General features: G+C 65.5%; 58 protein-coding genes (2 of these 58 cut by a window edge). 33 read left to right on the top strand and 25 right to left on the bottom strand.

Annotated elements, in window-relative coordinates; genetic code table 11:
* Nucleotides 1-218, bottom strand: the 5' end (the start) of a protein-coding gene (locus IB235_RS06785) for a P1 family peptidase (RefSeq protein WP_192336237.1). It extends 766 nt beyond the left edge of the window; 218 of the gene's 984 nt are visible here — the first part of the coding sequence; it begins with the start codon at nt 216-218; the stop codon falls past the left edge of the window.
* 109 nt (nt 219-327) lie between these two features.
* On the opposite strand from IB235_RS06785, the gene msrA reads away from it, so the two are divergent.
* Together msrA and IB235_RS06775 are read left to right on the top strand one after the other, a co-directional pair.
* Nucleotides 328-912, top strand: a complete 585-nt coding sequence (gene msrA / locus IB235_RS06780) for a peptide-methionine (S)-S-oxide reductase MsrA (protein WP_155038853.1) — start codon at nt 328-330, stop codon at nt 910-912.
* Nucleotides 912-1778, top strand: coding sequence for a 50S ribosomal protein L11 methyltransferase (locus tag IB235_RS06775; protein WP_155038852.1), 867 nt, complete (start codon nt 912-914; stop codon nt 1776-1778). The genes msrA and IB235_RS06775 overlap by 1 nt, the downstream gene beginning before the upstream one ends.
* A 111-nt stretch (nt 1779-1889) precedes the next feature.
* Here IB235_RS06775 and IB235_RS06770 read toward each other — a convergent pair whose 3' ends face one another.
* Nucleotides 1890-2084, bottom strand: coding sequence for a DUF1127 domain-containing protein (locus IB235_RS06770; protein ID WP_155038851.1), 195 nt, complete (start codon nt 2082-2084; stop codon nt 1890-1892).
* Nucleotides 2085-2305: 221 nt separating this feature from the next.
* Nucleotides 2306-3031 carry a 16S rRNA (uracil(1498)-N(3))-methyltransferase gene (locus IB235_RS06765; RefSeq protein ID WP_192336129.1) on the bottom strand — a complete coding sequence of 242 codons (726 nt, stop codon included), beginning with the start codon at nt 3029-3031 and terminating at the stop codon, nt 2306-2308.
* A 16-nt stretch (nt 3032-3047) separates the two neighbouring features.
* Between IB235_RS06765 and ubiA the strand changes: the two genes are divergently transcribed.
* From ubiA to IB235_RS06750, 3 genes are all read left to right on the top strand, one after another.
* Complete coding sequence (ubiA, locus tag IB235_RS06760; protein WP_192336128.1) at nt 3048-4004, top strand: 4-hydroxybenzoate octaprenyltransferase; 957 nt, start codon at nt 3048-3050, stop codon at nt 4002-4004.
* 62 nt (nt 4005-4066) lie between these two features.
* Nucleotides 4067-6220 carry an OmpA family protein gene (locus IB235_RS06755; protein ID WP_192336127.1) on the top strand — a complete coding sequence of 718 codons (2154 nt, stop codon included), beginning with the start codon at nt 4067-4069 and terminating at the stop codon, nt 6218-6220.
* Between the two features lie 63 nt (nt 6221-6283).
* The gene (locus tag IB235_RS06750) at nt 6284-6613 is read left to right on the top strand and encodes a hypothetical protein (RefSeq protein ID WP_155038847.1); all 330 of its coding nucleotides are present in this window, start codon (nt 6284-6286) and stop codon (nt 6611-6613) included.
* 74 nt (nt 6614-6687) lie between these two features.
* On the opposite strand, the gene IB235_RS06745 is transcribed toward IB235_RS06750, so the two are convergent.
* The 9 genes from IB235_RS06745 to IB235_RS06705 form a co-directional block, all read right to left on the bottom strand.
* Nucleotides 6688-7872, bottom strand: coding sequence for an amino acid aminotransferase (locus IB235_RS06745; protein WP_155038846.1), 1185 nt, complete (start codon nt 7870-7872; stop codon nt 6688-6690).
* Nucleotides 7872-8732, bottom strand: coding sequence for a 3-mercaptopyruvate sulfurtransferase (gene sseA / locus IB235_RS06740; RefSeq protein ID WP_192336126.1), 861 nt, complete (start codon nt 8730-8732; stop codon nt 7872-7874). Before sseA ends, IB235_RS06745 begins: the two co-directional genes overlap by 1 nt.
* Nucleotides 8733-8808: 76 nt before the next feature.
* Nucleotides 8809-9279: an SsrA-binding protein SmpB gene (gene smpB, locus IB235_RS06735; protein WP_155038844.1), complete on the bottom strand. Its 471-nt coding sequence runs from the start codon at nt 9277-9279 to the stop codon at nt 8809-8811.
* Nucleotides 9280-9321: 42 nt separating this feature from the next.
* The gene (locus IB235_RS06730) at nt 9322-10746 is read right to left on the bottom strand and encodes an inorganic phosphate transporter (RefSeq protein WP_192336125.1); all 1425 of its coding nucleotides are present in this window, start codon (nt 10744-10746) and stop codon (nt 9322-9324) included.
* A 1-nt stretch (nt 10747) separates the two neighbouring features.
* A complete protein-coding gene (locus tag IB235_RS06725; protein WP_370576840.1) occupies nt 10748-11209 on the bottom strand; it encodes an NUDIX hydrolase in 462 nt (153 codons plus the stop codon).
* A complete protein-coding gene (gene arfB, locus IB235_RS06720) occupies nt 11206-11637 on the bottom strand; it encodes an alternative ribosome rescue aminoacyl-tRNA hydrolase ArfB (protein ID WP_155038842.1) in 432 nt (143 codons plus the stop codon). Before arfB ends, IB235_RS06725 begins: the two co-directional genes overlap by 4 nt.
* Before the next feature lie 46 nt (nt 11638-11683).
* A complete protein-coding gene (gene pbpC, locus IB235_RS06715) occupies nt 11684-13756 on the bottom strand; it encodes a penicillin-binding protein 1C (protein ID WP_192336124.1) in 2073 nt (690 codons plus the stop codon).
* Between the two features lie 77 nt (nt 13757-13833).
* Nucleotides 13834-14985: a YcjF family protein gene (locus IB235_RS06710; protein ID WP_192336123.1), complete on the bottom strand. Its 1152-nt coding sequence runs from the start codon at nt 14983-14985 to the stop codon at nt 13834-13836.
* A 10-nt stretch (nt 14986-14995) separates the two neighbouring features.
* Nucleotides 14996-16363: a YcjX family protein gene (locus IB235_RS06705; RefSeq protein WP_155038839.1), complete on the bottom strand. Its 1368-nt coding sequence runs from the start codon at nt 16361-16363 to the stop codon at nt 14996-14998.
* A gap of 136 nt (nt 16364-16499) precedes the next feature.
* Between IB235_RS06705 and hrpB the strand changes: the two genes are divergently transcribed.
* Nucleotides 16500-18908, top strand: coding sequence for an ATP-dependent helicase HrpB (gene hrpB / locus IB235_RS06700; protein WP_192336122.1), 2409 nt, complete (start codon nt 16500-16502; stop codon nt 18906-18908).
* Here hrpB and IB235_RS06695 read toward each other — a convergent pair.
* From IB235_RS06695 to def (IB235_RS06670), 6 genes are all read right to left on the bottom strand, one after another.
* Nucleotides 18905-19453: an HdeD family acid-resistance protein gene (locus IB235_RS06695; RefSeq protein ID WP_155038837.1), complete on the bottom strand. Its 549-nt coding sequence runs from the start codon at nt 19451-19453 to the stop codon at nt 18905-18907. The two genes, hrpB and IB235_RS06695, sit on opposite strands and share 4 nt — an antisense overlap.
* A gap of 118 nt (nt 19454-19571) precedes the next feature.
* Nucleotides 19572-20465: a methionyl-tRNA formyltransferase gene (gene fmt / locus IB235_RS06690; protein WP_192336121.1), complete on the bottom strand. Its 894-nt coding sequence runs from the start codon at nt 20463-20465 to the stop codon at nt 19572-19574.
* 42 nt (nt 20466-20507) lie between these two features.
* A complete protein-coding gene (locus IB235_RS06685) occupies nt 20508-21383 on the bottom strand; it encodes a dienelactone hydrolase family protein (protein WP_192336120.1) in 876 nt (291 codons plus the stop codon).
* Nucleotides 21368-23005, bottom strand: coding sequence for an alpha/beta-hydrolase family protein (locus IB235_RS06680; RefSeq protein ID WP_155038834.1), 1638 nt, complete (start codon nt 23003-23005; stop codon nt 21368-21370). Before IB235_RS06680 ends, IB235_RS06685 begins: the two co-directional genes overlap by 16 nt.
* A 91-nt stretch (nt 23006-23096) precedes the next feature.
* Nucleotides 23097-23597 carry a peptide deformylase gene (gene def, locus IB235_RS06675; RefSeq protein ID WP_155038833.1) on the bottom strand — a complete coding sequence of 167 codons (501 nt, stop codon included), beginning with the start codon at nt 23595-23597 and terminating at the stop codon, nt 23097-23099.
* 38 nt (nt 23598-23635) lie between these two features.
* Nucleotides 23636-24157: a peptide deformylase gene (def, locus tag IB235_RS06670; protein ID WP_155038832.1), complete on the bottom strand. Its 522-nt coding sequence runs from the start codon at nt 24155-24157 to the stop codon at nt 23636-23638.
* A gap of 77 nt (nt 24158-24234) precedes the next feature.
* Here def (IB235_RS06670) and IB235_RS06665 point away from each other — a divergent pair, with 77 nt between their 5' ends.
* From IB235_RS06665 to IB235_RS06645, 5 genes are all read left to right on the top strand, one after another.
* Nucleotides 24235-25419: a MalY/PatB family protein gene (locus tag IB235_RS06665; RefSeq protein WP_192336119.1), complete on the top strand. Its 1185-nt coding sequence runs from the start codon at nt 24235-24237 to the stop codon at nt 25417-25419.
* Nucleotides 25416-26075, top strand: coding sequence for a murein L,D-transpeptidase family protein (locus IB235_RS06660; protein WP_155038830.1), 660 nt, complete (start codon nt 25416-25418; stop codon nt 26073-26075). The genes IB235_RS06665 and IB235_RS06660 overlap by 4 nt, the downstream gene beginning before the upstream one ends.
* A gap of 45 nt (nt 26076-26120) precedes the next feature.
* Entirely contained in the window at nt 26121-27497 is a 1377-nt protein-coding gene (locus IB235_RS06655; protein ID WP_192336118.1) for an MATE family efflux transporter, read from the top strand.
* A gap of 30 nt (nt 27498-27527) precedes the next feature.
* On the top strand, nt 27528-27764 hold the full coding sequence (locus tag IB235_RS06650; protein WP_155038828.1) for an Lrp/AsnC ligand binding domain-containing protein: 237 nt from the start codon (nt 27528-27530) through the stop codon (nt 27762-27764).
* 124 nt (nt 27765-27888) lie between these two features.
* Complete coding sequence (locus IB235_RS06645; protein ID WP_192336117.1) at nt 27889-28998, top strand: pyridoxal phosphate-dependent aminotransferase; 1110 nt, start codon at nt 27889-27891, stop codon at nt 28996-28998.
* Nucleotides 28999-29065: 67 nt separating this feature from the next.
* Here IB235_RS06645 and IB235_RS06640 read toward each other — a convergent pair whose 3' ends face one another.
* Nucleotides 29066-29548: an Lrp/AsnC family transcriptional regulator gene (locus IB235_RS06640; protein ID WP_155038826.1), complete on the bottom strand. Its 483-nt coding sequence runs from the start codon at nt 29546-29548 to the stop codon at nt 29066-29068.
* Between the two features lie 124 nt (nt 29549-29672).
* Between IB235_RS06640 and IB235_RS06635 the strand changes: the two genes are divergently transcribed.
* From IB235_RS06635 to ftsH, 18 genes are all read left to right on the top strand, one after another.
* Nucleotides 29673-30002: a DUF2849 domain-containing protein gene (locus IB235_RS06635; protein WP_155038825.1), complete on the top strand. Its 330-nt coding sequence runs from the start codon at nt 29673-29675 to the stop codon at nt 30000-30002.
* Nucleotides 29995-31650, top strand: a complete 1656-nt coding sequence (locus IB235_RS06630) for a nitrite/sulfite reductase (protein ID WP_192336116.1) — start codon at nt 29995-29997, stop codon at nt 31648-31650. The genes IB235_RS06635 and IB235_RS06630 overlap by 8 nt, the downstream gene beginning before the upstream one ends.
* Nucleotides 31643-32374, top strand: coding sequence for a phosphoadenylyl-sulfate reductase (locus tag IB235_RS06625; protein ID WP_155038823.1), 732 nt, complete (start codon nt 31643-31645; stop codon nt 32372-32374). The genes IB235_RS06630 and IB235_RS06625 overlap by 8 nt, the downstream gene beginning before the upstream one ends.
* On the top strand, nt 32371-32742 hold the full coding sequence (locus tag IB235_RS06620; RefSeq protein ID WP_192336115.1) for a DUF934 domain-containing protein: 372 nt from the start codon (nt 32371-32373) through the stop codon (nt 32740-32742). The genes IB235_RS06625 and IB235_RS06620 overlap by 4 nt, the downstream gene beginning before the upstream one ends.
* A gap of 55 nt (nt 32743-32797) precedes the next feature.
* Entirely contained in the window at nt 32798-33637 is an 840-nt protein-coding gene (locus IB235_RS06615; protein WP_155038821.1) for a ferredoxin--NADP reductase, read from the top strand.
* 127 nt (nt 33638-33764) lie between these two features.
* Nucleotides 33765-36353, top strand: a complete 2589-nt coding sequence (gene topA, locus IB235_RS06610; protein WP_192336114.1) for a type I DNA topoisomerase — start codon at nt 33765-33767, stop codon at nt 36351-36353.
* Nucleotides 36354-36483: 130 nt separating this feature from the next.
* The gene (locus tag IB235_RS06605; RefSeq protein WP_192336113.1) at nt 36484-37188 is read left to right on the top strand and encodes a CoA transferase subunit A; all 705 of its coding nucleotides are present in this window, start codon (nt 36484-36486) and stop codon (nt 37186-37188) included.
* A complete protein-coding gene (locus IB235_RS06600) occupies nt 37188-37817 on the top strand; it encodes a 3-oxoacid CoA-transferase subunit B (protein ID WP_155038818.1) in 630 nt (209 codons plus the stop codon). Before IB235_RS06605 ends, IB235_RS06600 begins: the two co-directional genes overlap by 1 nt.
* A gap of 98 nt (nt 37818-37915) precedes the next feature.
* Nucleotides 37916-38491 carry a hypothetical protein gene (locus IB235_RS06595; RefSeq protein WP_192336112.1) on the top strand — a complete coding sequence of 192 codons (576 nt, stop codon included), beginning with the start codon at nt 37916-37918 and terminating at the stop codon, nt 38489-38491.
* Nucleotides 38492-38590: 99 nt separating this feature from the next.
* On the top strand, nt 38591-38995 hold the full coding sequence (gene ybgC, locus IB235_RS06590; RefSeq protein ID WP_192336111.1) for a tol-pal system-associated acyl-CoA thioesterase: 405 nt from the start codon (nt 38591-38593) through the stop codon (nt 38993-38995).
* Between the two features lie 99 nt (nt 38996-39094).
* Nucleotides 39095-39790, top strand: a complete 696-nt coding sequence (gene tolQ, locus IB235_RS06585; protein WP_155038815.1) for a protein TolQ — start codon at nt 39095-39097, stop codon at nt 39788-39790.
* Nucleotides 39790-40257 carry an ExbD/TolR family protein gene (locus IB235_RS06580; RefSeq protein ID WP_155038814.1) on the top strand — a complete coding sequence of 156 codons (468 nt, stop codon included), beginning with the start codon at nt 39790-39792 and terminating at the stop codon, nt 40255-40257. Before tolQ ends, IB235_RS06580 begins: the two co-directional genes overlap by 1 nt.
* 4 nt (nt 40258-40261) lie before the next feature.
* A complete protein-coding gene (locus IB235_RS06575) occupies nt 40262-41839 on the top strand; it encodes a protein TolA (RefSeq protein WP_192336110.1) in 1578 nt (525 codons plus the stop codon).
* Nucleotides 41840-41899: 60 nt separating this feature from the next.
* Nucleotides 41900-43225 carry a Tol-Pal system beta propeller repeat protein TolB gene (gene tolB, locus IB235_RS06570; protein ID WP_155038812.1) on the top strand — a complete coding sequence of 442 codons (1326 nt, stop codon included), beginning with the start codon at nt 41900-41902 and terminating at the stop codon, nt 43223-43225.
* Nucleotides 43226-43246: 21 nt separating this feature from the next.
* Entirely contained in the window at nt 43247-43753 is a 507-nt protein-coding gene (gene pal / locus IB235_RS06565; protein WP_155038811.1) for a peptidoglycan-associated lipoprotein Pal, read from the top strand.
* The gene (locus IB235_RS06560) at nt 43753-44691 is read left to right on the top strand and encodes a tetratricopeptide repeat protein (protein ID WP_192336109.1); all 939 of its coding nucleotides are present in this window, start codon (nt 43753-43755) and stop codon (nt 44689-44691) included. Before pal ends, IB235_RS06560 begins: the two co-directional genes overlap by 1 nt.
* Entirely contained in the window at nt 44681-45964 is a 1284-nt protein-coding gene (gene tilS, locus IB235_RS06555) for a tRNA lysidine(34) synthetase TilS (protein WP_192336108.1), read from the top strand. Before IB235_RS06560 ends, tilS begins: the two co-directional genes overlap by 11 nt.
* 60 nt (nt 45965-46024) lie before the next feature.
* Nucleotides 46025-47923 (top strand): ATP-dependent zinc metalloprotease FtsH, encoded by a 1899-nt coding sequence (gene ftsH / locus IB235_RS06550; RefSeq protein WP_155038808.1) that lies wholly within the window; start codon nt 46025-46027, stop codon nt 47921-47923.
* 63 nt (nt 47924-47986) lie between these two features.
* Here ftsH and IB235_RS06545 read toward each other — a convergent pair whose 3' ends face one another.
* Nucleotides 47987-48199: a hypothetical protein gene (locus tag IB235_RS06545; protein ID WP_192336107.1), complete on the bottom strand. Its 213-nt coding sequence runs from the start codon at nt 48197-48199 to the stop codon at nt 47987-47989.
* An 18-nt stretch (nt 48200-48217) separates the two neighbouring features.
* Here IB235_RS06545 and IB235_RS06540 point away from each other — a divergent pair, with 18 nt between their 5' ends.
* On the top strand, nt 48218-48535 hold the full coding sequence (locus IB235_RS06540) for a chorismate mutase (RefSeq protein ID WP_225612092.1): 318 nt from the start codon (nt 48218-48220) through the stop codon (nt 48533-48535).
* Nucleotides 48536-48682: 147 nt separating this feature from the next.
* On the opposite strand, the gene IB235_RS06535 is transcribed toward IB235_RS06540, so the two are convergent.
* Genes IB235_RS06535 through ruvC form a run of 5 tightly spaced genes read right to left on the bottom strand, consistent with a single transcriptional unit; the run spans nt 48683 to nt 52203 of the window.
* A complete protein-coding gene (locus IB235_RS06535) occupies nt 48683-49093 on the bottom strand; it encodes a PaaI family thioesterase (RefSeq protein ID WP_192336106.1) in 411 nt (136 codons plus the stop codon).
* Nucleotides 49086-50111: a Holliday junction branch migration DNA helicase RuvB gene (gene ruvB, locus IB235_RS06530; protein ID WP_155038804.1), complete on the bottom strand. Its 1026-nt coding sequence runs from the start codon at nt 50109-50111 to the stop codon at nt 49086-49088. The genes IB235_RS06535 and ruvB overlap by 8 nt, the downstream gene beginning before the upstream one ends.
* Nucleotides 50108-51019, bottom strand: a complete 912-nt coding sequence (gene htpX, locus IB235_RS06525; RefSeq protein ID WP_155038803.1) for a zinc metalloprotease HtpX — start codon at nt 51017-51019, stop codon at nt 50108-50110. The genes ruvB and htpX overlap by 4 nt, the downstream gene beginning before the upstream one ends.
* 4 nt (nt 51020-51023) lie before the next feature.
* Complete coding sequence (gene ruvA / locus IB235_RS06520; RefSeq protein ID WP_192336105.1) at nt 51024-51698, bottom strand: Holliday junction branch migration protein RuvA; 675 nt, start codon at nt 51696-51698, stop codon at nt 51024-51026.
* Nucleotides 51699-51708: 10 nt separating this feature from the next.
* Entirely contained in the window at nt 51709-52203 is a 495-nt protein-coding gene (gene ruvC / locus IB235_RS06515; protein WP_155038801.1) for a crossover junction endodeoxyribonuclease RuvC, read from the bottom strand.
* A gap of 133 nt (nt 52204-52336) precedes the next feature.
* On the opposite strand from ruvC, the gene IB235_RS06510 reads away from it, so the two are divergent.
* The 3 genes in view from IB235_RS06510 to IB235_RS06500 are tightly spaced (each overlapping or abutting the next) and all read left to right on the top strand, a layout consistent with a single transcriptional unit that may run on beyond the window.
* Nucleotides 52337-55180 (top strand): monovalent cation/H+ antiporter subunit A, encoded by a 2844-nt coding sequence (locus tag IB235_RS06510; protein WP_192336104.1) that lies wholly within the window; start codon nt 52337-52339, stop codon nt 55178-55180.
* Nucleotides 55180-55551, top strand: coding sequence for a Na+/H+ antiporter subunit C (locus IB235_RS06505; RefSeq protein WP_192336103.1), 372 nt, complete (start codon nt 55180-55182; stop codon nt 55549-55551). The genes IB235_RS06510 and IB235_RS06505 overlap by 1 nt, the downstream gene beginning before the upstream one ends.
* Nucleotides 55551-55754, top strand: partial view of a monovalent cation/H+ antiporter subunit D gene (locus tag IB235_RS06500; RefSeq protein ID WP_155038798.1) — the 5' end (the start) only. The gene runs 1389 nt beyond the window's last position; 204 of the gene's 1593 nt are visible here — the first part of the coding sequence; it begins with the start codon at nt 55551-55553; its stop codon lies beyond the right edge, outside the window. Before IB235_RS06505 ends, IB235_RS06500 begins: the two co-directional genes overlap by 1 nt.

The following is a 55754-nucleotide window of genomic DNA, read 5'->3' as shown; positions in this document are numbered from 1 at the left end:
CCCGACAGCACCAGCGCATCGATGCCGGGCACCAGCTTGTCCGGGGCCAGCAGTTCCGTCTCGCGCGTGCCGGGGGCGCCGCCCATGACATTGACGCCGCAGGCCAGTGGCCCATCGCCCAAAAGCACCGTCACCCCCGAGCGCAGCGCGTCATCCCGCGCATTGCCGACCCGCAGGCCGGTGACGTCGGTGATCAGGTTCAGCGGGCCGGGGCGCATGACAATCCTTCGCTTTTCGCCCGCAACCGAACCGGGGCGGGGCTTGTGACGTTGCACGAAGGTATTGTCGCGCTTAAATCCACGGCAAGTCTTTTGAAAGGATGCGCCCATGACCGCTCCCCTCCACCTTATCTACGGTCGTCCGCTGGACGCGCCGGTCCCCAAGGGTTTCGACCAGGCCATCTTCGGGATGGGCTGTTACTGGGGTGTCGAGCGCCTGTTCTGGAAACAGGACGGCATCTGGCTGACCGAGGTCGGCTTTGCCGGCGGCACCGTACCCGACCCGACCTACAAGCAGGTCTGCAACGGCGATACCGGCCATGCCGAGGTTGTCCGGCTGATCTATGACAGCTCTCGCATCAGCTATGAGCGTCTGCTGCAGATATTCTGGGAAAACCACAACCCGACGCAGGGCAACCGGCAGGGCAATGATGTCGGTTCGCAATACCGCTCGGTCATCATGTACTTCAACGACAGCCAGAAGGCTGCGGCGGAACTGAGCAAGGCTGATTACGGCAACCGCCTTGCCGTCGAGGGCTTCCACGCCATCACCACCCAGATCCTGCCCGCCGCACCCTTCTATCCGGCGCATGAGGATCACCAGCAATATCTGGACCGTTACCCGGACGGCTATTGCGGTCTGCGTGGCACGGGCGTACAGGCCTGTGCCTCTCCAACTCCCGAGGAAATCTGATGCCCACCTGGACCGCGCTGACCCAGACCGCAGGACGCGAGGCCGCCGAGGCGCTTGCCGAAATGGGCGAGGATCTGACCCCGGAGCCCGTCGGCAGCGGCGTCTTTGAGATCGAGGACGGCTCTGACCGCTGGGAAGTCGGTCTGTATTTCACCGAAAGCCCGGACGAGGTGTCGCTGGCGCTGATGGCCGCGGCCTTTGGTGCCGATCCCTTCATCATCTCGGAACTGCCCGAGGTGGACTGGGTCGCCCATGTCAAACGCGAACTGTCCCCGGTCGAGGCCGGGCGCTTCTTCGTTCATGGCAGCCATGATGCCGAAAAGATTCCCGAAGGTTCCGAATCGCTGCTGATCGAGGCGGCGATGGCCTTTGGCACCGGGCATCACTCGACCACCAAGGGTTGCCTGCTGGCGCTGGACCGGATGATCGAGGCGGGCGCGAACCCGCAGCGCATCGTCGATGTCGGTTGCGGCACCGCCGTTCTGGCGATGGCGGCGGCGCGGGTGTTCCCGGTGATTGTGCTGGCCGGCGACATCGACCCGGTGGCCGTGGACGTGGCCAAGGCCAATGTTATGGCCAACGGGCTGGACGGGCGTGTCGAATGCGTCGAGGCGATGGGCTTTGACCATCCGCTGATCGAGGGCGCCGCGCCCTTCGATCTGGTCTTTGCCAATATCCTGAAACAGCCGCTGATCGATCTGGTCCCGGACATGGCCAAGATGATCGCGCCGGGCGGCAAGGCGATCCTGTCGGGCATCCTGACCACGCAGGCCGACGAGGTCGTAGCCGCCTATGCCAAGGGCGGGCTGGCGCTGGATCGTCGCGACGATTACGGCGAATGGTCGACGCTGGTCGTCAGTCGCTGAAGATGAAAAGGCCCGCCTGTTTGGCGGGCTTTTTTCTGCCTGAGTTTTGGGCATGAAAAAGGCCCCGCGGGTCATCCCCTGGGGCCTCATTCGCTTCGCTCTCCGCCAAGCTTAGCGGGCGCGCGAGACGCTTTCGATATCGCCACGGGTTAGGCCGATATCGTCCAGTTCGCGGTCGGTCAAACGGCTCAGTTCATTGCGCGTCACGCGCGCATCGTTCCAGGCAGCGATCGCCGCCAGAAATTTCGAGCCAATACCGAAAGAGCGCGTCCCGCCATGGACGCGGTTCGTGTCAATCGCCGACATGATGTCACCTGTGTTTGGAAGTGCCCTGAAAGTGGGCGTTCAATCTGATGACAAGCATATAGGACGGGCAAAGTTGAAATTCCACGATTGTAGGGGCATTCCACCTATGCGCCGCATGCATAAGCAGGCGTTTTCATTAAGAATTTGTGTCAACGGACCAATTTTGGGCTATTTGTGCAAGCTTAGTGCGCGCAATATGCGAATTGCGCGCAAATCTTGCTTCAATCGCGCCGCCAGTCGCCCAGTTCCGCCTGCCAAAGCGCAAGTGCCGCAACGGCAGCAGTGTCAGCGCGCAGGATCCGGGGGCCAAGTGATATGCGGGTGACACAATCCATTGCGGACAGTCGCGCGCGTTCCGATTCGGAGAAGCCGCCCTCGGGGCCGATCAGGATGGCCCATGGCCCCTTGGTCAGCCCGGCAAGGGTCTGGGCGGGTCCGACCATCGCCTCATCGGCCCAAAGGATGCGGCGCGTGCCGTCCCAGCCGTCCAGCAACCGCGAGAGCGGGCTGAGGTCGGTGACCTCGGGGACATAGGTGCCGCCGCATTGTTCCGCCGCCTCGACCGCATGGGCCTGCAGGCGGTCCTGACGGATGCGCTCGGAATTGGTGAAGTCGGTCTGCACCGGCACGATCTGCGCGGCGCCCATCTCGGCGGCCTTTTCGACAATGAAGTCGGTCCGGGTCTTCTTGATCGGCGCGAATAGCAGCCACAGGTCCGGCGGGTCCATCTGCGGTGCGGTCTGGCGTTCGGGGACGACATCGCCATTGCGCTTGGCCAGCCGGGCAATGCGCGCCAGCCATTCGCCGTCGCGGCCGTTGAACAGCAGGATTTCATCCCCTGCCTCCTGCCGCATGACCGAGGAAAGATAATGTGCCTGGTCCGAGGACAGCGCGATGCCTTGTCCCTGTGCCAGCGGGTGATCTATGAACAGCCTGATTTTCGCCATGATGGGGCGCAGGATAATGCAGACCGACCGCCAGACGCCAGAGGCCCACCGCACTGTCGCCGATGCGCCGCCCGACAATTGGGTGGACCGCCATGCACCGCCCGGCTGGCGGCCTTGGCTGCGGCTGTCGCGCGCCGACCGCCCGATCGGGACATGGCTGCTGCTGCTGCCCTGCTGGTGGGGCGTCGGACTGGCGATGATCGCGGATGCGCCGACCTGGTTCGACCTGTGGATCGTCATCGTCTGTGCGCTGGGGGCGATCCTGATGCGCGGTGCGGGTTGCACGTGGAACGACATCACCGACCGCGACATCGACGCCAAGGTCAGCCGCACCCGCTCGCGTCCGATCCCTTCGGGGCAGGTGACGGTACGTGGGGCGGTGCTGTGGCTGGTGGCGCAATGTCTGGCGGGTTTCGTGATCCTGCTGACGCTGGGCACGGCGGCGATCTGGCTGGGGGTGGCCTCATTGGCGCTGGTCGCGATCTATCCCTTTGCCAAGCGCTTCACCTGGTGGCCGCAGCTGTTTCTGGGGCTGGCCTTCAACTGGGGTGTGCTGCTGGCCTGGGCCGCGCATATGGGCAATATCGCCCCTGCGCCGGTGCTGGCCTATCTGGCGGGGATCGCCTGGACGATCTTTTACGACACGATCTATGCCCATCAGGATGCCGAGGACGATGCGCTGATCGGTGTGAAATCCACGGCGCGCCTGTTCGGGCGTGATTCGAAACGCTGGCTTGGTCGCTTTGGCGTGGCCGCAACCGCGCTTCTGGTGCTATCTGTGCTGGCGGCGCGTCCCGAAGGTCCGGCCTTGGTGCTGGCCCTGATGGGGATTGGTGGGTTCGCTGCGCATCTTTCGTGGCAACTCAAGCGCTTCGACATGACGGATAGCGCCGGATGCCTGCGACTTTTCCGCGCGAACCGCGATTCCGGGCTGATCGTTGCGCTGTTTCTTGCCCTTGCGGGGCTGGTCTGATTGCAGATTCCCGCCTGCGGCAGTAAAGGCGGCAGGTCGGAAACAGCCCGAAGGTCCCCCCGATGGCCAATCCCAAGCCACGCCGCGGTTTTGCCGTGGTTACAAGTCTTGCCGCTCTGATCGCCGCTGGCGGTCTGTCCTATCTCGGCGCCGAGGCGGCGACGAATTTTCTGGAAACCCGCTCGCAGACGGATGTGTCCGATGCGATGCGGCAGGCCGGATATGACTGGGTCAAGGTAGAGTCCGACGGACTGACCGTCCATCTGACCGGCATCGCCCCTGATGAGGTCCAGCGCTTCCGTGCCAAGACGCAGGCCGAAAACACCGTCGGCGCGACCCGCGTCGTCGATGCCATGCAGGTCAAGGCGCATGAGGAACTGGGCACGCCCGATTTCAGCATCGAGCTGCTGCGCAATGATCAGGGCATTTCGATCGTCGGGCTGGTGCCCGCGACTCTGGACCGCGCCGGGATGGTCTCGGCTTTGGAAAAGCAGGTCGGCAACGGCGAGGTCTCGGACCTGGTCGAGACCGCCGACTTCCCCCAGCCCGAGGGCTGGGACGCCGCATTTGAGTTCGGGCTTGAGGCCGCCAAGCTGGCCAAGCGGGCCAAGGTCTCGATCGTGCCGGGCAAGGTCGAGGTGCGCGCCATTACCGACAGCGCCAGCGAAAAGGCCGCGCTGGAAGCCGCGCTGGAACGCGCCCGCCCCGAAGACGTCGCGCTGACCGCCGAGATCAGCGCGCCGCGCCCGGTCATCGCCCCCTTTACCCTGCGTTTCGTCAAGGATGAGAAGGGCGCGCGTTTCGACGCCTGTTCCGCCGATTCCGATGAGGCCATGAAAAGCATCATCGCGGCCGGGAACGCCGCTGGCATCCCCGGCACGCCGCAATGCCGTCTGGGTCTGGGCGCTCCCTCGACCCATTGGGCCGAAGCTGCCGTGCCCGCGATTCAGGCCGTCGCCTCGCTGGGGACGGGATCGGTCACCATCTCGGATACGCAGGTCGCACTGTTCGCCCCGGCTTCGGTTGAACAGGCCACCTTTGATGAGGCAGCGGGACGGTTGGAATCGGCGCTGCCCGATGCCTTCAGCCTGACCAGCGAGCTGGAAAAGAAGGTCGAGACCCAGAAAGGTCCAGCCGAGTTCAGTGCCGTGCTTGACCAAAGCGGTGTCACCCTGCGCGGTCGCGTCAGCGACGAGCGGATGCGCAATGCCGTCGAAAGCCTTGCCCGCTCGCGCTTTGGCAAGGTCGACAATGCCCTGCGCGTGGACGAATCCGTGCCTTCGGGCTGGACCCTGCGCACCATCGCCGCGCTTGAGGCGCTGGCCGCGCTGAAAAGCGGCACGGTCAATGTCTCGCCCTCGCTGATCCGGCTTGAAGGGGTTTCGGGCAATCAGAGCGCCTCGGATTCGCTGGCCGCGCGCCTGTCGCAGCGGCTGGGCGCGGGCGCACGCTACGAGTTGTCGGTGCAATACGACCGCAGGCTTGATCCGCTGGTCCATATTCCCAGCGGCGTTGAATGCGTGGACGGGCTGAACGCCGTCATGCACGAATCCGAAATCGGCTTCGAGCCGTCGAAATCGGTGATCGCGGGCGATCCCAAGCCGACGCTGGACCGTTTGGCCGAGACGATGGCCGAATGCGGCGACTACCGGATCGAGATCGGCGGCCATACCGACGCGCAGGGCTCTGAGGAGCTGAACGCCGAACTGTCGCGCAACCGCGCACAGGCTGTGCTGACGGCGATGCAGGAACATGGCATCGACGTGTCGCATATGATCGCCAAGGGTTATGGCGAAAGCCGCCCGATTTCGGAAAACGACACCGAGGAAGGCCGCGAGGCCAACCGCCGGATCGAATTCTCGCTGCTGTCCGATCAGCCGATCCTGACCGATGAGACGGTCCCGGCGGAAAACGTCAGCGGCGTGACCGACACTGCCGAGGCAACAGCGGCGCGCACCGCGCAGGCGACAGCCGAGGCCGCAACCGGCGCGCTGCCGCTGGCGCTTGGCGAGGCGGCCAAGGATGAGGCCCCGGCAGCGACCCCTGACGCGACCCAGCCCACGGCTGAACCGGCCCCGGCCATCGATCCCGAAGCACTGGTCAAGGTGATCGAGGCGCTGACCGTGCCCGCGCTTGAAGCAGCCTTCCCGGACAATAGCGAAGGGCAGATCGGTTCCGAGGGCGAAGCGCCCGCGGATGCTACCGGCAGCGAATGACGCGGGCGGCGCGCACAGCTATAGAACTATAATACCTAAGGCCCGTAATGCTGAAAGCCGCCCATGAATCGCAATGAATTCATCATCGCCACGACTATTATCCTATTTGCCGCCTTTGTGCTGGGCTGGCTTGCCAGTTGGCTGATCCTGCGACTCAGCCGGGTCACGCCGACCCAGATGGACGAATTGGACAACATGGCGCAGAAACTGCACGACGCCGAGGCCGAACGGGCGCGGGCCATCCGGGTGCTGGAACTGCGCGAGGCCCAGCTGATCGAGGATCTGGGAAAATCCAATAATGAGGTGCAGTTGCTCAAGGGTCACCTGCGCGACAGCCAGTCCGAGATCGAGGAACTTCGCACCTATATCGACCGCCAGTTGGGCCGTCGCTGAAGGCGCACGGTCGCATCCCGGAATGAAAAAGCGCGCGCCGATCGGCGCGCGCTTTGCGTTTCAGCGGGTCTGGATCAGACGCCGGCTTCGATGATCGCGCGGGCAAGGATCGGCACGGTCTCATCGTTCAGACCGGCGATGTTCAGACGCGAATCACCCACCATGTAGATGCCGAACTCCTGCTTCATCAGCGCCACCTGCTCGGGCGAGGCGCCCAGACGCGAGAACATGCCGCGATGCTCGGCGATGAAGCCGAAGCGGTCCGAGCCGGACAGGTCGCGCAATTCGTTGGCAAGGGTCGTGCGCAGGCGCAACATGCCACCGCGGACTTCCTCAAGCTCGGCCATCCAGTCGGCGCGCAGATCCGCGTCGTTCAGCACGGTCGCGACGATCTTGGCGCCGTGGAAGGGCGGGAAGGAATAGGTCTGGCGGTTCAGGAAGGCCATTGCGCCCTGTGCCAGATCCTTGGTCGCCTTATCGGTGCACAGCGCCAGCAGGCAGCCGGTGCGCTCGCGGTAGATACCGAAGTTCTTGCTGCAGGACGCCGCGATCAGCACTTCCGGAATGCGCGAGGCGATCAGGCGGGTGCCTGCCGCGTCTTCTTCCAGACCGTCGCCAAAGCCTTGATAGGCAAGGTCGATCAGCGGGGTCGCACCGGTTTTTTCCAGAATCGAGGCGACCTCGGCCCATTGCTCGATGTTCAGGTTCGCGCCGGTCGGGTTGTGGCAGCAGCCATGCAGCAGCACCACGTCGCCTTTTTTCGCCGTCGAGATGTCCTCGACCATCGCCTCGAAGTTCACCGCGCGGGTGTCATTGTCGAAATAGCGATAGGTGACGACCGGCAGACCCATGAAATTCATGATCGAGATATGGTTCGGCCAGGTCGGGTCGCTGACGAACACGCGCAGGTCGGGATTGGCCATGCGGGCCAGTTCCAGCGCCTGACGGATCGCACCGGTGCCGCCGACGGTGGCCAGCGCGGCGGTGGTCTCGGGCTTGTAGCCGTCGGCCAGAATCATCTCGCCCATGGCCTTCTGGAAGTCGGGCTCGCCCGACAGGCCAGCATAGGTCTTGGTGGTTTCGGTCGCCAGCATGCGCTTTTCGGCTTCCAGTACGGCGCGCATGATCGGGGTATGGCCGGTCGCGTCCTTGTAGACCCCCACGCCAAGGTCGATCTTGCCCTGGCGGGGATCGGCCTTGAATTCGCCCATCAGGGCCAGGATTTTATCGGGGGCCTGCGGTTTCAGATTGCCCAGCATCACGCGTCTCCGGTTGCAATTTTAAGGTCCGGGAAGCTGCCCCATTCGGCCCAGCTTCCGTCGTAAAGCGAATGATCCATATGTCCGATACGTTCAAGCGCAAGGAACAGGATCGCCGCCGTCACACCCGAGCCGCAGGTGGTGATGGCGGGTTTGGTCAGGTCGATACCCGCTGCCGTGAATTCGGCGCGAAGATCGTCCGTGGATTTCATCGTGCCGTCGGCATTGAACAACCGGCCAAAGGGCAGGTTCTTCGATCCGGGAATATGCCCCGAGCGCAGCCCGGCGCGCGGCTCGGCCGCCTCGCCGCGAAAGCGGGGCTCGCCGCGAGCGTCGATGATCTCATGCGTGGCAAGCTTGCTGGCGGCAGCAACCTGCGTCACGTCGCGCACCAGTTCCGGGCGCAGATGCGGGGTCAGCGTGCGTGCCGTGGGGGTGGTAGGGGCGGAAGCTGTGGCGCGGCCCTCGGCCAGCCACTTGCCCATGCCGCCATCCAGTACGGCGACATCGGACCAACCCATCAGGCGGAAGGTCCACCAGACACGAGCCGCGGAACGCACCGGGGAATTGTCATAGACGACGACCCGGTCGCCATCGCCGATTCCCAGCGCGGCCATCTGTTCGGCAAAGGTCTCGGGCAGGGGGGCCATATGCGGCAGGCTGCTGCGGCTGTCGGTGATCCGGTCCAGATCGAAAAACTGCGCGCCGGGAATGTGGCAGGCGGCGTATTCGGCCTGCGCGTCGCGGCCCGGTTCCAGAAACCATGTCGCATCAAGGATGCGCAGCCCCGGATCGTCCAGATGCGCGGCCAGCCACGCGGTCGAGACAAGCGTCGTCGGATTGTCGGAATCGGTCGGCATGGTCCTTCCCCCGGAGCAGACGCGAAAGCGCCCATCCTGTAACCGCAGGGGCGGGGCCGTGCAATGGCTGGTGGCGCTAGCCTTGCTTCAGCAGGCGCTGTTTCTGGCGGTTCCAGTCGCGCTTGGCGTCGGTCTCGCGCTTGTCGTGGTTCTTTTTGCCCTTGGCGACGCCGATCTTCAGCTTCACCATGCCGCGGTCGTTGAAATACATGACCAGCGGAATCAGCGTCATGCCCTCACGCCCGACCGCCTGCCAGAAGCGGGCCAGTTCCTTGCGTGAGACCAGCAGCTTGCGCCGCCGCCGTTCTTCATGGCCAAAGACGCCCGCCTGCTTGTAGGCGGCGATGTAGCCGTTGATCAGCCACAGCTCGCCCTGTTCGACCGAGGCATAGCTTTCGGCAATGTTCGATTGTCCGGTGCGCAGGCTTTTCACCTCGGAACCGGTCAGGACGATGCCAACCTCAAGGTCGCTTTCGATGAAATAGTCGAAGCGCGCCCGGCGGTTCTCGGCGATGATTTTGTAATTCGGATCGGACTTGGTGGCCATGATGTCGAGATAGGGGCGGCAGGCGGCAAAGTAAAGAACGGGCTAAAGGCCCAGGCCCAGCACCAGTGCCGCCGCCAGCGCCGCGTTGACCGGCACGGTGATCAGCCATGCGCCAAGGATCGTGCGCACATGCGAGCGGCGGACCAGATGGCGACGGCGCAATTCCTCGTCCGGCATGGGCGCGCGTTTCCGGGCCTTTTGCCGGTCGCGCCATTCCCGATAGAAGCCGACACCAAAGACGCCGCCAACCGAGACATGCGTGGTCGAGACCGGCAGCCCCGCCAGCGAGAAAGCCAGCACCGTCAGCGCCGTCGCCAGTGAAATGCACAGCGCGCGGGCCGGGTTCAGCCTTGTGATGCGGCTGCCGACCATGCTGACCAGCCGGCTGCCGAACAGCAGGATGCCGACCGCGATCCCCATGCCCGACAGCAGCAGGATCATCTGCGCATCCAGCAGTGGGCTTTGCCCGTCCGAGATGTTTTGCAGGATGATCGTCAGCGGGGCCGCGATGTTCGAGGTGTCGTTCGCGCCATGGCCAAAGCCCATGACCAATGCGGCGGCGACCAGCGGCACGCCTAGCAGGTTCTTGAGCGCGGTTTTCTGGCCCGCATCGCGCCGGATCTGGCGACCGAGCATGACATGGGCATAGGCGGCCCCCAAGCCCGCGCCCAACAGGCCCAGAATGGCCACGATCCGCCAGCCCAGATCCTGAAACGCCACCGCCGCCATCGCGACCAGAAGTCCCGCCGTTGCCGCGACCAGTGCCGTCAGCCAGCGGCGCCCCGAGGGGATCGGGTCGTCCTTGTCCAGAACATGGTGGTGCATGCTGGACAGGATCAGGGCCGCCAGCAGCCCCGAGATGATGGGCGACACCACCCAGCCCATCGCAATGATTGCCATCGCCCCCCAGTTGACCGCGCCGAAACCGAATGTGGCGATGCCCGCCCCGGCAATCGCGCCAACGACCGAGTGGGTGGTACTGACCGGGGCGTTCAGGCGGGTGGCAACGCTGATCCATGTCGCCGCGCCGACCAGCGCCGCCAGCATCATCTTGGCCGTGGGCGTGCCCTGTCCCATCGTGTCGCCCATCAGCCCTTCGGTCAGGGTCCGGGTGACCGCGCCTCCGGCCATGACGGCACCCAGCACATCCATCAGCGCGACCAGCACCAGACCCACGCCCAGACTGATCGCCCCCGAACCGACCGCCGGTGACAGCGCGTTCGACACGTCGTTCGCGCCGATCGACAGCGCCAGATAGATCGCCACCGCGACCGAGGCCGCCATGATCCCCAGCGCCGGCTGACCGGCCAGTGCCGCCGCCGCAAATTCTGCCGCCGCCGCGATAAAAACCAGCGCCAGCCCCAAGCGCACCATGGGCCGGGCCGAGGCCAGCGCCGCATGCTCGGCATGGGTCACCCGTCCCAGATCTTTGTCGAGGATGCGGTATTCCCGCTCGTTCTGGGGCATGTCAGGCCTGATGACCCAGCCGCGCGGGCAAGGCCCGCAGCAGCTTTTTCAACTCGCTCTCGGTGACCAGTTCCGCAGCGCGCTCGGGGCGATACCAGCGGCGCTTGCGGTCGTCCTTTTCCGGGTAGTCATCGGCAAGCTCATCGACCTCAAGGGCAAAGACCCGGACCTCGACCGGAATGGCAAAGCCATGATCCTGCTGCTTGTCATAATGATAGCTGCCCAGCGAGGACTGGTTGACGCGCCCGCACACGCCCGCTTCCTCCCAGGCTTCCTGCATGGCGGCGTCGGCCAGCGTCCGGCCCGGCATCGGCCAACCCTTGGGCACGATCCAGCGACCGGTGCCACGACTGGTCACCAGCAGGATCTTGCCCTTGCCGTCCAGACACAGCGCCGCGACCTGCATGTCCGGCGGCTTGCGGCCCAGAAGGCGGGCTAGCCTTTCGCCCAGTGTTTTGCTCACTCTCCCCCCTCATTCTCACGGACCTTGCCGCGCAGGGACTTGACCGTCCCTTTTTGTGTTTTTGCCGCCAGCCGCCGCCGCTGGCTGCCCAGCGTCGGCCGCGTCGCGATACGCTTGCGCGGAGCGATCAGGGCCTCGCGGATCAGTTCGGCCAGCCGCTCGCGCGCCATGTCGCGGTTGCGGGCCTGACTGCGGGTTTCCTCGGCCCGGATCAGGATCGCGCCCTCTTGCGTCCAACGCCGTCCGGCCAGCCGCTTCAGGCGCGCCTTGACGGCGGGGGACAGGTGGGGGGAACGTTCGGCTTCGAACCGCAGTTCGACCGCGGTTTCGACTTTGTTGACGTTCTGGCCTCCCGGCCCCTGCGAGCGGCTGAACTGCTCGGAGAGTTCCCATTCCTGAATCGTCAGATGATCATCTATGCGCAACATGAAGGGAATATGTCGCAATCACGCGCAATGAAAAGCCTTCCAGCGCTTATCGTGGCGTGAAATCGGGCAGCTGCAGCCGAATCGTTGCGCTGGCCGAGGCCCCGGCGGCGTCAATGACGGTCAAATGGGCAAAGCCGGGACCGGGATCTGGCAGCAGGCTTTCCGGTCGATCCGACGCGACGCTGCTTGGCAAGCCATTGAGAAGAAAGGTCCAGGGGCCCTTTCCGCCCCGCGCCCGCGCAAGCAGCGGTCCCGATGTTTCGATCACCGCCCCGTCTGGGGGGAAGGTCAACGCCAGCCGGTCGGGGGCCAAAGGCCGCGCGGCCATCCGGCTGACCTCGCCTGCGGGGGCAAAGCGGCGCAGGGCCAAGGGCAGGGCGCTGTTGGGCAGGGTCAGTGTCTGCGAAGGCGGCGGCGGTAGCGCGACCGGGGGGAGGGCGTCGAACAGGTCGAACAGCACCGGCGCGGACAGATCCCCCCCAAAGGCCCCCGGTACCGCGGTGCCGTCCGGCCGTCCCAGCCAGACCGCACCGACATGCGCCCCGTCGAAACCCACTGCCAAGGCATCGCGATGCCCATAGGAGGTGCCGGTCTTGTAGGCCATGGGCCGCGCCCGCGCCCCCTGCGGCGCGGGGTTTCCGGCCAGCACATTGCCGACCTGCCATGCCGCGACCGGCCCGAACATCGCCACCGGCAGTGCCTGCGCGCCGCCCGGCAGCGCCGACAGCCGCATCCCGCGCCCGCCTTGCGCCAGCGCGCCATAGCCCGTGGTCAGATCTTCCAGCGTCACCCCGGCCCCGCCCAGAACCAGCGCCAGTCCGGGTGTCCCGCCGGGCAGGCGCAGATCGATGCCGCCGCGCTCCAGCCCCTGCACCACGCGGTTCGGACCGATCGCCTCGGCCAGCTTGACGACGGGAATGTTCAGCGATTGCACCAACGCCTGCCGCAGGCTGACCGTGCCGCGAAACTGGCGGTCGAAATTCTGCGGCTGCCACGGGCCAAAGGCGGTGGGCCGGTCCTCGATCAGCGTTTCGGGATGCGCGAGTCCCGCGTCGAAGGCCAGTCCATAGACAAAGGGCTTCAGCGTCGAACCGGGCGAGCGCAGGGCCCGCGTCATGTCGACAAACCCCGCCGAGCCACCATCCGTCCAGTCTGCCGCCCCGACCGAGGCAAGGATTTCCCCGTTCCGATGATCCGCCAACACCATCGCCGCCGACAGTCGCCGCCCGGCCCCCCGCACAGCGCGCGAGGCCAGTTCCTCGGCCCGGCGTTGCAGGCGGGGATCGATCGTGGTCTCGATCCGGCGCGCGCCCGGATGTTCGCGCCGCAGCCTTTCGGCCAGCAGCGGGGCCAGCGCCGGAAAGGCGCGGCGCTGACGCGGCACCGGCTCGGCCATGGCGGCCTGCGCATCGGCTTCGGACAGCAAGCCCGCCTGCGCCGCCCGCGCCAGAACCCGGTCCCGTGCGGATTTCGCAGCCGCCGGAAAGCGGTCCGGGCGGCGGCGCTCGGGGGATTGCGGCAGTGCCACCAGAAGCGCGGCTTCGGCGGGGGTCAGCCGGCGCGGTTCTTTTCCGAACCATTGCAGGCTGGCCGCGCGCAGCCCCTCGACATTCGCGCCGTAAGGGGCCAGCCGCAGATACAGATCCATGATCACAGGCTTCGTCAGCCGTCGCTCCAGCGCGAACGCCAGCCGCACTTGTCGCAGCTTTCCGGCCCATTCGCCGGTCGGTCCTTCCTCGATCAGCCGCGCCACCTGCATGGTCAGGGTCGATCCACCCGAGACGACCCGGCCATGCCGCAGGGCCTGCCAGCCCGCGCGCAGCACTGCCACCGGGTCGATCCCGGAGTGATCGGCAAAACGCCGGTCCTCCCACATCACCAGCATGTCCAGAAACAGCGGATCGACCGCGCCCGGCTCCAGCCGCCAGCGCCCATCCGAGACCTGAAACGCCCGCAGCAAGCTGCCATCCCGCGCCATGACCTCGACGCCGACGGGAATATCCAGCCGCGGCAATGCGGTGGCTTGAACCCAGTCGTCGAAACGATCCCGCGCCCCAGCAAGGACTCCCATTGCCAGAACGGCGGCCATCATCATCAGGGCGAAACGGCGCGATCTCATGTAGGGTCCATAGCCCAAGCCGGGCCGCGCTCAAACGCCTTGCGGCTTCATCGTTTCACAAATACCCCGCCAAGCCCTCAGTTGGCCGAGGACTTCGGATCGTCTTCCCCGAACAGCCCCTTCAGGCCACGTGCGATCAGGTTGCCGACCTTGGGCCGGGGTTGTTGGATGAAGGGCAGAGGCCGGCAGACCTCCATCGCGGCAATGCCGACGCGGGCGGTCAGCGCGCCGTTCACCACGCCCTCGCCAAAACGCTTCGAGACACGCGCCAGCAGACCGCCCCCCGCAACGGTATGGATCAGGTCGTCGCCAGCCGCCACCGCGCCGGTCGCGACCAGATGGGTCATCACCGTGCGCGCCAGCCGCCAGCCGCCGACCGCACCGGCGCGCCCGCCATAGATCTCGGCCATGCGCCGGATCATCCGCAGGTTCGCGGCCAAGGCCGCCACCACATCGGCCAGCGCCAGCGGGATCAGTGCCGTCGCCGCCGCCACAGTGCGGGCCGCGGCCTCGATCTCGCGCCGGGCCTGCTGGTCCAGCGGTGCCAGCAATTCGGTTTCGGCCATGGCGATCAGGCTGGCCGCGTCATAGGCCTCGGCCTTGTGCTCGGCCAGCCGCTTGCGGCCCCATTCCAGTTCATCCCGGCCGCGATACAGATGCTCCAGCCGCCCGACCACGTCCTGCGCGGCCTTGACGTCGCCCGAGGCCATGGCCGCCCCGGCGGCCCGGTTGATCCCGTCGATCGCGGCGAAGCGCGCCCAGGCCCGGTATTCCCGCCATGCCATCGCCAAAGCGGCGATGCAGAACAGGACCATCAGCGCGATGCCGATCCAGCCCAGCAGCGGATAGGTATGCAGCAGGTCCGACAGGTAGCGCAAAGCCGCCACCGACAGCAGAAAGCTGAACAACGCGACGCCGGTATTGATGAAGAACCGCGTCAGCCGTGTCGGGCCGCCGCCGACCAGCCGCGTCACCAATTGCATCGTGCGCGGCTGCGGCAGCACCGATCCCAGCCCGTCGTCGATCATCGGCGCATCGGCGGGTGAGGGATGAGCCTCGGCCCCGCCGGAACCCGCGCGATGCGCGCGTCGCGTGCGCTGATCGCTGTCCGGCGTCTCGATGCGGGTGACGGGCTCGGGGCCGCTCGGCTGATCCGAGGGCGGGGCGGTGGTCGCGGCCTCGCCCATCTCGATCAGGACGGGACCGCGGCGTTTGGGGGGCTCGGCCATGGCGTATTCCTTAAATCTGGTCGCCGAACAGGAACTCCGCCGCCCGGTCCAACCGGATATGCGGCGGCCCGTCGCCCGGCCTGATGGTGTTGGGGGCGGGGGCGAAGTCCATGATCGCGTAATCGCCGTCCAGCCAGTGCTCGCCGCCCTGACGGGCATGGGTCAGAAGCTCGGCCGGGTTCGCGGGCAGGTCGCCCGGATAGAAGGCCGCCTGCCGTCCGTCCATCAGCGTGCCGCGCACGGCGGGCAGGTCCTCGCCATTCTGGCGGATGGTTTCTTCGGTCGTGGTCCGCAGCGAGGCGATGGACATGGCCTCGGTCCGCGCACCGGAAAAATCGGCGCGGTCGCGCGCCTCGCGCAGCATTGCCCCGGTAATCGCTGTCAGGCGCGGGTGCTGGATATGGTGCAGATGGTCGGCCTTGGTCGCGGCAAAAAGAATGCGCCCGACGCGATGCGTGCCCAGAAGCTGCGCCAGCCAGCCAGCGCGACCGGGACGAAAGGCGGTCAGGATGTCGGCCATGGCGCGGCGCATGTCCTCGACCGCCTGCGGCCCGGCATGGATCGCGCCCAGCACATCCATCAGCACCACCTGCCGGTCGATCCGGGCGAAATGGTCGCGGAAGAACGGCTTCACCACCCGCGATTTGTACGACCCATAGCGGCGCGAGAATTCGCGCCACAGCGGGCTGCCACGAAACTCGGGCGGTAGCGGCGTGAAAGTCAGCGCGGGAGAGCCCTCAAGCTCTCCGGGCATCAGGAAACGGCCGGGGGTGCAGTCCGACCAACCCGCATCGCGCGCCAGATGCAGATGGGCGGTATAGGCGGCGGCCAGCGCTTGCGCGGCGGATTCATTGAAGTTGTCGCGGTCTGCGCCATTCAGCGCGGCGCGGAAGGCATCCTCGCCGGGGCGGCCCTTCATGCGGTCAAAGACCTCAGCCGACCATGTGTCGAACTCGCGATCCATCAACCGCAGGTCCAGAAGCCATTCGCCCGGATAGTCCACGATATCCAGATGCACGACCTGCTGTCCGCGCCAGCCTGCGATCAGCCCGCGCGGCTGGGTGCGCAGCGACAGGCGCAGCTGGCTGACATGGCGCGTGCCCTCGGGCCAATGCGGATCGGGGCCGGTCATCGCCGCCAGATGCCGCTCATAGTCAAAACGCGGCACGGTATCGTCGGGCTGAGGCTGCAGCCAAGCCGCCTTCAGCGAGCCATCGGCAGCCGCCCGCAGCGCGCCCATGCGGCCGCGATCCAGAAGGTTTGCCACCAGCGAGGTGATAAAGACGGTCTTGCCCGCCCGCGACAGGCCCGTGACGCCCAGCCGGATCACCGGGTCGGAAATCCCGAGCCCCTGCATCAGATCGTCTGCGATTCCCATCCTGTCCCCGGTCTGGTTCTGCGCCGATCAAGATATGCAGGGTGGGGCGGCTTTTGTAGGGGTGGCGCAATGTCGCAAGAAAACCGCGCGCGTCCAAAGCCTTTCCGTCGCAGGGCGGTTTTGCCATAAGCACCCCATGATCCTGCCCATCGATGCCGCCCTTCCCGATCTTGTCGCCGCGCTGGAACAGCATGGCCGCGCCGTGCTGATGGCGCCGCCCGGCGCGGGCAAGACGACGCGCGTGCCCTTGGCATTGCTGCCCACGGTGAAGGGCCGCATCCTCATGCTGGAGCCCCGCCGCCTTGCCGCCCGCGCTGCTGCCGAACGCATGGCCGAAACACTGGGCGAGGCGCTTGGCCAGACCGTCGGCTACCGCATTCGGGGCGAATCTGTGCCGGGCCGCCGCATTGAGGTCGTGACCGAAGGTATCCTGACCCGGATGATCCAGTCCGATCCCGAACTGTCCGGCGTGGGCTGCGTGATCTTCGATGAATTCCACGAACGCAGCCTGAATGCCGATCTGGGTCTGGCCCTGACCTATGAGGCGCGGCAGGCTTTGCGCCCCGATCTGGCCATCGTGGTGATGTCGGCGACGCTGGATGCCGAGCCGGTCGCCGCGCTGCTGGACGATGCACCTGTGATCCGCTCGGACGGTCGCGCCTATCCGGTCGAGACGCGCTGGCTGGACCGCCCCTTGCCGGTGGGCGCACGTCTGGTCCCCGAGGCCGCGCGGCTGATCTCTGAGGCCGAGGCGGCTACCCGCGATCTCGGCGGCACCATCCTTGCCTTTCTTCCGGGCGAGGGCGAGATCCGCCGCGTTGCTGCCGCGCTGAACCTTGATGCCGAAATCGTGCCATTGTTCGGCGCGATGGATTTCAAGGCGCAGCGCGCGGCGCTTGCCCCTGCCGGGACGCGCCGACGGATCGTGCTGGCGACCTCGATCGCCGAAACCTCGCTGACCATTCCGGGCGTCAAGGTGGTGGTCGATGCAGGCCGGGCGCGGCGGGCGCGTTTCGATCCGGGTTCGGGCATGTCGCGACTGGTGACCGAGCGCGTCAGCCGGGCCGAGGCCGAGCAGCGCCGCGGCCGTGCCGGCCGGGTTGCGCCGGGCATCTGCTACCGCATGTGGGCGCGGGCCGAGGAAGGCGCGCTGCCCGCATTTGCGCCGCCGGAAATCACCGTGGCCGATCTGGCCGGGTTGGCGCTGGAACTGGCCAATTGGGGCTCGGACGGGGCGGATCTGGCCTTTCTGACCCCGCCACCCGAAGGCGCGCTGTCCGAGGCGCGGGCGCTGCTGCGCGATCTGGGTGCGCTGGATGCTGGGGGGCATATCACCCAACATGGCCGGGTTTTGGTCGCGCTGCCGCTGCATCCGCGTCTGGCGCATATGCTGGTCGTCGCGGGGCGCGATGCTGCCGATCTGGCTGCGCTGATGGGCGAGCGTGATCCCCTGACTGGCGCGCCCGCCGACCTGACCCTGCGCCTGCGCGCCATTCGCGACACGCGCGACTATGAGGCCCGCCATCCGTGGCCGGTCAATGCGGGCACGCTGCACCGCATCCGCGACGAAGCCAAACGCCTGCGCCGCATGGCCCCCGAGGGGCAGGGCCTTGCGCCGGGCGCGATGGCTGCCTTGGCCTATCCCGACCGCATCGGGCTGCGGCGCAAGGGCGACCAGCCGCGCTATGTCCTGTCGGGCGGAAAGGGCGCGATCCTGCCTGAAGGGGACACGCTGGCCGCAGCGCGCTTCATCGTCGCCACTGATCTGGATGGCGACACGCGCGAGGCCCGCATCCGCATGGCCGTGCCGGTCGATGAAGACGATATCCGCAGCCTTTTCGCCGAGCGGATCGAGATGGTCGAGGTGGTCGAGTGGTCGCGGCGCGACAACCGCATCCTTGCCCGCAGACAGGAGCGGCTGGGGGCATTGGTGCTGGCCGATCGTGCGCTGGACAATCCCGATCCGCAGGCCATGGCCCGCGCCGCCATCGAAGGCTTGCGCGCCATTGGCCTGAGCTGGACCCCCGGCGCGGCGCGGCTAAGGGCGCGGATCGCGCTGGTCCCGGAACTGGGGCCGGTCGATGATGACAGCCTGCTGGAGGACGCGGATTGGCTGCTGCCGTGGCTGGGCAAGGTGCGGACCGCCTCGGACCTGAAGGGGCTTGATCTGACCGAGGCGCTGAAGGCCCGGATCGGCTGGGACGGACAGCAAAAGCTGAATCAGGCCGCCCCCGCGCATTTCGTGACGCCCCTGGGCCGCAAGGTCCCGATCGATTACGACCACGAGACCCCCTCGATCGAACTGAAGTTGCAGGAGTTGTTCGGCGTTGCCCGCCACCCGGTCGTGGGCGGGCGGGCGCTGCGGATTTCCATGCTGTCGCCGGGCGCGAAACCCATCGCGGTCACCACCGACCTGCCGGGCTTCTGGACCGGCAGCTATGCCGATGTGCGCAAGGACATGCGCGGCCGCTATCCACGCCACCCCTGGCCCGAAAACCCGCTGGAGGCCGACCCGACGACGCGGGCCAAGCCGCGCGGGACCTAGGCCGCGTTTGTCTTGCGCAGGTGGAAGGCCAGAACCACCAGCGACAGCCCGATCAGGATCGCGAAGGTGCCGATCAGCCATGCAAGGCTGAGCAGCCCCGCTGCCGGAAGCGTCGCCATCAGCACGCCCCAGATCACCAGCAACAGCCCGCTGAGCGCCAAGGCCCATTCGCCCTCGATCTCGTGGCGCAGGCGGATGGCGGCGACGATGCGGAAGACGCCCGCGATCACGCCCCAGATCGCCATCCAGATGATGAAGGCCAGTGCCGTCGCCCCGGTCCAGAACAGGGCCATGAGGCCGATGGCGATGGACAGCACCCCGTCCAGCGCCCATGCCCACCAGCGGTCATCCTCGGCCCGGCGCTGAAAGGCGGTGACCAGCGCCATGACCCCGTCAAAGACCGCATAGGCCCCGAACACCATCAGCAGCGCGAACAAGGTCAGGCCCGGCGAGATCAGCGTGACGATCCCGAACAGGATCGCGGCAATCCCGCGCAGCAGCACCATCCACCAATTTGCAGCCATCACACGCATCATGTCGTCCATCGCAAATCCTCCTTTGCGATTTCGGTGTGGCGTGAAGATAGCATGACAAGTGCCAATCCATCCCAGCCCCCGATACGCCGTCGGTGGGCTGTGATGAAATTGCTGCAATCGCCGGGGGTTAGGCCAAGCTGTCGGGTAGGGTCAGGCCGCGCAGGATCTCGGATGCGGGCATCGGGCGCTTGCCTTCGCGCTGCGCCTCGATGACCTCGATCGCGCCGGTGCCGCAGGCGACCGAGAAGCCCGACAGCACCTGTCCCGGACGACCCGAGCCGTCGGTCAGGCGCGAGCGCAGCAGCTTTACCCGCTCGGTCCCGATCAGGCACCATGCGCCGGGAAAGGGCGACAGGGCGCGAATCTGGCGGTCGATATCCGTGGCGGGGCGGGTCCAGTCGATGCGGGCTTCGGCCTTGTCGATCTTGGCGGCATAGGTCACGCCTTGCTCGGGCTGGGGCACGGCGGTCAGGGGCAGGCGGTCCAGCGTATCCACGATCAGCTCGGCCCCAATTGCGGACAGGCGGTCATGCAGGTCGGCGGTGGTGTTCGAGGGGCCGATGGGGGTGCGCGTTTCGGCCAGCACCGGGCCGGTATCAAGGCCCGCCTCCATCTGCATGATGGCGACGCCGGTTTCCGCGTCGCCCGACATGATCGCGCGATGGATCGGCGCGGCTCCGCGCCAGCGCGGCAGCAACGAGGCGTGAATGTTCACGCAACCCAGACGCGGTGCATCCAAAACCGCCTGCGGCAGGATCAGCCCATAGGCCACGACCACCGCGACATCGGCATTCAGCGCGGCGAACTCGGCCTGATCCTCGGGGGATTTCAGGCGTTCGGGCGTGCGGACGGTCAGGCCCAGTTCCTCGGCGGCGCGATGGACGGGCGAGGGGCGGGGCTTCTGCCCGCGACCGGCGGCGCGGGGCGGCTGGGAATAGACCGCGACGACCTCATGGCGTGCGGCGATGGCCCGCAGCGCCGGTACCGAAAAATCCGGGGTTCCCATGAAGATGACGCGCATATGCCTTGGCCCTTCCTGTTGTCGCGGCCCTCATAGCGCGGATCAGGGGCGGGATGCAAAATCCTGCAGGAAATCCGTGACCAGCGTGGTCGCCTTGGCCCGCGCTTCCGGGTTGAGCTCCAGCGACGACAGCGCGGAACGCTCGCTTTGGTCGAAGCCGTGATTGATGCCGGGCAGGGTCACCATATGCAGATCGACGCCCTTGCCGACCAGCTTGTTCGCCATGTCGCGGCAGGCCTCTGGGTCGGTGATGCTGTCATTTTCGGCAAGGATCATCAGCCCTGCCGATCCGGGCGGCCAGCGCCCTTCCTCGCCGCGGCTGAGCAGCCCGCAATAGGGGTAAAGCAGCACGACCGGACCGATGCGTGCGGCCAGTTCGGCGCGCTTTTCAGGCCACTCCGTCAGGCCGGGCGGTGGAGTGGGGCTGCTCAGGCCCGCCATCAGTTCCATCGCGGTCCAGCCGCCATGCGAGGCCCCCAGCAGCATCGTGTCCCGTGGGTCGATCCCCGGCATGTGCTGCAACGCGGCGATGGCCACGGCGACATCGCCGGCGCGCTCTGACCCCGGCAGGACTTGCCCCGCGCAGATCGCCCGCCATGCCTGCGCGCGGTCCAGCTTGCGGGGGGCGTGGCTGTCAAGGATCATCACCGTGCGGTCCTGATCCAGCAGGACCTGCGCCCAGTAATCCATGTTGTCATGCACCCCGTCGCAGCCCGACAGCAGGATCGCCGCCTTGTGCGGGCCGGGCGTCTTGGGATGCAGGATGCGCCATGACGGGGCCAGCAGCGCCTCACGCTGGGCGGGGGTATGGGTGATCGGCTGCCAGCCCGCCGCGTTGCGTGCCGTGTTCAGCCCGAGGATGGCCAGAATGATCGCGACACCCGCACCCGCACCCATCAGGATCAGCCGTTTTTGCATCCAAGCAGCCCGTCCTTGCCGCATTTCGCCTTCAGCCGCGCGGTATCCGCCGGGGTCCAACCCTCGGGCGCGGTGACGCTGACCCAGCCGTCGATATATTCCTCGGCGTCATAGGTATGGCCGAAGCCCGGCGGGGTCGAGGTCGAGACCGCCATGTCCACGGCCAGTTGCAGCTGGGTCACGATCGGGGTGAAGTTGAGGAAAGGCGAGACATCGGGCGCGGGCGGTTCATACATCCATTCCGGCGCGCGCCACAGCGAGGTGGCGTTGTAGAACACGATCGCGTCGCTGGCATGCTGCAGATACAGGATGCGCAGCCGTCCCCATGGCTTGCCCGAGCGGTCGGGCGGCGCGAACTGGCTGGCATAGCGGATGACTTCGCCGTCATCGATTTCGGGCAGGATGAAGGGGCTGCCGGGGCGGCGGGCGTTGTTGGTCTGGCGCCACAGCTCCGACGGGAAGGGCGGGCCGACCCAAAGCGCGCCCTGAATCGGCTCATTCATCATCTGGAACGGGCTGAAGGAATACATCGAGGACCACGCCCCCAACGAGATCCCGTGCATGTACAGCCGGGGCCGGGCATTGTCGGGCATGTGCCGCCAATGCTCATAGATCAGGCGCATGGTCGCGGTCGCCTGATCCAGCCCGGACCGGGTTTCAAAGATCAGCGCCATTGGGCTTTGCAGGTAGGAATACTGCACCGCCACCGTCGCCACATCGCCCGCATGCATGTATTCCAGCGCGTCATAGCTGGCGGGGTCCATCCAGCCGGTTCCGGTCGGGCTGGCGACGATCAGCACCTTGCGCTCGAACGCCCCCAGCCGGATCATCTCGTCCAGAGCGATCTGGGCGCGGACCTCGGGCGACTTGTCCTGTGCAAGGCCGACATAGATCCGCAGCGGCTCAAGCGCCGGACGCCCGACAAAGCCCGAGATCGCGGCGGCGCGCGGCCCGCTCAGGACGAAATCGCGCCCCGGCTTGCCCATCAGCCCCCAATCGACCTTGGAGGCAGGTCCGCCAGCCCGCCAGTCCTCGGTCGGGGCGGGGGTGTTCGGGTCGGTGATGTGCTGGGCCGCGGCATAGGATTGGTCGGCGATGCGGAAGGCCCAGTTGACCACGCCGTCGCGGGTGATCAGCAGCACGATCACCGCCGCCAGCAGCAATCCCAGCACATTCGCGCTGGCCGAGGGGATATAGCGCGCCAGCCGGTTGCGCAGCAGGTTGAACAGCCCCTGCATCCCCCGGCCCAGCAAATACAGGATCAGGAACACCGCTGCCGCCAGCAGGATCATCTTGGTGGTGTTCGCGGCCTCCAGCGGCGGCATTTCCATGCGCGAGCGGATGCTGTTCTGCCAGTCATCGGTCAGGGCGACGCAGCGCACCAACAGGGCCAGCACCGGGATGGCCAGCACGACATGGCAGATCGTCGCCCAGCGGCGCGGCAGCAACGGGATCTGCAGCGCCCGCCACAGGGCCAGCATAAAGACCAGCACCAGATAGCCCGCCGCCATCGAGGTCCCGGCCAGCACGCCTTGCAATATCCAGTCGCGGGGAATCAGCGAGGGGGTCAGAGAGGCGGCCGCCATCAGCAGCCCGGCCAGTAACGGAAGAATCGAAAACATAGGCCAGCGGTCCCTTTTCGATCAGGATCGGGCCCAAAAATGGACGCCCGCGGTCAGGTTAGACGCGGTTTTCGCGAAAGGAAAGCGCGGCTCAGTGTCGGTTCAGCTTGTCCGATTTCGCGACCAGCATCTTGCGGCGCAAAGGTGACAGGTGGTCGACATAGACCTTGCCGTTCAGGTGGTCGATCTGGTGCTGCACCGAGGTAGCCCACAATCCGACGAAATCGCGCTCTTCGATTTCGCCCTGATCGTTCATGAAGCGCACGGTGACGGCGCGGGGACGTTCGATCCGGGCAAAGACGCCGGGCAGGTTCGGGCTGGCCTCGTCATGGGGGCGCAGCTGCACCGAGGCGTGCAGCACCTCGGGATTGGCCATGCGCACGGCCTGCCCGCGCTTGTCCGAGGCATCGACCACTGCCAAACGCTGCATGATCCCGATCTGCGGTGCAGCCAGACCCACACCCGGCATCGCGTCCATGGTGTCGATCATGTCGTCCCAGATCATCCGCACGGTCTCGGTGATCTCGGCCACGGGTTCGGCGGCGGTATGCAGGCGGCGGTCGGAATAGGGAATGAACGGGCGGACGGTCATCGGCGGCGCCTTTTTCGGAAATCGTTAACGGGGACGGATCAGGCGCGGGCGCGGTCGCGCTTCAGCTTGACCATCTTGCGGGTGATCATCTGACGCTTCATCGGGCTGAGGTAGTCGATGAACAGTCGGCCATCCAGATGGTCGATCTCGTGCTGGGCGCAGGTGGCCCACAGCCCGTCGAACTCGCGCTCATGGGTCTTGCCGTCCAGACCCAGCCAGCGGACGCGGACCTCGGCGGGGCGGGTCACGTCGGCATAGTGGTCCGGAATCGACAGGCAGCCTTCCTCATAGGTGTTCAGCGCCTCGGAGCCCCAGTCGATCTCGGGATTGACCATGACCAAAGGCTTCGGCTCGGCCTCGGGGTCCTTCTCGCAATCCATGACGAAAAGCCGGGACAGGACGCCGATCTGCGGCGCGGCCAGACCTACGCCCGGTGCGTCATACATGGTGGCCAGCATGTCGGCGGCCAGGGTTTCGATCTCGGGCGTGATGCGCGCGACGTAGTCGCAGGGCTTTTTCAGCCGCGGATCGGGGTGAAGGAGGATGCTGCGCAATGTCATGCCTGTGATCTAGGGCAAGCCTTGGCCTTGCGCAACAAGCCGCTATGTTTGTGCGCGGCAGAATCCAAGGGAACACCATGACGAAACCCGACTTCGACGAGCTGATCGACCGCGTAGGCACCGATTGCAACAAGTGGGATGACATGCAGGCGGCCTTCGGGGTCTCGCCCGAAGACGGCATCGCCATGTGGGTCGCGGACATGGATTTCCGTCCGCCCGCCTCGGTCCAGCGCGCCATCGAGCAGATCGCCGCGCATGGTGTTTATGGCTATCCCAGCGCGAATGACGCCTATCTGCAGGCAATCCGCTGGTGGATGGAAACGCGCCATGGCTGGCAGACCCAGCCCGAATGGGTGTTGACCGCGCATGGGCTGGTGAATGCCACGGGCATTTGCATCGATGCCCTGACCCAAGCAGGCGACGGGGTGATCCTGATGACGCCGGTCTATCACGCTTTCGCCCGCGTCACCCGCGCCGCCGGGCGCGATGTGGTCGAATTCCCGCTGAAGCTTGAGGACGGCGCCTATCGTCTGGACTGGGAAGGCTGGGCCGCCCGCATGACCGGTCGCGAGAAGATGCTGATCCTGTGTTCGCCGCACAATCCCGGCGGACGGGTCTGGTCGGCGCAGGAGCTGCGCGAGATTGCGGCCTTCTGCGAGGCGCATGACCTGATCCTTGTCTCGGACGAGATCCATGCCGATCTGGTCATGCCGGGCGCGCCGCGCCACACCGTCACTGCCGTGGCTGCACCAGAGATCGCGTCGCGTCTGATCACGCTTACTGCGGCGACCAAGACCTTCAATATCGCGGGCGCCCATATCGGCAACATGATCGTCGCCGATGAGGCGCTTCGCGAGCAGCTGAAGCGCCGGATGATGGCGCAGGGGGTCTCGCCGGGGATGTTCGGCCCGGCGATGGTCGCCGCCGCCTATTCCCCCGAGGGCGCGGAATGGGTCGATGCGCTGGTCGAATATCTGGACGGCAACCGCCGCATCTTCGACGAAGGCGTGAACGCGATCCCCGGCCTGCGCTCGATGCCGCTTGAGGCGACCTATCTGGCATGGGTCGACTTCACCGGGACCGGCATGACGCCCGAGGAGTTCACCGCTCGCGTTCAGGGCACGGCGCGGATCGCCGCCAACCATGGGCCAAGCTTCGGGCAGGGCGGCGAAGGCCATCTGCGCTTCAATCTGGCCACGCCGCGCGCCCGCGTGGTCGAGGCTGTCGAGCGCCTGAAGCGCGCCTTTGGCGATCTGCAATGAAACGGCTGGGGGCGCTTTTCTCGGCGCTATGCGTGGTGGCGCTGGTCTGGAGCCTCTGGCTGCTCTGGGCCCCGCAACCGCGTACGCCGATTGCGCCCCCGCAAACCGGCACTGGCTGGCATTTGCCGGGTCTGCCACGCTTTCAGTTGCCGAAATTCAATCTGCCGGATTTCGCACTGCCCGATCTGCATCTGCCGGACCTGCGCCCGCCTGAGCTACCCCAGACCCCCATCGCCTCGAAGGTCGAGCGTATCCTGATCGAGAAGTCTGCGCGCAAGATGACGGTCTGGCAGCGCGAGGGCGGCCCGCGCAGCTTCGACATCGCGCTGGGTTTCTCGCCCGAGGGTGACAAGTCCCGGCAGGGCGACGGTCGCACGCCAGAGGGCATCTTCCGCATCGACCGGCTGAACCGGCAAAGCGCCTATCACCTGTCGCTGGGGCTGGATTATCCGCAGAAGCACCACCGAGACGCTGCGCGCAAGGGCGGCTTCGATCCCGGTGGTGACATCATGATCCACGGCCAGCCCAATCAGATCGCCGAGGGCTACAAGGTCAAGGGTGACTGGACCGCCGGTTGCATTGCCCTGACCAATCCCGAGATCGAGGAAATCTTTGCCCATGCCGCCATCGGCACCGAGGTCGAGATCCGGCCATGAAATGGGCATCTTGCCCCAAAGCTTGCCCAAGGATAAGGCAGAGTGATGACACTCGAACGGTACGCCCCGCATCTGCGCGCGACCCTCGCGCTCGGCCTTCCTCTTGTCGGTAGCCATCTGGCCCGCATGGCCATCGGCGTCGCCGATACGGTTATGGTCGGCTGGTATGGAGTCGAGGAACTGGCGGCGCTGGTCATCGCCACCTCGTTCTTTCACATCCTGTTCTTTCTGGGCATGGGTTTCGGCATCGGGGTGATGGGCGTGATTGCCGCCGCGATTGCGCGTGGCGACGAGGTCGAGGTCCGCCGTTCGGCCCGGATGGCGCTGTGGCTCTCGGTCATCCATGCGGTGCTGGTGCTGCCGGTGATGTGGCATGCGGGCCCGATCCTGCTGGCCATCGGACAGGCCCCCGTCGTGGCGGAACTGGCGCAGGACTATCTGCGCATCGCGGGCTTTGGTCTGCTGGCAGTGCTGTGCCAATTGACGCTGAACAGCTATCTGGCGGCGATGGAGCGGCCCCAGGTCGTGCTGTGGATCACGCTGGCCGGGCTGCCTTTGGTGATCTTCCTGAACTGGGTGCTGATCTTTGGCAATCTGGGCGCCCCCGAGATGGGCGTGAAGGGCGCGGCCATCGTCGCGGTGCTTGTACAGTATCTGCAACTGGCCGCGATTGCCGCCTATGCGGCATGGCTGCCCGTCGCGCGCAAATATCATCTGTTCCGGCGCTTCTGGCGGCCGGACTGGGCGGATATGCGCAAGGTCTTTGTGCTTGGTCTGCCGATCGGCCTGACCATGGTGGCGGAAGGTGGGCTGTTCGTCGGCTCGAACGTGATGATGGGCTGGATCGGCACGCAGCAACTGGCCGCGCATGGCATCGCGCTGCAACTGGCCTCGATCACCTTCATGCTGCATCTGGGCATGTCGAATGCCGCAACCGTGCGCATCGGACAGGCCAAGGGCTGGGGCGACGGGCAATGGATGCGCGATGCCGCGGTGACGGTAACGGCGGTGTCCGCAGTGGCGGCAATGCTGGCCGTGGCGCTGTTCATCCTGTTCCCGCGCACGCTGGTCGGCTTGTATCTGGATGCGAGCCATCCCGAAACGCCGATGCTGCTCGAGATCGGTTCGCGGCTGATGTTCTATGCCGCGCTGTTCCAGCTGATGGATGCGATGCAGGTGATCGGCCTGGGGCTGCTGCGCGGTGTGCAGGATACCCGAGTGCCCATGGTGATCGCCGGGATCAGCTACTGGCTGGTGGGGATTCCGGTGGCCTACGGTCTGGCCTTCGTGCTGGGCTATGGTCCGGCAGGGCTGTGGCTGGGACTGGTGGCCGGGCTGACGGTGGCCTCGATCCTGCTGATGCGGCGGTTCTGGCGGGGCCATGCGCGCGGGGACTGGACCCCGGCGCCGGCCGCGGTCTAGTTTGGCCGCGAAGAAGGCAGGAGGTTCGCCATGCGCCCGGTATTCGTCCAGTTCCGTTGCACGCCCGGCAAGACCTATGAGGTTGCCGACGCGATCTATGACCGCGAGATTGCGAGCGAGCTTTACTCGACCTCGGGCGATTTTGACCTGATCGCCAAGATCTATGTTCCCGAGGATCAGGATGTTGGCCGCTATTTGTCCGAAAACCTGTTCGACATCCCCTTCATCCAGCGCACCCTGACGACGATGACCTTCAAGGCCTTCTGAGGGCAGCAGGGGGCGCTGCCCCCGCCGCGCGTTCCGCGCGACTCCCCCGGGGTATTTCCGAAACGATGAAGTCGAGGCTTGTGGCCACTTGCATGGGGCGGGCGTTTCGGTTTCTGGTGCGGCCATGAACCGACTCCGCTTTGCCCCGATCCCCGCAGGCCTGCCGGCCACCGTTCCCTTTACCGGTCCCGAGACGCTGGAGCGTCGTCGCGGCGCGCCTTTCCGCGCCAGGCTGGGGGCGAACGAGAATGGCTTTGGACCCTCGCCCAAGGCGGTCGAGGCGATGGCGCGGGCCAGCGCCGATGTCTGGAAATACGGCGATCCCGACAGCCATGATCTGCGCGAGGCGCTGGCGGCCCATCACGGCATTTCGCCCGCAAACATCATGCTGGGCGAGGGGATCGACGGACTTCTGGGCCTGCTGGTGCGGCTGGTCATGGCCCCCGGAGAGACGGTCGTGACCTCGGAGGGGGCCTATCCGACCTTCAACTACCATGTCGCGGGTTTCGACGGGCACCTGCACAAGGTGCCCTATTGTGACGATGCCGAAGATCTGGAGGCGCTGATCGCAGCGGGTCATGAAACCGGCGCGCGGCTGATCTATTTTGCCAATCCCGACAATCCGATGGGCAGCTGGCTGACGGGCGACCGTATCGAGGCGGCGCTGTCGCATTTGCCCGACGGCGCGTTGCTGATCCTGGACGAGGCCTATGCCGAATTCGCCCCCGAGGCCGCGATCCCCCGGATCGACCCCGAGGATGACCGGGTGATCCGCTTCCGCACCTTTTCCAAGGCCTATGGCATGGCCGGGGCGCGGATCGGCTATGCAATCGGGCCTGCTGAACTGATCGCGGGCTTTGACCGCATTCGCAACCATTTCGGCATCAATCGCACCGCCCAGATCGGGGCTTTGGCTGCGCTGCAAGATCAGGAATGGCTGGAGCGGACCCGGCTAAATGTCGGCAAGTCCCGCGACCGCATCGCCGCCACTGCCGCATCGAACGGGCTGCGTGCTCTGCCATCCGCCACCAATTTCGTCGCGGTCGATTGCGGGCAGGGCGGCGATTTCGCGCGCCGGGTTCTGGCGCAGTTGGCCGCGCAGGGTATCTTTGCCCGCATGCCCGGCGTTCCGCCGATGGACCGCTGCATCCGTATTTCCTGCGGCCCTGACCACGAACTCGATGCCTTTGCCGAGGCCCTGCCGGTCGCACTTGCCAGCGCGCGCGAGGACTGATCTCGCGCGCCAGGCTGTGATTTCACCGTGTTACAAATACCCGCTGCGACGCTGCCACCTGCGCAGGTCAGTCCAGCGGTAGCGCGGTCGTGGCCTTCAGCTCTTCCATCGACAGAAGCGCGGTCACGTTGTGGATCTTCACCTCCGAGATCAGCGCCTGATAGAAGCGATCATAGGCGCGGGCGTTCCGGACCCGCACCTTGAGGATGTAGTCGATATCGCCGGCCAGACGATGCGCCTCGATCACCTCGGGGCGGGCGCGGACGGCGGACAGGAAGCGGCGCGCCCAGTCTGGGTCATGCTCGCTGGTGCGGATCAGCACGAAGAAGCAGGCGTCCAGCCCAAGGGAATCGGGGTCCAGCAGCGCCACCTGCCCGCGGATGACGCCTGCCTCGCGCAGTTTGCGAATCCTGTTCCAGACCGGGGTCTTGGACGCCCCCACGCGGGCTGCGATGTCGTCCAGCGACAGAGTCGCATCCTCCTGCAAAAGGGACAGGATTTTACGATCTGTATCGTCCAGACGGGCCGGTGTTTGTCTCTCTTGGCTCATTGCGAAACTTGGTCCTGATTGCCTGCCATTTGTCTGGAACTGGTTTCTTATTTTTCCAGCCCACTCGTCAATATAGGGAAGATTTTTCTATATATGACTGACCCAATCCGAAAGGCAAAAGGCCATGTCCAAGACCTTCACCCCCTCGTTCGCAACCCCCGCCGTCATCACCGCGAATGACCTGCGCATGGGCCATTGCGTGTGGATGCGTGACGGTGGCTGGACCGCCGACCCGCGCGAGGCCCAGCTTTTCGAGGATGAGGCCATTGCCGATCTCGCCATGCTCGACGCGATCGGTCAGGCGAATCTCGTCGTCGGCCCCTATCTGGCCGAGGCCAAGCGCGGCACTGATGGCCGCCCCGAGCCGACCCATTTCCGCGAGGCCTTCCGCCGCCGCGGCCCGTCCAACTATTTCCATGGCAAGCAAGCCGAACTCGAGGCCAGCAATGTTTGACGCCCGCCCCCAGCATAACGAATACCTGCGCCATCGGGCGCAGCAGTTCCGCAGCCAGGTCGAGCGCCGGCTGGATGGCAGCCTGACCGAGGATGAGTTCCGCCCGCTGCGCCTGATGAATGGCGTCTACTTGCAGCTGCACGCCTATATGCTGCGGGTGGCCATTCCCTATGGCACGATCAGCCCCGACCAGATGCGCACGTTGGCCCTGCTGGCGAGCAAATGGGACAAGGGCTATGGCCATTGGACCACCCGCCAGAACATCCAGTACAACTGGCCGAAGCTGGTCGATATCCCGGATATGCTGGACGCGCTGGCCGATGTCGGCCTGCATGCGATCCAGACCTCGGGGAACACCATCCGCAACGTGACGACCGATGCCTTTGCCGGTGCTGCCGCCGACGAGGTCACCGATCCGCGCCCCTATGCGGAACTGTTGCGCGCCTGGTCGACCGACCATGCCGAATTCCAGTTCCTGCCGCGCAAGTTCAAGATCGCCATTTCCGGCGGCGAGAAGGACCGCGCCGTCATCGCCGCCCATGACATCGGCCTGCGCCTGCGCCGCAATGAGCAGGGTCAGCTGGGTTTCCAGGTCTGGATCGGTGGCGGTCTGGGCCGCACGCCGCTGCTGGGCAAGGTCGTCCGCGAATTCCTGCCCGAAGCCGACCTGCTGCCCTATGTCGAGGCGATCATCTCGGCCTATAACCTCGCTGGCCGCCGCGACAACAAATACAAGGCGCGGATCAAGATCACCGTGGCCGAGCGCGGCCTTGAGGTGATGCGCGACGAGATCGAGACTGAATTCCTCAGCCGCCGCGACGTGTTCACCGGCATCGATCAGGACCTGCTGCAGGAACTGAAGGCCGTCTATGCCGCCCCGGCCTTCCGCAATCAGGAAGACGGCGACCTTGAGGCCCAACGGGCTGCCAATGTCGGCTTCCGCAGCTGGACCGACACCAACCTGTCGGCTCACAAGGCGCCGGGCTATGCCAGCGTCATGGTGACCTTCAAGGCGCCGGGTCAGACGCCGGGCGATGCCTCGGCCGAGCAGATGAACCTGCTGGCCGATCTGGCCGAGCGTTATGGCCACCATGATCTGCGCATCAGCCACGACCAGAACGTCGTCCTGCCGCATGTCCACAAATCGGACCTGTTCGCGCTGTATCAGGAACTGAAGGCGGCCGGTCTGGCCACCGCCAATGCCGGTCTGATCAGCGACATCGTCGCTTGCCCTGGCATGGACTACTGCGCGCTGGCCACCGCCCGTTCGATCCCGATCGCACAGGATATCGCCGACCACTTCCGTGCCCGCGAGCTGGAAGAGGACATCGGCAAGATCGACATCCGTATCTCGGGTTGCATCAACGCCTGCGGCCATCACCATCTGGGCCATATCGGCATTCTCGGTCTGGACCGGGCCGGTGTCGAAAACTACCAGATCACGCTGGGCGGCGACGGCTATGACATCCCGGCCATCGGTCAGCGCCCCGGCGCGGGCTTCCCGGCCGAAGAGGTCGTCCCGGCCATCGACCGCATCATCGACGCCTATCTGGACCTGCGTGAATCTGCTGAGGAGCGCTTCATCGATGCCTATCGTCGCGTAGGGGCAGCTCCGTTCAAGGCGGCGCTGTATCCCGCCGATGCTTGATGGGAGCCTGGACGATCGCGCCGCGCTTCTGAATGAGCGCTACAAACATCATGCCGCGACCGAAGTGTTGCGGCGTGCCCTGAACGATCCCGATCTGGGCCGGGTGACGCTGGTGTCGTCCTTTGGTTCGGAATCGGTGGTGTTGCTGCACATGGTCTCGGTCGTTGCCCCCGGCACGCCGATCCTGTTCATCGACACGCAGATGCTGTTTCAGGAAACCCTGGATTATCAGCTTGAGGTCTCGGAAAAGCTGAAGCTGACCAATGTGCAGGTGGTGCGTGCCACCGAACGCGAGGTCGCGTTGAACGATCCCGACGGCACGCTGCATCAGTTCAGCACCGATTCCTGCTGCGACCTGCGCAAGACCATTCCGCTGGAGCGTGAACTGTCCAAGTTCGACGCCTGGATCACCGGTCGCAAGCGCTTTCAGGGCGGCGAGCGTCAGCAGCTGGAGTTCTTCGAGGCCGAGCCTCCGGCCCGGCTGCGCATCAACCCGCTGGCCCACTGGCGGTCCGAGGATGTTCAGGACTATATGGCCGAGAACAACCTGCCACGGCATCCGCTGGTCGCCAAGGGCTTTGCCTCGATCGGCTGCGCGCCCTGCACCTCGCCCATCAAGCCGGGCGAGGACCCCCGTGCCGGTCGCTGGCGGGGCAGCCAGAAGACCGAATGCGGCATCCATTTCATCGGCGGCAAGATGGTCCGCACAGGAGCGAATGCATGAGCGATTTCTTTCTGGTCCGCGATGACGGCTTCCATCCCCATGACGGGGCCGAGCCGGTCATTCTGGCCCCGGATGTTGATCCCGCGACCTTGGGTGACTATCTGGGCCATGATCTGATCGCCATCAGCTTTCCTTCCTTCAGCGACGGGCGCGGCTTCACGCTGGCCCGCCTGCTGCGCGAAAAGGGTTTCGCCGGGCGGCTGCGTGCCGTGGGCGGTCTGATCGCCGACCAATATGCGATGGCCCGCCGCGTGGGCTTCGACGAAGTGCAGATTCCAGCAGCGCTGGCCGCCCGCCAGCCGCAAGAGCAATGGCTATACCGTGCCGACTGGCAGCAATGGGATCACCGTTCGCGCCTTGCCGGATGAAACGGCCGGGGTTTTCCCCCGGTCCCACCTGAATTAGATAGACCCGGACCCTGACATGACACTGGATCTCTCCGTGGCCGAAGCCGCCGTTAAACCCGCCAAGACCCTGCCCGATGCCCAGACCGTCACCTCGGTCACGCATTGGAGCGACACGCTGTTTTCCTTCCGCGTGACGCGGCCGGCTTCCCTGCGCTTCCGCTCGGGCGAGTTCGTGATGATCGGTTTGCCGGGCGACAACGGCAAGCCGATCCTGCGCGCCTATTCCATCGCGTCGCCCAATTGGGACGACGAACTGGAATTCTACTCGATCAAGGTGCCGGATGGGCCGCTGACCTCGAAGCTGCAGCTGATCGAGCCGGGTGACGAGATCATCCTGCGTCCGAAGCCCGTGGGCACGCTGGTGCTGGATGCGCTGCTGCCGGGCAAGCGCATGTGGTTCCTGGCCACCGGGACGGGGCTTGCGCCCTTTGCCTCGCTGATGCGCGACCCCGAGACCTATGAGCGCTACGAGCAGGTCATCATGATGCATACCTGCCGTACCGCCGAGGAACTGACCTATGGCCGCGAGCTGGTCGAGAACCTGAAGCACGACCCGCTTCTGGGCGAGATCTATGGCGAGGATTTTGCCAATCGCCTGCTGTATTACCCCACCACCACCCGCGAAGAGAGCCCCTTCATGGGCCGGATCACCGACAACCTGACCTCGGGTAAGGTATTCGAGGATCTGAATCTTCCGCCCATGGATGTGGCGAATGACCGCGCCATGGTCTGCGGCAGTCTGGCCTTCAACGTCGACGTCAAGGAAGTGCTGGAAGGGTTCGGTCTGCGCGAGGGTGCAAACAGCGATCCGAAGGAATTCGTGGTCGAGAAGGCCTTTGTCGGCGACGGCGTCTGAGGTAGCTGCCGGGGGTCTCACACCCCCGGACCCCCGTGGGGTATTTTCAAAACGATGAAAGCCCGGCGTTGACACTGCGCCGGGCTATGCTCATTTTCCCCGCCCGAATCATAGCGAAGGATTATCCATGCCTGTCGTCGTCGTCGAATCTCCGGCCAAGGCCAAGACGATCAACAAGTATCTGGGCGACGACTATACGGTTCTGGCCTCGTTCGGGCATGTGCGGGACCTGCCGCCCAAGGATGGCAGCGTCGATCCCGAAGCCGATTTCGCCATGAAATGGGAAGTCGCGAGCGAGTCGAAGAAGCACGTCAAGGCGATCAAGGATGCGCTTGCCTCGGACCCGAACCTGATCCTCGCCACCGACCCCGATCGCGAGGGTGAGGCGATTTCGTGGCACCTGCTTGAGACCTTGGCCCCCGCGCTGAAGAAGGGTGCGCAGGTCAGTCGTGTGACCTTCAACGCCATTACCAAGAATGCCGTGACCGAAGCGATGGCGGCCCCGCGCCAGATCGACCAGCCGCTGGTCGATGCCTATCTGGCACGCCGGGCGCTGGATTATCTGGTGGGCTTCAACCTGTCCCCGGTGCTGTGGCGCAAGCTGCCCGGCGCGAAATCCGCGGGCCGGGTGCAATCGGTCGCCCTGCGGGTCATCGTTGACCGTGAGATGGAGATCGAGGCCTTCAAGGCCCGTGAATATTGGTCGGTTCATGCAAAACTGGCGACCCCGCGCGGCGATCAGTTCGATGCGGCGCTGACGGTTTATGGCGGCAAGAAGCTGGAGCGTTTCGACATCGCGACCGAGAAGGATGCGATGCTGGCGGTCTCGGCGATTGCGGCGCGCGATCTGAAGGTCGCAAGCGTCACCGCCAAGCCCGCGAGCCGCAACCCTTGGCCGCCCTTCATGACCTCGACCCTGCAGCAGGAGGCCAGCCGCAAGCTGGGCCTTGGCGCACGGGCCTGCATGTCGGCGGCGCAGCGGCTGTATGAGGCGGGCCACATCACCTATATGCGGACCGACGGCATCGACATGGCCCCCGAGGCGGTGATGTCCGCCCGCGACGCGATCAAGAAGCGCTTCGGCGAGGAGTATCTTCCGAGCAGCCCGCGCATGTACAAGAACAAGGCCAAGAACGCGCAGGAAGCCCACGAGTGCATCCGGCCGACGGACATGTTCATGTCGCCCGACAAGTTGCCGGTGTCCGACAAGGACCAGAAGGCGCTGTATGACCTGATCTGGAAGCGCACCATTGCCTCCCAGATGGAATCGGCGCGGATGGAGCGCACGACGGTAGAGATCGCCTCGGCGGATGCTCAGGTGGGTCTGCGCGCCAATGGGCAGGTCATGTTGTTCGACGGCTTCCTGAAGGTCTATGATCAGGGCCGCGATGACGAGGAAGACGAGGACTCGCGCCGACTGCCCGCCATCCATGAGGGCGAAAAGGCCGAGAAGCGCGGCATTACCCCCGAGCAGCATTTCACCCAAGCCCCTCCGCGCTATACCGAGGCGACACTCGTCAAGCGCATGGAAGAGCTGGGGATCGGGCGTCCCTCGACCTATGCGTCGATCGTCACGACGATTCAGGACCGCGACTATGTCCGCAAGGAACAGAACCGTCTGATCCCCGAGGATAAGGGGCGGCTGGTCACCATCTTCCTGCTGAAATATTTCCCGCGCTATGTCAGCTATGACTTCACCTCGAGCCTTGAGGGCGAGCTGGACGATATCTCCTCGGGTGAGCGCGCTTACCGCGAGGTGCTGCGCCGCTTCTGGAAGGACTTCACCGCTGCGCTGGAGGGGACGTCCGAGCTGCGCATCGGCGAGGTGCTGGAAGCCATCGACGAGGCGCTGGCACCGCATCTGTATCCGGCCCGTGCCGACGGGACCGATCCGCGCGAATGCCCGCTGTGCCACAAGGGGCGGCTGCATCTGAAGACCGCGCGTTCCGGGGGGGCCTTTATCGGTTGCACCAATTATCCCGAATGCCGCTTTACCCGTCCGATCAGCAGCCCCGAGGGCGAGGTTGTGGGCGATGCGGTGCTGGGCACTGACAATGGCGATGAGATCAGCCTGAAGAATGGCCGTTTCGGGCCTTACGTCCAGCGGGGTGAGGCGACGGCGGAAGTGCCGAAACCGCCGCGTGCCTCGGTCCCGAAGGGTTGGGAACTGGCCTCGGTCGATCTGGAGCGCGCCTTGGCGCTGCTGGCGCTGCCGCGCGAGATCGGCGCGCATCCCGAGGATGGCGTCGCCGTCGAGGCGGGGATTGGCCGCTACGGGCCTTACGTCAAGCATGGCTCGAAATATGTGAACCTGCCCGATGTCGACGAGGTCTTCACCATCGGCATGAACCGCGCGGTCGAGGTTCTGGCCTCGAAGGTGGTGCGGGGCAGGGCGGCAACCGCCGCGCCGCTGGTCGAACTGGGCGAGCATCCCGAGGGTGGCCCGGTGCAGGTTCTGGCCGGGCGCTATGGGCCTTATGTCAAATGGGGCAAGGTCAACGCGACCCTGCCGCGCGATCTGGAGCCAGAGGCAGTCTCGCTGGAACGGGCGCTGGAACTGATCACCGAGAAGGCTGGCAAGACCAAGAAACCGGCGAAGAAGGCTGCGGCCAAAACCGCCGAGAATAAGACGACCGAGAAAAAGCCCGCCGCCAAGAAGACCGCCGCGAAAGCCCCGGCCAAAAAGGCCGCCACCAAGACCAAGAAAGCCGAGTAATCCGGCAATCCCGGTATCTCCCGCCCCGAACCTGATGCGTTCGGGGCGGGATTTTTCATGCCGCAGTGCGGCGCGTTGACTTCGCATCCCATCCCCGCCACAAATTTCGGAAGCCTAGGCGGAGGGGTAGATGAAAAAGATCTATGACAGTGCGGAAGCCGCGCTGGAGGGGGTCCTGAGGGACGGAATGCTGATCGCGGCAGGTGGCTTTGGCCTGTGCGGCATCCCGGAATTGCTGATCGACGCGATCCACAAGGCAGGGACCAAGGATCTGACCATCGCCAGCAACAATTGCGGCGTCGATGGGTTCGGTCTGGGCATCCTGCTCGACTCGCGCCAGATCAAGAAGATGATCTCGTCCTATGTCGGCGAGAATGCGGAATTCATGCGCCAGTATCTGTCGGGCGAGCTGGAGCTGGAGTTCAACCCGCAGGGCACTTTGGCCGAGCGCATGCGGGCCGGTGGCGCGGGTATTCCGGGCTTCTACACCAAGACCGGTCTCGGCACGGTCATCGCGGATGGCAAGGAGCACAAGGATTTCGACGGCGAGACCTATATCCTTGAACGCGGCCTTGTCGCCGATCTGGCCATCGTCAAAGGCTGGAAGGCAGACGCCTCGGGCAATGTGGTCTTCCGCAAGACGGCGCGCAACTTCAACGTTCCGGCGGCGAAATGCGGTCGCACCTGCATCGTCGAGGTCGAAGAGATCGTGCCCACCGGCAGCCTTGACCCCGATAGCATCCATCTGCCCGGCATCTATGTGCACCGTCTGATCCAGGGGCAGCATGAAAAGCGCATCGAACAACGCACCACCCGCAAGAAGGAGGCCGTCTGATGCCTTGGGATCGGAACCAGATGGCCGCCCGCGCCGCGCAGGAATTGCAGGACGGCTGGTATGTGAACCTTGGCATCGGCATCCCGACGCTGGTCGCGAACTATATCCCCGAGGGTGTCGAGGTCACGCTGCAATCGGAAAACGGCATGCTGGGCATCGGGCCTTTCCCCTTTGAAGGCGAGGAGGATCCCGACCTGATCAATGCGGGCAAGCAGACCGTGACGGCGCTGCCGCAGACGGCCTTCTTTGACAGTTCCGAAAGCTTTGCGATGATCCGCGGCGGCAAGATCGCCATGGCGATCCTTGGCGCGATGGAGGTCTCGGAGACGGGCGATCTGGCGAACTGGATGATCCCCGGCAAGCTGGTCAAGGGCATGGGCGGCGCGATGGATCTGGTCGCGGGCGTCAAGCGCGTGGTCGTGGTCATGGACCACACCAACAAGGCCGGTGAATCGAAGGTGCTGAAGGCCTGCACCCTGCCACTGACTGGCAAGGCCGTAGTCAACCGCATCATCAGTAATCTGGGCGTTCTCGACGTGGTCGAGGGCGGATTGAAAATCGTCGATCTCGCCGATGGCGTGACCGAGGCGGAACTGCGCGCGGCAACCGAGGCGACGATCGTCGCTTGACGCGCGGGCTGAAACGTCCGAGGGGGCTGTCCGCCCCCTCTTGCGGCCTGCGCCGCAATTCACCCCCGAGGATATTTCCGCAAGAAAGAAGGACGGCCATGTTCGGCGCCGATGACATCGCAGCACTTTTCACCCGCGACGGCAATTATCTGTGCGCACGCTGGGGACGGCCTGTCGCGCCGGTGATCTTTGGCCTGTCGGACGAGACGCTGGCCATCTTTCGTGACGTGACGCGGGCGGCGCTGGTTCATGCCGGACATCCTCAGGTCGAGACCGATCCCGAGATGGGCGCGAACCTGATGAGCTTTTTCGTGCGTGACTGGGACGAACTGTCAGACATTCCCGATCTGGACGGGCTGACCGGGCAGCAGGACCTGCCGCAGCGATTGAAGGCGCAGACGGCGGATCAATACCGCATCTTTCGTTTCGACAGCGACGGGGGCATTCGCGCCTGCATGACCTTCGTGAACATGGGCGGGGGCCTTGCCGACGCCCACCCCGCCGGATTGGCCGAGATGATGGTCATGCGCGCGCTGCTGACTTTTGCACAGGATGTCACGCCCTCGCGCGAGCTGGCCGATCTGATCCGCGTTGCCTATGATCCGGTCCTGCCGGTCGTGGCGCGTGACCAAAGCCATGCCATGCGCCTTGCCGCACGGTTGCAGCGCCGCTAGTCCCCAATTCTTTCTTGGTCAAATATCCTCCGGGGGAGTCGCCGGGACGGCGACGGGGGCGGAAAGCCCCCCCGCGACCGCAAAGTCAGGAGCTGATCCATGCATCTTTTCCCCGTCCGCGTTTATTACGAGGATACCGACCTTGCGGGTATCGTCTATTACGCGAACTACCTGAAATTCATCGAGCGTGCCCGCAGCGAATGGCTGCGCGATCTGGGGATCGATCAGGCGGCGATGAAGCGCGACGGTCTGGTCTTTGTCGTGCGCCGGATCGAGGCCGATTACGTATCGCCCGCGCGTTTCGACGATGATCTGACCGTGCAATCCAGCATCCACGAAATGGGCGCGGCGCGGATCATCATGTGTCAGAAGGTGCGGCGCGGCGATCAGCTGCTGTTCTCGGCCGTGGTCACTTTGGTCTGTATCACCGAGGCCGGACGACCGGTGCGGATGCCCAAAGATGTGACCTCACGGCTGGGCGGGCCGGAAAGCACTTGTTCCTGACGCAGAATTGACGCGGCAGGGTTTGTCTGGCCGCGTCATTGCTGCTAATCCGCAAGGCCAGAAGCCGCGAAGCAGCGGCCAAAATCACAGGCCTGATTCATGGAACAACTCGCCGGAGCCGGTCAGCCGGTCGACTTTTCTCTGATCGCGCTGTTTGCGCGCGCGTCGCTGACCGTCCAGATCGTGATGGTGATGCTGATCCTGGCCTCGTTCTGGGCCTGGGCGATCATCATCCAGAAATTCATCTCGTACAATGCCGCCAAGCGCGAGGCCGACCGCTTCGACCGCGCCTTCTGGTCGGGCCAGCCGCTGGACGACCTGTTCGACCGGGTGGGCGATCAGCCCTCGGGTGCGGCTGAGCGCATCTTTTCGGCGGGCATGACCGAGTGGCGGCGCAGCCATCGTGACGATGGCGGGCTGATCGCCGGAGCGACCGCCCGCATCGACCGCGCCATGAACGTCGCCATCAACCGCGAAAACGACCGCCTGACCCGCGGGCTGCCCTTTCTTGCCACGGTCGGCTCGACCGCGCCCTTCATCGGGCTGTTCGGCACGGTCTGGGGCATCAAGACCGCGTTCGAGGAAATCGCGATTTCGCAGAACACTTCGCTGGCCGTCGTCGCCCCTGGCATTGCCGAGGCGCTGGTCGCCACCGCGCTGGGTCTGCTGGCGGCTATTCCGGCGGTGATCTTCTACAACAAGCTCAGCGCCGATTCCGACCGGATCGTCGGCGGCTATGAGGCTTTCTCGGACGAGTTTTCGACCATCCTGTCGCGCCAGCTGGAAGACGACTGATGGGGGCCGGGGTCGTCAGAAAGGATCGCCGGGGCCGAGGACGCGCCAAGTCCCAGCCCATGGCCGAAATCAACGTCACGCCCTTCGTGGACGTGATGCTGGTGCTGCTGATCATCTTCATGGTCGCCGCACCCCTGCTGACGGTGGGCGTGCCTTTGGAGCTGCCCAAGACCGCCGCGCAATCCGTCCCGGCCGAGCCCGAGGAGCCGCTGAGCGTCTCGGTCACGCCCGATGGGCCGATTCTGGTGATGACCACCGAGGTCCCCGAGGATGAGCTGATCACCCGGCTGCAGGCGGTGGCGCAGGAGCGCCAGAGCGACAAGATCTATCTGCGCGCCGACGGCTCGATCCCCTATTCCCGCATCATGGAGGTGATGGGGGCGCTGAACGCCGCGGGCTTCAACAATATCGTGCTGGTGACGGATTCGGGCGGCCCCCGGATGAACGGCCAGAATACCGAAGGCTAGGGCGATGGATCGCTCCGACCGTATCGGCTACTGGGTCTCGGGTGTCGCGCATGCCGGGTTGCTCGGCTTTGCGGTCGTGGGCGGCGCGCTGTTCCGCCCGCAACCGCTGGAAGCCATCCGCATGGCCGAGGTCGCGACCATGTCCGAGGCCGAGTTTCAGGCTTTGGCCGCGGCTGCGGCAGGGCGGGGACCTGTGGATGAGCTGGCCGAAACCACGCCGGCACAGCCGCGTCCCCCCACGGATGAGGACGTCCTGGGTGCGCCCGAGGCGACGAGCCCACCCGTCCCGGATGCGAACTCGGCTGAGTTGACCGCACCCGCCGAGCGTCCCGAGGCGCAGCCGGACCTTTCGGATTTCCAGAACCAATCGCGTCCCGTCGCGGTCGCCACTCTGGCACCGCAGCCGAACCAGCCAGCGTCCTCGGATGATCCGGCGGAACTGCCCGCCAGTGCCTCGCGTCCCAATCCGGCGCGTGAGGCGGCGCAGCCGCAGGCTCCGGCACCGATCCCGCAGCGGTCCGAGCAGGCTCCGATCGAATCCGCGCGTCCGAACGGTCGCCCCGAGGGGTTGGCCGAAGCCGTGCAGGCCCGCCGCGAAGCCGCCGAGGCCGCGCGTCAGCGCGAGCTGACCTTGGCCCGCGAGGCCGAGGAAGCCGCCGCCGAACAGGCCGCCGCTGCCCGCCGCGAGGAGGCCGCCGCCAAGCGTCAGGCCGAAGAGCGTGCCCGCGAGGAACGCCGCGAGACCGAGCGCAAGGAAGAGGCCGAGGCCGCGCGCGATGCCGCTGCTGCCGAGGAACGCGCGCGCCGTCAGGCCGCCGCTGAAGCTGCCGAGACCGAGGAACGTGAAGCCGCCGACGCCGCCGTAGCAGCCGACAAGAAGGCAGCAGCGGAAAAGGCTGCCGCCGAGAAGAAGACCGCCGAGAAGAAGGCCGCCGAGAAGGCTAGGGCCGCTGCCGCTGCCGAAGCTGCCGCCGCTGAGAAGGCTGCCGCCGAGAAGGCCGAGAAACGCGCCGCTGAAGCCAAGGCCAAGAAAGAGGCCGAAGAAAAGGCCGCTGCCGAGAAGGCCGCCGAGGAAAAACGCGCCGCCGAGAAGAAGGCTGCCGAAAAGGCCGAAGCCGAGGCCAAGGCCAAGGAAAAGGCTGAAGCCGAGCGCAAGGCTGCTGCCGACGCCAAGAAAAAGGCCGCCCAAGCCGAAGAGAAGAAGAAGGAAGAGGGCTCTGCCGGGGCAGGCGGGGGCGGTGCCGCCGCCAGTGGCCCGCCGCTGAGCCAGGGCGAGAAGGACGGCTTCCGTGTTGCCGTCGAGGCCTGCTGGAACCGTGGCTCGCTTTCGACCGAAGCCAGCCGGACCAAGGTCTCGGTCAGCTTCTCGATGTCGGCGGATGGCAAGCCGGAATCGGGCTCGCTGAAGATGATCGACCATAACGGCGCCTCGGAAGCTGCCGCCAAGCAGGCCTATGAGGCGGCGCGGCGGGCGATCCTGATGTGCGGCAGGAACGGCTACAAACTGCCGGCGGACAAATACAACCGCTGGAAAGATGTCATCATCGATTTCAATCCCAGTGGAAACGCGACGATCAAGTAGCGCCATGGCATACCTGACCCCGACGCCTTACCCTGCAACCAGACCTCACGAGGGCGACACATGTTGCGTAAACTTTTCCTGACCTCCGCCATGGCCCTTGCGGGTCTTGGCCTTGCCGCGCCGGCCTTCGCGCAGGACGGGCCGCTGCGGATCGAGATCACCGACGGCGTGATCGAGCCGATGCCCTTTGCCATCGCCAGCTTCCACGACGAGGGCGGCGCGGGCGAATTGCTGGCCAAGGTGCAGGGCCTGATCGCCGCCGACCTGACCGGCACCGGCCTGTTCCGCGAGATCCCGGCCTCGGCTCATATCGCGCGCCCGGAAAGCTTCGAGGCGCCGGTGGCCTATGAGGACTGGAAGGCGATCAACGCCCAAGCCCTGATCACCGGCGCGGTCCGGGTCGAGGGCGGCAAGGTCATCGTCAAGTTCCGCCTGTTCGACGTTTTCGCGGGCCAGCCGCTGGGCGACGGGATGCAGTTCGACGCCTCGACCGGGAACTGGCGCCGCGCCGCGCATAAGGCCGCCGATCAGGTCTATGCCCGCCTGACGGGCGAAGGCCCCTATTTCGATAGCCGCGTCGCCTTTGTGCAGGAAAGCGGTCCCAAGGACGCGCGCCGCAAACGCATCGGCGTGATGGATTACGATGGCGCGAATATCAAATACCTGACCGACGATTCCACGCTGGTGCTGAAGCCGCGCTTCTCGCCCGATGGTTCGCGCCTGCTTTACACCAGCTATGCCAGCGGCTTCCCGCAGGCGATGATGATGGATGTGAACTCACTGGGCGCGCGGGCGCTGGCCGGCGAGCAGGGCACGATGAGCTTTGCGCCGCGCTTCTCGCCCGATGGGCGCTGGATCGTCTATTCTCTGGAAAAGAACGGCAATACCGACATTTTCCAGATGGACGCGGCTTCGGGTGCGCAGCGTGCGCTGACCAATGCACCCTCGATCGAGACCTCGCCCAGCTTCAGCCCGGATGGTCGCCAGATCGTCTTTGAAAGCGACCGCTCGGGCGTGCCGCAGCTGTACATCATGTCGGCCAGCGGTGGTGAACCGAAGCGCATCAGCTTTGGCGACGGGCGCTATGGCACCCCGGTCTGGTCGCCGCGCGGCGACATGATCGCATTCACCCGGCAGGTGGGCGGAAAATTCCACATCGGCGTCATGCGCACTGATGGCTCGGAAGAAAAAATGCTGACCGAATCGTTCCTTGACGAGGGCCCGTCTTGGGCCCCCAATGGGCGCGTCGTGATGTTTACCCGCGTGACCCCCGGTGGAAACGGCGAGCCTCGGCTTCATTCGGTGGACATCACCGGGCGGAACATGCGACCGGTCAAGTTGAATGGGGCGGCTTCGGACCCGGATTGGGGTCCTCTGCTGCCGTAACCGCGGGGACTGGACAGGATTATGAAGACTTTCGTGAAATTTGCGGCGATGGGCGCGCTGCTGACCATGGCGGCGTGTTCGCGCCCGGCACAGCAGGGTGCCATGGTCAACGACCCCTATGCCAAGATGAATCAGGGCGTGGGCGTCGGCACGCTGCCCGGCACGCCCGAGCACTTCAAGGCGACGGCGGGCGACACCGTGCTGTTCCCGGTGGACCAGTCCACCCTGACCCCGGAAGCACGTACCACGCTGGCCAATCAGGCCGGCTGGCTGAAGCAGAACCAGGGCTACTCGGCCCTGATCGAGGGTCATGCGGATGAGCAGGGGACGCGGGAATACAACCTTGCCCTTGGTGCGCGTCGTGCCAGCTCGGTTCAGGAATACCTGATCTCGCAGGGGGTGACGTCGGGCCGTCTGCGCACCGTCAGCTACGGCAAGGAACGCCCGCTGGAAGTCTGCTCGACCGAGGAATGCTACAACAAGAACCGCCGCGCGGTGACCGTGGTCAGCCCCGGGGCGGGCATGTGATGGGCGCATTCCGTAGCATCATCCTTGCCGCAGGGCTGGCGCTGACCGCGCTGCCCGCAGCGGCGCAGGACAAGCAGACGCTGGCCGATGTCCGCGCCGAGCTGTCGCAGCTGTCGGCGGACCTGCAAAGCCTGCGCGGCGAGCTGGTCGCGGCAGGTCCCGCAGGCTTTGCCGCCGCTGGCGGCGACAGCGCCATCGACCGCATGAACGCGATGGAGGCGCGGCTGCAGCAACTGACCGGCCAGACCGAGCAGTTGCAAAACCGCATCGACCGTATCGTCAAGGACGGCACCACCCGCATCGGCGACATCGAGTTCCGCCTGTGCGAGATGGAAGAAGGCTGTGATCTGGGCAGCCTGACCACGCCGACGCTGGGCGAGCAGGGCGGCTCGGCCCCGCTGCCGTCCTCGAACCAGCAGGGCGCGCTTGACGCGCCCGCCACCACCCCCCCAAACACCCTTGCGGCCGGGGCCCCCACTGCGGCGGAGCAGGCTGATTTTGACCGGGCCCGGGAGGTGCTCGGTCAAGGTGACTTTCGTCAAGCAGCCGATCTCTTCGCACACGTAGCACAGGCCCATGCCGGGGGTCCGCTGACCGCCGAGGCGCTGTTCCTGCGCGGGGCGGCGCTGGATTCCGCAGGCGATCTGTCGGGGGCGGGGCTGGCATGGCTGGAAAGCTTTGCCGCCAATCCGAACGGCCCGCAGGCGCCGGATTCGCTTCTGGGCCTGTCGCGCGCCATGGGCGCCAAGGGCGGTGCCGATCAGGGCTGCTTCTATCTGCAGGAAATCCTTGCCCGCTTCCCCGCCGCCCCGCAGGCGGCCGAGGCTGAAAAGCGCATGACCGATGCCCAATGCGCCAGCGCATTCGAGGGCGAGCTGGCCACCGATCCCGAAATGATGGACCCCGAGGCCGCCGCGGATCTGGCCGATGGCCAGTGATCCCGGCCCGTCACGGACCGATGACACTCCCCCGAACGATCCAGTTGCCCGATCTATCGGCCATGTGCTGACCCGTCTGGCGGGCGATATGTCGCGACTGGGGATCGCCCTGTCTGGTGGCGGGGATTCCGTGGCGCTGATGCATCTGGTGCATGGCTGGGGGCAGGGCCGCGTGCTGATGGCCGCGACCGTCGATCACGGCCTGCGTCCCGAAGCCGCCGATGAGGCGCGTCAGGCGCATCGTGCCGCGACGGCGCTGGGAATTCCCCATGCGACGCTGCTTTGGCAGCGGGACAGTGAGGCCGGGAATATGATGGCTGCGGCGCGCGATGCCCGGTTGCGACTTCTGGCCGGATGGGCGCAGCGCAACAATCTGGATGCCGTGCTGCTGGGTCATACGCTGGACGATCAGGCCGAGACCCTGCTGATGCGTTTGGCGCGCGGTTCGGGCGTGGACGGGCTGGCGGGCATGGCCGAGACCCGCAGCGCCTTTGGCATGCGCTGGCTGCGCCCGATGCTGGGCCTGTCACGGGCCGAATTGCGCGACTGGCTGACCGGACGCGGGGTGGGTTGGATCGACGACCCCTCGAACGAGAACGAGGATTACGACCGCGTTCGTATCCGCAAGGCCTTGGCGCTGCTGGACCTGCCCGCACGGCAACTGGCCCAGACCGGCGCGAATATGGCGATGGCGCGGGATGCTTTGCAGGATTTCGCCATACAGGTCGCCGATGGGACTGAAGCCCGAAATGCCGGGCTGAAGCTGCCCCTGACCGCGTTTCGCCGCGCCCCTTTGGAAATCCGCCGGCGACTTCTTGTCGCAGGGCTGCGATTTGTTTCGGGTGCGGATTATCCCCCCCGGCGCGAGGCGGTGCTGCATGCGCTTGGCGCTTTGGCGCGTGCGCCCCGTGTCACGCTGGACGGCGTGATTGCCGAGCCAAGGGCCGACTGGCTGCATCTGTACCGAGAGCCTGCGGCGGCGCTGCGTGCCGCCCCTGCCATGGCCGACGCGGATGGCGTGGCCTTGTGGGACGGGCGTTGGCAGATCTCGGGCCTTGCGTCTGGCCAGCAGGTCCGCGCGCTGGGGCACGACCTTTTGCCAGAGCTGAACTGGCGTGCGTCCGGACTGCTGCGCGATGAGGCCGCGGCCACTCCCGGCATCTGGCAGGGCGACGATCTGATCGCCGCACCGCTGCTGAAACCGCAGCCGGAATATGCCGTTCGGTCACTTCGTGGGCTGCCTGAATTCCGGGCTTTGCTCTATACTCATTGAACCTGACGCCGGAATCCCTATTTTCAGGCCAAAGCCTGTCTACCCTTGGAGGATCTGCCTTTGGGCAACGCGCGCAATATCGCCTTCTGGGTGGTGCTGTTCCTGATGATTTTGGCGCTGTTCAATCTGTTCAGCGATGGTTCGTCGCAAATGAACAGCCGCCAGATCAGCTATTCTGACTTTATCCAGCGGGTTGATGAAGATCAGGTCTCGGCCGTCACTATCGACGGCGAGACAATCGGCATCACCGGCAAGGACGGAAAACAGTATTCCACTGTCCGTCCGCAGGGCGAGGAAATCGCCGACCGCCTGATCGGCAAGGGCGTCGAAGTCCGCGTCGAACGCCAGCAACAATCCGGCTTCATGTCGCTTCTGGGCGTCTGGCTGCCCTTCCTGCTGCTGATCGGCGTCTGGATTTTCTTCATGAACCGCATGCAGGGCGGTGGCAAAGGTGGCGCGATGGGCTTCGGCAAATCGCGGGCCAAGCTGCTGACCGAAAAACATGGCCGCGTGACGTTTGACGACGTGGCTGGCATCGACGAGGCCAAGGAAGAACTGGAAGAGATCGTCGAATTCCTGCGCAACCCGCAGAAATTCAGCCGCCTCGGTGGCAAGATCCCGAAAGGCGCGCTGCTGGTCGGCCCGCCCGGTACCGGTAAAACCCTGCTGGCCCGCGCCATTGCGGGTGAGGCCGGCGTGCCCTTCTTCACCATCTCGGGTTCCGATTTCGTGGAAATGTTTGTCGGTGTCGGCGCATCCCGCGTCCGCGACATGTTCGAGCAGGCCAAGAAATCCGCCCCCTGCATCGTCTTCATCGACGAGATCGACGCCGTGGGCCGCGCCCGTGGCGTGGGCATCGGCGGCGGCAATGATGAACGCGAACAGACCCTGAACCAGCTTCTGGTCGAAATGGACGGCTTTGACGCGAATGAAGGCGTCATCATCATCGCCGCCACCAACCGTAAGGACGTGCTGGACCCTGCGCTGCTGCGCCCCGGTCGCTTCGACCGCCAGATCTATGTCCCGAACCCCGACATCAAGGGCCGCGAGAAGATTCTTGGCGTGCATTCGCGCAAGGTCCCCGTCGGCCCCGATGTCGACCTGCGCATCATCGCGCGCGGCACGCCGGGCTTCTCGGGTGCGGATCTGATGAACCTCGTGAACGAGGCCGCGCTGATGGCCGCGCGTCTGGGCCGCCGCTTCGTCACGATGGAAGATTTCGAGAATGCCAAGGACAAGGTCATGCTGGGCGTCGAGCGTCGCAGCATGGTCCTGACGCCTGAACAGAAAGAAAAGACCGCCTACCACGAGGCCGGTCATGCCATCGTCGGGCTGAGCCTGCCGAAATGCGACCCGGTCTACAAGGCGACGATCATCCCCCGCGGCGGCGCGCTTGGCATGGTGGTCTCACTTCCCGAGGTGGACCGTCTGAACTTCCACAAGGACGAGGCCAAGCAGAAGCTGGCCATGACCATGGCGGGCAAGGCGGCCGAGATCATCAAATACGGCGAAGAGGGCGTCTCGAACGGTCCTGCGGGTGACATCCAGCAGGCCAGCCAATTGGCCCGCGCGATGGTCATGCGCTGGGGCATGTCGGACAAGGTCGGCAATATCGACTATGCCGAGGCGCATGAGGGCTATTCCGGCAATACCGGCGGTTTCTCGGTCTCGGCGGCGACCAAGGAACTGATCGAGCAGGAGGTCCATGACCTGATCGAGCAGGGCTATCAGGACGCTTACCGTATCCTGTCCGAAAAGACCGAGGAATTCGAGCGTATGGCCAAGGGGCTTCTGGAATATGAGACCCTGACCGGCGAGGATATCGGTAAGATCATCCGCGGCGAAGCCCTGGGCGGCGACGACGACACGCCCGGCTCGTCCATCCCTTCGGTGACCGCGATCCCGCGTGCGGGTAGCGCACCGGCAAGCGCCGAGCCGTCCCCGCAACCGCAAGGCTAAGGCGAGCTGTCCCTATCTCCCCCGGTCGTCACTGGCCGGGGGATTTCATTCGGTCGCGGCCCGTTATAGCCAGAGCAGCATCGCTGCCCCCAAGGCAAGACCAAAGCCGAAACCCAGATTGATGATCACACTTGCGGCCTTCATCGGTCTCTCCTTCCCGAACCGAGCGGCGCAGTTGTCGCCACCGGTCAAGGATTGACCCGGTTCCAGGGTGGGAAGTTCCGATCTCGGCAGAAAATCGCCGATGCCGTGACCGCCCGGCAACAGAAAGCCCATGAAGGAGCGGCACGACACATGCCCAGTCCCGAACCCACCCTATCGCCCCAGTCCCGGATGCACGATCTGCGTGCCCGGATCGACGCGCTGGACGCCCGCCTGATCGCGCTGCTGGCCGAACGGTCGTCGCTGATCGACGAGGCGGCCCGGATCAAATTGCAAGAAAACCTGCCCGCCCGGATCGACAGTCGGGTTGAGGAGGTTGCCGCGAATGCCCGCCGTTTTGCCGTCCAGGAAGGGCTGGACCCGGATCTGGCGGAACGCCTGTGGCGGCTGATGATGGAACATTTCATCGCGCAAGAGGATCGGGTCCTGTCCGACCCCCGGCGCGATTGAATCGTCTGCAGTAGTGGGGGCTTTGCCCCCGCGCGTGCCGCGCTCCCCCAGGATACTTGGACAAGAAAGAAGCGCGCAAAGCCGCCCCTTGTCATCTCTCTTGTCGAAATATCCCGGGGGTCAGGGGGCAGCGCCCCCGGCCTTCCTTCAGACCGGGATCATGGTTCCCTGCAGCATCGCGACATGCTTGCGGATATCGCCGGTCACCGCCCAGACATCGGCGGCGACCACCAGAATACGGCGACCGGGTCGAATGACGCGGCCTTCCGCAATCAGGTGATCACCGGTGGCGGGGGTCATCAGGTTGATCTTCATCTCGACCGTCATCACCTCGGCATCTTCAGGCATCAGCGACAGCGCGGAATAGCCCGCTGCGGAATCGCCGATGCTGAAGGCCAGTCCCGCATGGCCTGCGCCATGCTGCTGGAGCGAGGTCGGCAGGATCGGGGCGGTGATGGTGACTTTGCCCGGTTCGATCGCGGCCAGTGTCGCGCCCAGCGTCTGCATCATTGTCTGGCGCGCGAAGCTGGCCCGGATGCGGGTCGCAAGCTCAGTCATCAAACAGGCTGTCCTGCAGGCGTGGTGCGTCCAGACCCAGATGCCGCCAGCCCAGCCGCGCCAGCATCCGACCCCGCGGCGTGCGGCTGACCAGACCCTGCTGCATCAAGAAGGGCTCGATCACTTCCTCGATGGCATCGCGGCTTTCGGACAGGGCCGCCGACAGCGTTTCCACGCCGACCGGGCCGCCGCCGTAATGCTCGGCCATCAGGGTGAGGTAGCGGCGGTCAGCGCTGTCCAGACCGATATGATCGACGCCGAGGCGGGTCAGGGCGCTGTCCGCGATCTCGCGCGTCAGCCGGCCGTCGCCTTCGACCAAGGCAAAATCGATGACTCGGCGCAGCAGGCGACCGGCGATACGGGGGGTGCCGCGGGCGCGTTTCGCGATCTCGCGCGTGCCCGCGGGTTCTGACGGGATGCCCATCAGCCGCGCGCCGCGGGTGACGATCAGGTCCAATTCGTCGATCGTGTAGAATTGCAGGCGGGTCGGGATGCCGAAGCGGTCGCGCAGGGGCGTGGTCAGCAAGCCCAGCCGGGTTGTTGCGCCCACCAGGGTGAAAGGTTGCAGCTCGATCCGGACGGTGCGGGCAGCGGGACCCTCGCCGATGACCAGATCCAGTTCGAAATCCTCCATCGCGGGATAAAGGACCTCTTCGACTGCCGGGTTCATCCGGTGGATCTCGTCGATGAACAGCACGTCGCGGTTTTCAAGATTGGTCAGGATCGCCGCCAGATCACCGGCGCGGGCCAGAACCGGCCCCGAGGTCATCTTGAAGTTCACGCCCAGCTCGCGCGCCATGATCTGCGCCAGCGTTGTCTTGCCCAGACCGGGCGGGCCGTGGAAAAGTGTGTGATCCATCGCCTTGCCACGCATCCGGGCGCTTTCGATGAAGACGCGCAGATTGGCGCGCGCCTCGGCCTGACCGACGAAATCGGACAGCATCTGCGGACGCAGGGCGCGGTCCTCGCCATCGGTTTCCATCGGCTCGGGGCGCAGCATGGGATCGGGGTCGATCATTGGCTGCCCCACGGGCCGCTGTCGCGCCCGCCCGCAGAGGGGACGCGCGATGCGCTGTAACTGCCACCGGACATGGCCTGCAGTCGGGCGATGCGATCCTCGGTCGCGGGGTGGGTGGCGAACAGGCGGTCCATGCGCAGGGCATGCAGCGGATTGATGATGAACATGCTGGCCGAGGCCGGGTTCCTTTCCGCGGGGATGTTCACGACCTGACCCGCCGCGCGCGAGATTTTGGCCAAGGCTCCGGCCAGCGCCATCGGCTGGCCGCAGATCTCGGCGCCGATGCGGTCGGCCTCATATTCGCGGGTGCGCGAGATTGCCATCTGCACCAGACCCGCGGCCAAGGGTGCAAATATCATCGCCAGCAAGCCCGCAAGACCGCCGCCGCGCTGATCGTCGCGCCCGCCGAACATGCTGGAGAACATCAGCATGTTGCCCAGCATGGCGATGGCCCCGGCCATGGTCGCGGTGACGGTCATGGTCAGCGTGTCGCGATGCTTGATATGGGCCAGTTCATGGGCGATCACCCCGGCCAGCTCATCGCGGTTCAAGACCCGCATGATGCCCTGCGTCACCGCCACGGCGGCGTTTTCGGGATTGCGGCCGGTGGCGAAGGCATTGGGCTGGTCGGTGGCCAGTACATAGACCTTGGGCATGGGCAGGTTCGCACGTTGTGCCAGCGCCGCGACCATGTCGACCAGTTCCGGTGCATCCTGCCGCGTCACCAGCATCGCGCCCTGCTGGCGCAGCACGGCCTTGTCGCTGTTCCACCATGCCCAGAGGTTGCCCGCGCCCGCAAAGATCAGCGCGAAAACCGCACCGCCCTGTCCGCCGATCACATAGCCCATGCCCATGACCAGCGCGGTCAGAGCGGCCATCAGGACGAAGGTGCGCAGGTTTCCGGTCATCGTCTTACTCCTTGGGGGCAAGCAGCCTGAGGGCCGCCCGGATCAACGCGGCGGTCGGGGCACCGGGTTCCCGGCCCTGCGCCTCGGCCACGGCCCCGGCAGCCTCGGAAGGAGCATAGCCCAGATTGGACAGTGCCGACAGCGCATCCGCCGTCGCCTGCGCGTTGCCATCGACACGCGGGGCAGGGGTGGGCTTCTTGGTGCCGCCGGATTCGATCACCTCGGCCTCCGGCATCGGCCCCAGATCGACGCTGAGGCTGCCGCCAAGCGCCATGATCGCGGGGGCCTTGTCCTTGAGTTCCATGGTGATGCGCTGCGCGAGTTTTGGGCCGACGCCCGGTGCCTTGCGCAAGGCCGACCAGTCGCCAAGCGCCAGCGCGCGCGACAGACCCTCGGCGGAGAGCGTGCCCAGAATGGCCAGCGACACCTTGGCCCCGACCCCCTGAACCGAGGTCAGCAGCCGGTGCCATTCCTTCTCCAGCAGCGAGGGGAAGCCGAAAAGCTGCAGCAGATCCTCGCGCACCAGCAGTTCGGTATAAAGCGCGGTGGCCTGACCCGCCGGTGGCAGGCTGGCGGCGGTGCGTTCGCTGACATGGACGATATATCCCACGCCGCGCACGTCGATCAGCACATGGTCCTGTGCCCGGTGCAGGATGATCCCGGCGATGCGTCCGATCATGTGCTTTCCCTCATGTCTTGATCTTGATGCGCAGGGCGCGACCCTGCAAGTGATGCGCGTGACAGATCGCGATCGCCAGAGCATCCGCTGCGTCAGGCCCGGCCAGTTCGACCCCCGGCAGCATCAGGCGGACCATGTGCTGGATCTGCTCCTTGGCGGCATGACCGACGCCGACCACGGATTTCTTGACCGCGTTCGGGGCGTATTCGCCGATCTCGATGCCCGCCGCCGCCGGGGCCAGCAGGGCGATGCCGCGCGCCTGTCCCAGCTTCAGCGTGCCGACCGCGTCCTTGTTGACGAAGGTCTGCTCGACCGCGGCATTGGTAGGCTGATGTTCGGCGATGACTTCGCACAACCCGCGATACAGCACCGCCAGCCTTGGCCCCAGATCGCCTGCTTCGGAATGGACGATGCCATTGGCAATGTGGCGCAGGCGCGGCCCATCGACCGAGATCACGCCCCAGCCCATGTTTCGCAGTCCCGGATCGATGCCGATAATTCTCATGCCTGTCCCGATTTTTTCCCGTTGGTTAGCACGAAAGGGGAACATCGCCTAGCGTCAACTTCCCTAAACCCCGGTTCGGGTTGACATTCAGGGAATGGCTCGGGACATAGGATCGCCACTGGAAGGAGGAACCATGTCGCCCGCCTTGATTGCCGCTCTTCCCTTCATCGGCGCTTTGCTGCCGGGCCTGTTGATCCGATCCGGGCGGGATGTGGCGGCGATGGTTTGCGGAACGGCCACCTTTGTCGCGCTGCTGGGCCTGTGCCTGCATATCCCCGCGATCATGGCCGGCGAGGTCATTACCACCCGCATCGACTGGCTGCCCCAGCTGGGGCTGAACGCGAATTTCCGCATAGATGGGCTGGGGCTGCTGTTCGGCATCCTGATCCTTGGCATCGGCTTGCTGATCATCACCTATGCCCGCTTCTATCTGGCGCGGCATGAGCCGGTCGGCGTGTTCTATACCTATCTGATGCTGTTCCAGGGCGCGATGATGGGTATCGTGCTGTCCGACAACATCCTGCTTTTGCTGATCTTCTGGGAGCTGACCTCGCTGTCGTCCTTCCTGCTGATCGGCTATTGGAAGCACCTGCCCGAGGGACGGCAGGGCGCGCGAATGGCGCTGACCGTGACCGGCATGGGCGGTCTTGCGATGATCGCGGGCATGCTGATCCTTGGCAATATCGCGGGCAGCTACGACATCAGCGACATCCTGAACGCGCGCGAAGCTATCCAAGCCAGCCCGCTTTATCTGCCCGCGCTGCTGCTGATCCTGCTGGGGGCCTTCACGAAATCGGCGCAGTTCCCGTTCCATTTCTGGCTGCCACACGCCATGGCCGCGCCGACGCCGGTTTCGGCCTATCTGCATTCCGCGACCATGGTGAAGGCCGGGCTGTTCCTGATGGCGCGGCTGTGGCCGGTACTGTCGGGTACGCCGGAATGGTTCTATATCGTTGCGACCACCGGGCTGGTGACCATGGTGCTGGGCGCGTGGATCGGCTTTTTCCGCGACGACCTGAAATCGCTTCTGGCCTTTTCGACCGTCTCGCATCTGGGCCTGATCACCATGCTGCTGGGCTTCGGGACCGAGGCCGCGGCGGTGGCGGCGGTGTTCCACATCATCAACCACGCCACCTTCAAGGCCGCGCTGTTCATGACCGCGGGCATCATCGACCATGAGGCCGGGACACGCTCGATCAAGCGGCTGGGGGGCCTGCGCAAGCTGATGCCCATCACCTTCCTGATCGGCACCATCGCAGCCCTGTCGATGGCGGGCGTTCCGCCGCTGAACGGCTTCATCTCGAAGGAGATGATGCTGGAGGAAACCACCCATGCCGTCTGGCGCGGCAATGCCAATCTGGTCTGGGCGATGGCGACGGTGGGGGCGATCTTCTCGGTCGGATATTCGCTGCGCTTCGTCTGGCAGGTGTTCTTTGGTCCCGAACGGGACGACTATCCCCGCAAGCCGCATGATCCGGGCATCGGTCTGTGGATCGGGCCCGCGATCCTGACCGCGCTGGTGGTGCTGATCGGGCTGTTTCCGAACACATTCGCGGGCTGGCTGGTCGATGCCTCGGCGGCGGCTGTCACGGGCGGGCATCCGCACGCGCATCTGGCGCTGTGGCACGGGCTGAACATGGCGCTGAAGCTGTCGATCGTGGCGACATTGGGCGGTCTGCTGCTGTTGATCCTCAATCCGCGCATGCTGGCCATCCGCGATAGGGTCTGGCGGCCCGATGCAAAAGCCATGTTTGATGGCGTGACCCAGGCGGCGCTTTATCTGGCCTATCGGCTGACCGACCGCTTCACCAATGGGTCGATGGCGCGGGCCTTTGTCGCCTTCTCGATGACGGTGCTGCTATGCGGCCTCTGGGCCTTCTCGACCGGAGGTTATAGCGGCGCGACCCGGCCCATGCTGCCGATCCATGCGATTCCGCTGATCGGCTGGGTGCTGCTGATGATCGCCACCTGCTGCATGGTGGCCTTTCACCGCAACAGGCTGCTGGCGCTGGTGCTGGTGGGCATCATCGGGCTGATCGTCTCGGGGAGCTTTGTCTATCTGTCGGCCCCCGATCTGGCGCTGACCCAGATATCGGTCGAGGTGGTCACGGTCATCCTGCTGCTGCTGGCGCTGAACTTCCTGCCCAAGCGCACCGTGCTGGACAGCCGCGACGGCAAGCGCGGCTTTGACGCCTTCATCGCCACGCTGACCGGGCTGGGCTTTGGCGCATTGTCCTATGTGGTGATGCGCAGCGATTTCGCGCTGCCCTCGATCTCGGGCTACATGATCGAGAACAGCCACAAGCTGGGCGGCGGCGACAATGTCGTGAACGTCATTCTGGTCGACTTCCGCGGCTATGATACTTTTGGCGAGATCACGGTCCTGGGCATTGCCGCGCTGGCGATCTTTGCCCTGACCGAGACGCTGCTGCTGGGTGCAAGCGGGCGTCGCCTGCGCAATTGGGTCTATGACAGCCGCCGCGCCGGGGCGCGCCATCCGCTGCTGATGGTGGTCATCACCCGGCTGATCCTGCCGATCTCGCTGGTGGTCGGGGCCTATATCTTCCTGCGCGGCCACAACATGCCGGGCGGCGGCTTTGTCGCCGGGCTGATCGTGTCGATCGCGCTGGTGTCGCAATACATGGCCTCGGGCTTTGGCTGGGCGCAAAGCCGCAACCGGGTGCCCTATCATGCCATGATCGGCGCGGGCGTGCTGGCGGCGGGCGTGACCGGGATCGGGGCGTGGTTCGCGGGCTATCCGTTCCTGACCTCGACCTATGGCTATGTGAAGCTGCCGGGGATCGAGAAGTTCGAGCTGGCATCTGCCATGGGCTTTGACCTTGGCGTGTTCCTGTGTGTTGTCGGCGCGGTGATGCTGGCGCTGAATTCGCTGTCACGGATCGCGCGGCAGGCCGGAGAGACGGTCAATGCCGAGCCGATGGACATCAACCCCAGTCGTATCAAGGGAGGCCGCTGATGGAGCTTCTGCTGTCCAGCGCCATTGGGATGATGACCGCGGCGGGCATCTATCTGATCCTGCGCCGCCGCAGCTTTGCGGTGGTGCTGGGCACGACCATGCTGAGCTATGCCATCAACCTGTTCCTGTTCTCGACCGGGCGGCTGGTGATCAACCAGCCCCCGATCCTGCAGGAAGGGGTCACCAGCTATACCGATCCGATCCCGCAGGCGCTGGTGCTGACCGCCATCGTGATTTCCTTCGGGATGACGGCGGTGACGGTGATGATGGCGCTGGGGGCCTTCCTTGAGGGCGGCGACGACCGCGTCGACATGCCCCGCGCCGACCGAGAGCCGGGCGTCAGCCGCGGTGATGCCGGGGAAGGACGCTGATGAACCATATCCTGATCGCTCCCGTCGTTCTGCCGGCGGTCATGGGCGCGCTGATCATCCTGTGGATGCGCGCCGACCTGCTTCTGCAACGGGTGTTTTCCATCGCCGGGACCGCCGCCCTGCTGGGCGTGGCGCTGTATCTGAATTGGATGGCTTCCTCGGGCGAGGTCTATGTCTATCGCCTTGGCAATTGGGCCGCGCCC

Source organism: Paracoccus sp. PAR01 (assembly GCF_014851995.1).
GTDB classification, from domain to species: Bacteria; Pseudomonadota; Alphaproteobacteria; order Rhodobacterales; family Rhodobacteraceae; genus Paracoccus; species Paracoccus litorisediminis.
Note: the sequence above shows the minus strand (reverse complement) of the source record. Positions and strands in the feature narration are given on the sequence as shown.

Coding starts and splice junctions, on each gene's coding strand:
- msrA (WP_155038853.1), top strand. CDS start 328: ATGACCGCTCCCCTCCACCTTATCTACGGTCGTCCGCTGGACGCGCCG.
- IB235_RS06775 (WP_155038852.1), top strand. CDS start 912: ATGCCCACCTGGACCGCGCTGACCCAGACCGCAGGACGCGAGGCCGCC.
- IB235_RS06770 (WP_155038851.1), bottom strand. CDS start 2,084: ATGTCGGCGATTGACACGAACCGCGTCCATGGCGGGACGCGCTCTTTC.
- IB235_RS06765 (WP_192336129.1), bottom strand. CDS start 3,031: ATGGCGAAAATCAGGCTGTTCATAGATCACCCGCTGGCACAGGGACAA.
- ubiA (WP_192336128.1), top strand. CDS start 3,048: ATGCAGACCGACCGCCAGACGCCAGAGGCCCACCGCACTGTCGCCGAT.
- IB235_RS06755 (WP_192336127.1), top strand. CDS start 4,067: ATGGCCAATCCCAAGCCACGCCGCGGTTTTGCCGTGGTTACAAGTCTT.
- IB235_RS06750 (WP_155038847.1), top strand. CDS start 6,284: ATGAATCGCAATGAATTCATCATCGCCACGACTATTATCCTATTTGCC.
- IB235_RS06745 (WP_155038846.1), bottom strand. CDS start 7,872: ATGCTGGGCAATCTGAAACCGCAGGCCCCCGATAAAATCCTGGCCCTG.
- sseA (WP_192336126.1), bottom strand. CDS start 8,732: ATGCCGACCGATTCCGACAATCCGACGACGCTTGTCTCGACCGCGTGG.
- smpB (WP_155038844.1), bottom strand. CDS start 9,279: ATGGCCACCAAGTCCGATCCGAATTACAAAATCATCGCCGAGAACCGC.
- IB235_RS06730 (WP_192336125.1), bottom strand. CDS start 10,746: ATGCCCCAGAACGAGCGGGAATACCGCATCCTCGACAAAGATCTGGGA.
- arfB (WP_155038842.1), bottom strand. CDS start 11,637: ATGTTGCGCATAGATGATCATCTGACGATTCAGGAATGGGAACTCTCC.
- pbpC (WP_192336124.1), bottom strand. CDS start 13,756: ATGAGATCGCGCCGTTTCGCCCTGATGATGATGGCCGCCGTTCTGGCA.
- IB235_RS06710 (WP_192336123.1), bottom strand. CDS start 14,985: ATGGCCGAGCCCCCCAAACGCCGCGGTCCCGTCCTGATCGAGATGGGC.
- IB235_RS06705 (WP_155038839.1), bottom strand. CDS start 16,363: ATGGGAATCGCAGACGATCTGATGCAGGGGCTCGGGATTTCCGACCCG.
- hrpB (WP_192336122.1), top strand. CDS start 16,500: ATGATCCTGCCCATCGATGCCGCCCTTCCCGATCTTGTCGCCGCGCTG.
- IB235_RS06695 (WP_155038837.1), bottom strand. CDS start 19,453: ATGGACGACATGATGCGTGTGATGGCTGCAAATTGGTGGATGGTGCTG.
- fmt (WP_192336121.1), bottom strand. CDS start 20,465: ATGCGCGTCATCTTCATGGGAACCCCGGATTTTTCGGTACCGGCGCTG.
- IB235_RS06685 (WP_192336120.1), bottom strand. CDS start 21,383: ATGCAAAAACGGCTGATCCTGATGGGTGCGGGTGCGGGTGTCGCGATC.
- IB235_RS06680 (WP_155038834.1), bottom strand. CDS start 23,005: ATGTTTTCGATTCTTCCGTTACTGGCCGGGCTGCTGATGGCGGCCGCC.
- def (WP_155038833.1), bottom strand. CDS start 23,597: ATGACCGTCCGCCCGTTCATTCCCTATTCCGACCGCCGCCTGCATACC.
- def (WP_155038832.1), bottom strand. CDS start 24,157: ATGACATTGCGCAGCATCCTCCTTCACCCCGATCCGCGGCTGAAAAAG.
- IB235_RS06665 (WP_192336119.1), top strand. CDS start 24,235: ATGACGAAACCCGACTTCGACGAGCTGATCGACCGCGTAGGCACCGAT.
- IB235_RS06660 (WP_155038830.1), top strand. CDS start 25,416: ATGAAACGGCTGGGGGCGCTTTTCTCGGCGCTATGCGTGGTGGCGCTG.
- IB235_RS06655 (WP_192336118.1), top strand. CDS start 26,121: ATGACACTCGAACGGTACGCCCCGCATCTGCGCGCGACCCTCGCGCTC.
- IB235_RS06650 (WP_155038828.1), top strand. CDS start 27,528: ATGCGCCCGGTATTCGTCCAGTTCCGTTGCACGCCCGGCAAGACCTAT.
- IB235_RS06645 (WP_192336117.1), top strand. CDS start 27,889: ATGAACCGACTCCGCTTTGCCCCGATCCCCGCAGGCCTGCCGGCCACC.
- IB235_RS06640 (WP_155038826.1), bottom strand. CDS start 29,548: ATGAGCCAAGAGAGACAAACACCGGCCCGTCTGGACGATACAGATCGT.
- IB235_RS06635 (WP_155038825.1), top strand. CDS start 29,673: ATGTCCAAGACCTTCACCCCCTCGTTCGCAACCCCCGCCGTCATCACC.
- IB235_RS06630 (WP_192336116.1), top strand. CDS start 29,995: ATGTTTGACGCCCGCCCCCAGCATAACGAATACCTGCGCCATCGGGCG.
- IB235_RS06625 (WP_155038823.1), top strand. CDS start 31,643: ATGCTTGATGGGAGCCTGGACGATCGCGCCGCGCTTCTGAATGAGCGC.
- IB235_RS06620 (WP_192336115.1), top strand. CDS start 32,371: ATGAGCGATTTCTTTCTGGTCCGCGATGACGGCTTCCATCCCCATGAC.
- IB235_RS06615 (WP_155038821.1), top strand. CDS start 32,798: ATGACACTGGATCTCTCCGTGGCCGAAGCCGCCGTTAAACCCGCCAAG.
- topA (WP_192336114.1), top strand. CDS start 33,765: ATGCCTGTCGTCGTCGTCGAATCTCCGGCCAAGGCCAAGACGATCAAC.
- IB235_RS06605 (WP_192336113.1), top strand. CDS start 36,484: ATGAAAAAGATCTATGACAGTGCGGAAGCCGCGCTGGAGGGGGTCCTG.
- IB235_RS06600 (WP_155038818.1), top strand. CDS start 37,188: ATGCCTTGGGATCGGAACCAGATGGCCGCCCGCGCCGCGCAGGAATTG.
- IB235_RS06595 (WP_192336112.1), top strand. CDS start 37,916: ATGTTCGGCGCCGATGACATCGCAGCACTTTTCACCCGCGACGGCAAT.
- ybgC (WP_192336111.1), top strand. CDS start 38,591: ATGCATCTTTTCCCCGTCCGCGTTTATTACGAGGATACCGACCTTGCG.
- tolQ (WP_155038815.1), top strand. CDS start 39,095: ATGGAACAACTCGCCGGAGCCGGTCAGCCGGTCGACTTTTCTCTGATC.
- IB235_RS06580 (WP_155038814.1), top strand. CDS start 39,790: ATGGGGGCCGGGGTCGTCAGAAAGGATCGCCGGGGCCGAGGACGCGCC.
- IB235_RS06575 (WP_192336110.1), top strand. CDS start 40,262: ATGGATCGCTCCGACCGTATCGGCTACTGGGTCTCGGGTGTCGCGCAT.
- tolB (WP_155038812.1), top strand. CDS start 41,900: ATGTTGCGTAAACTTTTCCTGACCTCCGCCATGGCCCTTGCGGGTCTT.
- pal (WP_155038811.1), top strand. CDS start 43,247: ATGAAGACTTTCGTGAAATTTGCGGCGATGGGCGCGCTGCTGACCATG.
- IB235_RS06560 (WP_192336109.1), top strand. CDS start 43,753: ATGGGCGCATTCCGTAGCATCATCCTTGCCGCAGGGCTGGCGCTGACC.
- tilS (WP_192336108.1), top strand. CDS start 44,681: ATGGCCAGTGATCCCGGCCCGTCACGGACCGATGACACTCCCCCGAAC.
- IB235_RS06545 (WP_192336107.1), bottom strand. CDS start 48,199: ATGGGCTTTCTGTTGCCGGGCGGTCACGGCATCGGCGATTTTCTGCCG.
- IB235_RS06540 (WP_225612092.1), top strand. CDS start 48,218: ATGCCCAGTCCCGAACCCACCCTATCGCCCCAGTCCCGGATGCACGAT.
- IB235_RS06535 (WP_192336106.1), bottom strand. CDS start 49,093: ATGACTGAGCTTGCGACCCGCATCCGGGCCAGCTTCGCGCGCCAGACA.
- ruvB (WP_155038804.1), bottom strand. CDS start 50,111: ATGATCGACCCCGATCCCATGCTGCGCCCCGAGCCGATGGAAACCGAT.
- htpX (WP_155038803.1), bottom strand. CDS start 51,019: ATGACCGGAAACCTGCGCACCTTCGTCCTGATGGCCGCTCTGACCGCG.
- ruvA (WP_192336105.1), bottom strand. CDS start 51,698: ATGATCGGACGCATCGCCGGGATCATCCTGCACCGGGCACAGGACCAT.
- ruvC (WP_155038801.1), bottom strand. CDS start 52,203: ATGAGAATTATCGGCATCGATCCGGGACTGCGAAACATGGGCTGGGGC.
- IB235_RS06510 (WP_192336104.1), top strand. CDS start 52,337: ATGTCGCCCGCCTTGATTGCCGCTCTTCCCTTCATCGGCGCTTTGCTG.
- IB235_RS06505 (WP_192336103.1), top strand. CDS start 55,180: ATGGAGCTTCTGCTGTCCAGCGCCATTGGGATGATGACCGCGGCGGGC.